Genomic DNA, 49391 nt, shown 5'->3' with positions numbered 1-49391 from the left:
CCTGCATCTCCGGCGAGGAGCGAGAGAGGGGTGAAAGGCCGGAGTGCCGGGAGGGGAATCACCCACCCGCAGGGCGCCGCGCAGCGGCGGGTTGGCAGGGCGCAGCCCGAAACCTGGGGATACCCGGCAGGACGCGAGGGGACCGAGTTTAGCCTTTGTGGGGAGAGAGCAGCGCTCTCTTCACGCCGAGAGCGAAAGCGGGAGAATGGTTCTTGCGATAGGGATCGTTACCCGAATGGGCGGAGACACGCGCAGCGAGGCTCCGTGGAGCTGCCGAAGGCGGCGGAGTAGAGCCCGGCCCCAACGGGGATCGCCCTACCCCTCTCCCGCATTTGCTGATCTGCTAGAGAAAGGCGGAAGCCTGACATTCAATGTAATCGGCGGGCCTCGCGGATCCCGAGGCATTCGGAAGACACCGCACCGCCCCAGGGCGGGGAAAAAGATAACGGATTATCTGGTGTACGCTGGCGTGATCGAGAACATGAAAGCTTCAGCTACTTGATTCATCGATGGCTTTGGTCAACGACCGCTCGATGATCGCACGCACGCGCTTCGCGTTGAGAGTGTCAACGGCTTTATCGTATATCGCCTTGTTGACCTTAACCGTTGCCGTTCCAGCTCGCGCCCGTCTGGCGCGTATGCGGATTAATGCACGGGAGCGTTCGATTGAGGATAGAGTGTGAGGGTCGACCCCATCTTTTTCGAGTTCTTTTCGAAGTTGCTCGTGATCACTGAGCGGACGGCCGACCGGACGGGAATAGACCCGCGCAGTGCAGGTTCGGGCAGGCTCACGTCCTGGCTGTGGTTCACTGGTATAGAAATCAATGCGTATATCAATGATGTGATCGCCAGCGTCGGCCGGAGGAGGCAAGTCCTCGAGGACGATGATTCCGTCGTATCCGAGTGAGCGGACGAGATCAACGGCCCTCGGATCGGACATTTCATCTACCCGCCTCCGCACGACCTCCCGGCGCTTGTGAAGAACAGCGTAGTAGAACGTTGTGTCTGCTTCACTCGGCGACGAGACATTCACGGCAGAGACGAAATGATGATCTGGTTTATTGGGCATGGCAGATTCATGAATATGGAAATCAATCATATTAACGTGACGTCACGTTAATATGCATAATCATATCGTGACGTCACGGTATATGAGCTTTGCGAACGGCTGGCTGATCCGCGCTCAATCAAGGTATGTAAGTGCCGTTAACGCGATAGCGTGTAGTTCCGGAAAGCCTTTACGATTGAAGGTATTAGCAGTTTCCCTGATCACTTCTCCAGCAGGAGCGTTCCCATAATTCGTGCCAAGCGCTTCATCTAAGAAATGAAACTCTTGATCACTCCTCGGCTGAATCCAGTCCTTCACATCGGCACGAGCACAACGTCCGTGAATATGCTGGACATGAAGGATTGCCATCTTCAGAAGTTTCAAGGCCCACAATTCCCAATACGATAATTTGGTTTTAGTGCCCCTTGGATTGACCCAGTCTGAGGCCATGAGATTGGCGTCTGCCACTGTTAGTTCTTTGTTTTTTGACATTTAAGCCCCCATGAATTCGTTAAATGAGCGGCCAGCCCGAGGCTGACCGCTCATTGTTTGGATCAGCTTTTGATTTTCCAGGTTCCGTCCGGCTGTCGGCATGCCTTGCCGACGCCTTCTTCACTTTTCCCGCCGATGAAAATAGTCTGGGTGAATTCACGGCAGTATTCTCCGCGCACAGTCTTGTAGGTGCTGGTCGGGGTCACGGTGCCGTGGTTGCCACTGTCCGGGTTTTTCCAGACGGTCGGTTTACCAAGCTGGTTTGTCTCAAGAGAATTCTGAGTAGCGAGGGCGAGCGCTGCTTTGTCCGCGTTGTCGAGAGATTGTCCGATTTCGCTGCCCAAGAACGCGCCGAGGAGCGTTCCAATCGCGACGGCGGCAACGGTCCCCTTCCCTCCGCCGATCTGCGATCCGGCCACGGCACCGCCGATGGCACCAAAGAGGCCCCCGGCAGTCTGTTTGGGGCCGAGGTCCGTCGTCTGGCAGGCGGCGAGGCTAAGGGCCAGGACGCCAACGCAAAGTGCTTTTGAATTCATCATGATTGGTCTCCAACGTTTGAGTTATCGGACGCTGCCAGTTTGGTTTTGCGATTTTGAAAGTTGCGCCGCACATTCCAGGCCAAGATCTGACAACGGAACCGGCGCCAAGGTTACGTATGGATATGCGGATCTAATTGCCCGACCTTCCGGATCCGGCCTTTCAATGCGAACGAAATCTGCCCACTTAGGAGCGAGGCGCGCAGCTATTTGGTGAGGAATTGCGCCGCACTCGTCGGTTTGGTCGCCATTCTCGTCAATAATATCCAGAACCCACCAATACGGATCATCCATATTACAGGGCTGCTTGACTGCATCGAACGCCCGAACGTATTCGGCCACAGCAGAGCGACTTTCGAACGGACCTATTTCAGCCACGTTGACGAAGCCACCAGCGCCATTGCTCGCCTCATGGTCTACAAATGTCAGTCGTGCATGTGGGGCCTTCATATTATCCCCAGCCCCTATGATGTGCGGTTTCGGAAGCACTGCATGCAGCAATAATTGGCTTCAGCATCTTTTCGAGCGAGAGGCTGTAATCTGTGATCGCGTCCCATTCATTGGTCGGGTTGAACTGCACAACCTCTTCGCCATCGATCACAATCTCCATGGAACATGGGATGAATTCGCTCAGTTCCCCGAGCGCCTCATCCATCGACGGCACGTCGATGTCTGCACCCGACTGCAGGACGATTTTTACTGAACGACGATCATTCAGCGCGGTAGACAGGATCGCTTCCAGTATCTGCCGCTCGATGCTCTTAAACTGCATGGTCACTGCTCCGTTTCAGATAGTCGCGGCGTGCTCCGTTGGTCTGTTTGATCGCGCGGCGCATAGCGTTAGCCCCGCGCGAGTGCCCGTCTTCCGTCAGCTCGTCGCGAGCATGGTGCAAATCGGAAAGCATCCGGTCGTAGTCGATGTGGGTCTTGTATTTTGGTCTCTTGGACATCTGGCCCCCCTTCCGTGTCGGCAGCGGTTGCATCTCGTCATGCAACCCTGCCTCTCCGGCGAGGAGCGGGAGTGGGGTGAAAGGCCGGCGTGCCGGGAGGGGAATCACCCACCCGTAGGGCGCCGCGCAGCGGCGGGTTGCAGGGCGCTGCCCGAAACCTGGGGATACCCGGCACGACGCGAGGAGACCGAGTTCAGCCTTTGTGGGGAGGGGGCGGCGTCCCCTTCCCGCCTCCCGATCGCCGGCAGGGGAGCGGCGACCGGGCGAATAATTATCCTGCAGGATGCTGTTTAATGCCGCTGTGCGGCATTTGCGATAGGGATCGTGACCCGGATGGGCGGAGACGCGCTTGCGTGGCTCCGTGGAGCTGCCGAAGGCGGCGGAGTAGAGCCTGGCCCTGCAGGGGATCGCCCGGTGACCAAATCCTCTGTTCATTGGCATCAGAACAACACCAAAACCCACGCACCACCTATGACGGCTAGAACGCCACCTATAGTGAAGAGTAGTTTAGCTTTTGAAGAGAGTTTGAAATGAGAAGCTGTTGTTTGGGCGAAATAGTATGTGGTGAACAGAAGGCTGAGGAAGATCATCCAGCCGAGTATTTCCGCGCCAACTTCCAAGCGTAGTAATTGGGTATGGTCTTTTGACTCTGTATTAGCTCTAAGAGAAGTCTTTAAATCTCTCCAACAAACGTAAGCTACTATTGGTGCCGAAACTATACAAATCGCTTTGAAGTTGAATAGCAGTTCAGCGATATTTTTTGCGAATTGGCTCATGTTTACCTCGTTTAAATTTTTGGCTAATGCGACACACCAGGGTCGTGTTCGAAATCCGCAACGATAGCCTGGCGCTCCCAATCAGTTTCTCTCGCATATGCGACAGCTCCGGCCGGATGCTCTTTCCCGACGGGCGTCAAAACAGGGTTGAGGGAGATTGCAAAGAATTCTCGGCACTTGGGGCACTGGGTGTTTTCAGCGTGATCTGCCGCGATCTGCGAGACAGTTCCGCATGTGCATTTGATGGTCCCCACGATTTTGGTCCGAAGCGGGTCAAGATTGAGGTGGGAGCTTTCCATCGATTGTTTCCGTGCAAGCGCTCGGAAAAGTGCGTTGATGAGAACACAACAAATGCCCCATAGAGCAATAGTGCAGAGCAACATTGGATCCTGCTCGAATAGGGCTCCGGCGCGCATTTCCGGGAAGCCATAGTAGGCGTAACAAAGTATCCCGGAGAGGATCCAAAGCGTGCTTTTGAGGGCATTTCGCATATAGCTTTCCATAAGCCTTTGAGTTGTGCAGAAGCAGCCCGGCCGTGAGGCCGGGCTGCTCCGAGATTTCAGGTTTTGGGTTCCTGGCGCTTCTGATCCCAGATCAGGACGTAGGCGTCCGGGTCGTCCTGCTGTTCGTCCTGGATCATGTTGACGAAGAAATGCGCCGGCAGGTCTGGGGAGTCGAAGTAGAGCGTGATGTAGTCGCGTTGGGTCTTACTGGCGGTTTTGGCTCGACCGGTGCCGATGGGAAAGTTCCCGCTGAGAACGATGAAGTCGGGAGCTGCGCCGGATGCTTGAGCCAGGTTGTCGATAATCGTGATTTCGGTATCGATGGTGATGGTCTTGATCTTGCCCTTGTAGATGTCCTGGCTTTTCGTGACGTAACCGATAGTGGTCATTTCAAATCTCCGTATGTTGGTGGGCTTTGCCCGTTGAGAACAACGCCGCGGTGACACAGAGCGGAGAGACGGTAAACCCGAAGGGGCGCAACGAAGAGGAGCACCGGGGACGGTGAAAAATGTGTCGCGAGGAATGACGCTTGCGGCAGGGGATTTTTCTCACTGAGGAGCCGGTTGGGGCGTCGATCGCGAGGTGTAGCGGTAAAAAGGTGTTCACGGGCAAGGCCTCCAATTGGAGATACTTAATAGTTAAGTATTAAGTCAAAGTAAAGCCTTATCATGATAAAGAATGATTCGGGACAACCGTGAATATTCGGAACACCGCACTCACAAATTGAGGATGGCGGCGCATTAGTGATCAGATTCCGGGCAGAGTCTTTTTAGCGCCGGACGGCGCAAAAGGCGCTTGATGGATCAGGCTGAAACCGAAGATAAGAGATCGTCAATCAGGGGCTCGTTCTCTCTGCTTGAGCGTCTTGTTTGAAGGAAGACATCCGCGAGGGACACTTCGTTGTTCTCGATGGTTTGGTAAACGAGAAAACTGTCCCATTCGCGTAACAGAGTGTCTTCGCTATGCGCCGCGTCATTCGCACCGGTTTTAACAGCAGAGATTGAGTTTATTCCCAAATCTTTTTGAATGGATTTCAAAGAAATGACCAATACATTGCAACTCACCTGATCAATATTAGCGTAAGCAGTGTATCTATCGCCGTCAGGCCATCTCCATGAAATCATAAAAACACAATTGGGTTTACCATTACTCACGGAACATAGGCTTAGCATTACTGTTTCCCATTCTGGAATATCAAGGTATAGATACCTATAGAGGCGCTTTTATCCTCTAAAATGAGCTTATATCCACAACGGTACATATATTGCTATGACGTTCAAAGAAAAAAAATGAATTCCATCGAATCGTACCTAAAGAACCTTCTTGAAACTGCTTGGAAATGCGGTTTCACGCCTACAAGCTTTTCGAAGAAGGCGGGCGTAGATAGATCAGTGTTTGCTACTGTTAAGCCCGGCGGAGAACTTGTTATAGGGCCTGGTGCGTTCAATCCAACGGCGCGAGTAGTAAGAGCGCTTGAAATTGCTTTGGGCGATGCGCGAAAGCCGTCAGGAGACGTAGGGTCCAGTGAATTCGCCGGCGCAGTTGTAAGATGCGAAGAGAGTCGCGGCCGTCAACACTCGATGCGCGTAATGCTGGCGGACCGGGTCATTCCGTTACTTGCAAGCGAACTCAGTCAAGTTGACAGATATTGCGAGGGGTTGCGTCGGGATCATGGCGGGTTATTCGCCGAGGATCTGAATTTCGATGTGCTTAGGTATCTGGCGCCGAACGCACGCCTACACATGGCGACAGCACCAGTAAAAGCAAAAGACGCGACCTGGTTGAAGTGGGACAATGCATCGGACATTTTTAACGGCGAGGACGTGAGCGGGTACCCGGTTTCTTACGCCGGGGATGAGGTCTTTGCGGATGAAATCCACAAAGACCTAGAGATGGCCCGCGAAGCGGGCATCCCGCTCTATCACGGGATTTACCGAAACGGACTGATTCGAGACGGAGAGAAACCGTTGCAGCGCGTCTACTTTCGCCTACTTCAGCGCTTGCAGCGTCGCGACGGCGGTTTCGAAATTCTGTGGGTAACAATCCGCAAGGATACTCAGTCTGGAATCAATTTGTTCCTTGATCTGTTTGGCCGTCGACCAAACGAGGTTTAAAGCCTCTTCGTGACCATGCTTTCGGATAAAGACAGTGCCGAGAGGATTGGCATTACCGTATCCGGACATTGTTCTGAAACGACCGTTTGAGATCATTTCGTCTCGGGCTTCTCCAGCCTGAAAATCGACCCCTGCATGGTCAAGCCAGACCATGGCTATTGATGTCATGAACCAAGAAATGAAATTTCCTTGGTCCATGCTGTTTAGGCCGCCCCTGTAGCCAACTGTTCCACTGAGTTGGAGCAGACCGGCAAGGTCAGTCGTCCACCTGGGCATGGTGTCGTCATGATCTGCATATCGCGGCAGAAACGATTCGATCTCACGAATGAGGTCTGGTGTCTCAAAACATCGCCATGCCATGCAACAAGCGAGTTCGTCTCGATGATTAAAGATGGCCCCATAGATACCCGGATTTTCCGGCTCATAAACGCGCCGAAAGCCTGGATAGACATGCCGCTCGCGCCCCATTAGGCGGGCGGAAAAGCGGTTCATATCCGTGCCAGTTTCGAGATAGTAGCCGCCAGTTTCGAGTATGTTCAGAAATGGCAGCAGTTTTTTAAGAAGCTGCGGATCTGCATGATGCATGGCGACTGACTTTGAACTGTAAGGACTCCGGACTTTCTAGACGACTAATCGAATAAAACTCAATAGCCGGCCAGCCGTGGTGTGAGAGATTAAGCCGGTTCGCAAACAAGATATGTGTCGGTTTCGATGAGCTTGCCTAAAGTTTGATCCCCTCCTCTAGCATCGCCAGCCACCTCGAACGTTTCCCACATTCGACACAGCTCTTTAAAATCCACAACGCTCTGAGAGAGACACACCGGGAAAACAGCGGAAGAGGTTATTCCTACAGTTCCGCAATTGTATGCGAGCCAATCCCTGATCTGCCCAGCCTCAGACCGCGACAAAGTGACCGGAGAAATCGAGTATTCGTCTCCACTCCGCCAAATCCAAGTAATAGTATACGTGTTTACTTGGTTATCGTCTGCGCTCAACGCAGTGTGAAGCGCATCGGTCAATTCGTTGGCGAAAGAGTCGGGCACCCCGTCCTCTTCACTCAAAAGCGGCAGAATACGGCGCGTTTCATCAATCAGGTCTTGGTACTTTCCATGCACGGTCATTTTAACCTCTGCGAATTGTTTCTGGAGACGCCTAAAGTAAAAACCAGCGTCAATCAAATATCACAAATAATATAAGTCAATAAACGCACTTCGTCAAACAATATTTGATGGTTTTACTATTCTTAATACATAAGGTTTAAGTTTTTTACTTGCGAACTTCAAATAAAAAAAGGGCGCCCCTTGGGGCGCCCAGAGTTACAGGGAGTAATCATTCAGCGGCGTCGGCATAAGAAGCGATTTCTTCTTCATCGTTGCTTGCCTCTACGTCAGGCTTCGCGTCCGGATCGATGGCGGGGAAAGCCATGATCGGGTCCATCCATTTCTTTGCCATGTCGGCCCGTTCGGCTGGTGTGTCTGTCGGCACCGCCTTGAACCACCCCGTAAGAAGCGCAACCAGATCGCCCTTCTTGGACTTTGCGACTGACTCGATGCTGAGCGCAGCACCACACTCGGCGGCGATTTCCTTCAATTGGTCGGACTTATAGCGTTTCAGGAATGTCTCATCGGGCAGGTAGCCGTCTCGCACATCAGCTTCTAATTCCATAGCGACAAGGTTGTGCTCGTCTACATCGGTCTTGATCCCGTCACCCGACTGATGGAACATCACAGTCACTAGCAGCGAGTGCAGCCCTTCCAGTTCCACATCCGTCAATGACCTGATAACCGCGAGAATTAGCAACCTGTCGCCTGAGAGTTTGAACAGCGCCGGAATAGGCTCTGCAATCTCGCCCTCTTCCGAATACCAAGAACAGCGCAAGGCAGACAAACCGGCATCGCGGAACTTCATCAGGAACGCAGCGGCGATCTCCTCGATGCTGCTCAGCATATCGCTGCCGTAGTGATCTTGGAGACGGGGCGACGGCGCAAGCGAGACTTGGTTCTGAAACCCGGTCATGTATTGGAGCACAGAGACTTCCAGCACCTTCCGCCGATTGGAGATGAGTTTCTGCTGAACGGCGATGGTCCGTAACTCGGCGGCGTGTTGAAGCTGTGCCGCTGTATATCGCGGCTTCGGTTCACCAGTACCGCCCGAACCGCTGACCTTTTTCGCCTTAACCATGCCGTCGAGGATCGTTACCCGGCCATTCTGGTTTTTCATGATGACGGTCGTGCCCTTCTCGCCCTCTTCCGCCGCCCGGTACTTATCCGTCACCATGTACCAATCGTGCCCCGGCTCCAGGACGATCAGCCCGTCAGCCTCGAAAGCCGCTTTCTTCTCGTCATAAGCTGCATTTTGAAGCGCGGTGAATTGGTCAACGTCATCGAAATGCCGGTCTGCGTTGTCGCTGAAGAGATCCTGAAGGTAGCCGCCCGTGTAATCTGCGAGATCAAAGATCGCCATATCGGCGGTCGGCTTGTTGAAAAAGTATTGCCGGGCCGCGTACTCGCCATTGCCCCGGTTGTTGTCTTCCAGAAACTTGAAGTAAGCCGCCTGTTCCTCGACCGTGACTGACGCCAAATGCTTGGCTTCGCTCAGACACATCTCCCCTGCCCTCACCATGTCCCGTGCCTTTTCGGAGAGGCTTCCGAGTGCGAGCCGGCGCCGGACGGTCATTTCACTCGTGCCGAACTTCTCCGCGATCTGGGCCAAGTCCATGCCGCCATCATGCAGCCGGGCGAACGCTTCGCATTCGTCAATGGCGGACAGGTTTTCTCGTAGGGCGTTCTCAGCGAGCGCTATTTCTTCAAGCGCCGTGCCTTTCTCCGTGCGGATTGTGACAGGAATCGGGAAACTGTCCTTTGCCTTACCCTGCTCGATCAGGATGCCAATAGCGAGATATCGGCGGTGTCCGGCGATGATGCGGAACTTACCGCGCTCTTTCGTCACGGTGAGGCTCTGTGTGACGCCGACCGATGCGATGGAAGCCGCAAGCTGTTCCAGTGCAGTTTTATCGAAGCTCTTACGCTGGTTGTCTTTCGGCGGCAGCAGTTTGGCGTAGGTGGTCATTTCAGTGGTGGTCATGCTCTGTACTCCCGGTTTCGTCTATGACGAGCGGCGGGGATGTTGCCTCCCCTCTTCCGCCCCTGTGGGCGTGTCTCAACCGATCTGATCAGTAGAAAACACAGTTTTCGGCTGAACAGAGTGGGTTGGGGCGCAGCCCGACCCATGGCCCGGGCCGCGCCGGTCAATGGTCTGGAGGCGACCTGGCGCGGCCCGCAGGCGTAGCCGAGGACACGGGGGAGCTGGAGGATGGAGCGCGTGCGCGACGCTTGCCGATTGACGGGAACGGACCGGGATGTTGGGCGGATAATCAGATCGAAAGGAGTCTGGCCGGCTAGAGCGTAGCGGCGGCCGGTCTGTCCGTTATGGGATTATGCGCGCGGTGCGCGCTCACTCATTGGGGCGTTGCGGGGTGTCCCCGCAGAAGGGGGTGTGGAGGAGACTTCGGCTCCGACCAGGGGGAAGGCTTTCCCCTTTTAGTGGATTTTGGATATCTTTCTCGTCTGTGATGATCGGGGGAGTAGTGATGGCGGACGATTCGTCAAAAACCATGCCACGTTCTAAGGAAAAACCGACTGACGCCGACGATTATACGTCTGTCATACGAGACTTTTTTTACCGTACCTCTTTTGAAGGCAATCCGTTCGAAGATCGGCGGTGTTCCGCGCTCTTGGGCATATGCGTGGAATTAAGCATCTTTTGTCGATTTCGTCCGGACGATTTACAACTAACGTTAACTCGGTTCAGAAAACTCTCTCCAAATACCCGAAAGGAACTGCAGGCCGATCTCCGGCGGGATTGGAGTCGAAAAATAACACTAGTAGAAAATAGAAACAAATTACGCGCTGAAAAATATTCTCTAGTTCTTGAAAATAAAAGCAAAACAGCGCTTGAGGATTTTCCTCCTTTTCTAGATTTGCGTATGGCAATTGATTTTTCAAATATCAAAAAAAATCCCCGCAATAAGAATATTCCAAGAAATGAGTTGATCGGCGATCGGCTTAAAGATTTGTATTTTGTGATGCACCGGTTTTTTAGACTCGTTGACGAACTTTTTGCTGAGGACCATAGACGAGGATCTCTTAATCATGATGCTGGTACAGGTGTTCATTCACACACAGAAACAGTTGTTCGCAGCGTCGTAGTCTCCCAAATCATGGATCAGGCCGATAGTATAACGCGCTTGTCCGATGACTCTCTGGAATCTATGCGGATTGTATTGAGAGGGCTTATGGAGCGTCGATCAAACGGTCCGGCCGAAGGTCTGCTGAAAGATCATCTTGTGATCTTGATACAGCGGTTTGAGGACGCCAGGGAGGCGACCGCGAAAGTCGCAGAAACAGGAGAGATAGCGGACGCTGAGGTGGCGGCGGACAAGATCGAGAAAAGCTGGAAATTCTTCGATCAGAGTTACATGGAGCGCGCCAAGGATCTTGGTTTTACAACGGTTGCCGGATCTCTGTGTTTCGGGCTGGCCCTCGGAGCAACGGCGGTCTTCACCGCTGCTGGCTTCCCCATTCCTACCCTCGCCGCCCTTGCGGTGTCGGGCGGGATATTCGGCGTTAAGAACATCACAAAACCAAAAACAGACGTGTGATATATCCAACGTGATTATAAACCGATCGCTTTGAGGATCGGGCGAAGAGTCGTGACAACATTGTGTCGTCTGACTGGCCCGAAATACCGTGAATCAAATGATTGATCCGCGTCACCCAGGAGGAAAAATTCATCGTCTTCGAGGGGTCGGCAGAAACGTATTTGCGGTAGCGCCCGCCCTGAACTGTCCAATGCGTGGATCCGCGCGACAACAGTGTGGTTGACGGTAACAATTTTCCGCTCAATACAAACAAAATCTCCTTCGGTCGCCGCAACACGTTTGATCCAGTCGGTATCCGCTGGGGAGTACTCGCGTCGTGTTGCTAATTCAGCTGCGTCGTCCGGCACTCTTGCGAGCACGTAAGACCCGACGCTCGGTATCTGGCTTGATTCATAGTAGATGTCGAACGAAACGGAACCGGTCGATGGAACATGCAGGAGCGGTTTCGTTGGCTTAGTCACAAACGACAGCGGGAGCAAGATGACGCCGGCTAAGACGGCTACCAATGGTGTTTTCTTCAAGCGCATTGTTCGATGAAATCTCGTGTGATGGGAGGTGCCGGCTGTCCGGCATTGAGGCGAATGTCACAGAGGCGCCACCAGCGCGGGGTGAGTAGCGGCCAAACACCCGTTTCCTTGATGCCGTCATAGACCGGCATGAAACGCGAACAGACGTCCCAGGTCCTCAAGTACATTAGGATTGCAACTTGCTTATCTATCTCAGGGATGAAGGCCGTCCCTCCGCCGGTAAATGCGATAATTTCCGATAATACAGTGCCGTACTCGTTGGCGGCCCATCGTTGGATCAAAGCGGTTTTTTTAGGGTCCGCCAGCATCAATCGTCTGCGAAAGCCGGGGATGTTCTCTATTTCCGCCCCCTCTTCCACATAGCCGCCCATGACCCAAATGTTCCGGCGCCCCTCGGCAAACGTTTCGCGGATCCTCAGTGGATTTTCGATCATTCGGACCTCGATGCCGTTCGAGCCCCGGCCGCGGTCTCAAACGCTTTCGATACTGTGCGCATGACATAATCGGCTTGCCGGCCCGGTGCGCCCTTATGATCCAGCGGTCTGGCGCTATGAATAGCGTCGGCGATGCGGTCCTGTGGCACTCCCCATAAGGCAGCATTAATCGCATAAGCGAAGTCTGCTCGATGCAAGTCGCCGGAAAAGCGTGGGTGTTGATGATAAAAGCTGATCGACCGGCACCGATCGGCACCCTGGGAGACGTGATCTATGGTTTTTGTGCGCCTTCTGGCGTTGGCTGCTTTCTGCGACAGTAGAGCGGCTTCGCAGTCTTTGATTAGTGAGCCGGTCCACGGGGTACGCTGCTGTTGCCGGAGAAGTTTGGTAAAGGGATAATTGCCGTCTGGGCGCCGGTGTTTTTGCTTTCGGTTTGTGAAACCGGGCAATCGGCCGAAATGTCGAAAATCTGCGCTCGATGGGTCAGCACGGAAAGAGTCTGCGAGAAACTGAGCGACCGCAGTTGAAAGAGCTGGCTCCAGGAGCCTGGGATGCTTTATCCACGCCTGATAGTTGCCTGGGCTCGTTTCGACAGCCGCGAGAATACCGAGATCGGCCGCGCGGCGTAAATCGCGGATCGCCAAATCGTCCAGTAGGCAGTATTGGTGCGGAAACTGGGGACGGATGTATATGTGTGCCCCTTTGACGTTCTGGAACTTTAGCCATTGTGTTGCATTTAATATCTTGTCGCGGTCGACAGCCCGGATAAGCATTCGGTCATCCTTAAGGATTCCGAGTTCAAACGGTGTTTCGAACAATCCGGTAAAATCTGCGACCGCTGCCTCTGTGATATTCACTTCTTGAATTTCCTCCACTCCCTTGGATGGATGAAAATCGTCTCCCAGATCCCCCGTCCCGCCTCTTTGGCACCGTATTCAAGAAGGCGGTACTGTGATGGATAACCGTCCGGAGTCACTGCCCAGCCTTTGGAAATCATTGCAGCGTTGAGGTTGAGTTCGCCGGCGAAGCAGGTTCCTAGTTTGCGTCCGTATTTGTCATCTCGGGCGTCGTACTTGCAGCGGATCGATCTTGATTGCATGAGCTGCAGGAGTGTTTTTTTTGATTTCTCACCGCAATCAAACGTGAATCCAGTAGTTTTGTTTTTGCATTCCTGTCCGAGTTCAGGCGCGTCAATTTCTTTTAATCTGATCCGTGTTGTTCCGTATTTGATTGTATCGCCATCGATGACAGTAACTCTGTCGTTTGCAAGAGAGGCGTTAGAGGTCAGGATCAAGAGGACTGTTAACCTCAATATCATCCTGGGCTCCTTTAGATAATTAATTAGTTAAGTATTAAGTAATTCATAAAACGGTGAATTGTCAAATTGTCAGACGACGAACGAATTGCTCTGGCTCGCTTATAGAATCGGTTCCTGCAGCCCGCTGACATGAGGGGCAAAGAAAGTGGGTATTAACAGTATTTATCCGGCTCGTATGATGCGCGGCTCGACCGGTGAATAGCTTGGCTGCAATTTCGCTCCCTCAAGCCCAAGTTCAACTCGCGCCCCTGGGTAAACGGCCATTGCCATCGCAAGGTTTTTAGCGAATTCAGGTTTAAAATGTTTTAATTTGCTGGTCCCTCCTCCGAACTGGCCGTAGAGAGCGGGCCACGTTAGATTAAGGGGTTTCTCCAACACGTGTAGACGCCAGGCAAGCCAAAGATAAATATCGAGAGCCATTGGCTTTGATGCAAGCTCGCGTACAGCAGCTTCTTGTAACGGAACCGGGTGTTCCATCAGACTCTTGAAAAATGCCTCGTCAAGATAGACCTCTTCTGTCCATAGAGGCATTTGGCGCTCGTCTGTAGCACTCATCAGGATCTCATCCTGAACAAACCGGCCATTGTGGCGATGGAGAGTTTTTTGGCCGTCCTTCTGCCCGTGTAGGAAGAACGTCAGTTTACATGCGGAGATTCGCCGCGCTTGTCGGCGAACCTCGTTATATGCTGCGCCGCCAGTCGGAACACCCATGCGTCCAAGCCACTGAGCCATAGAGCCGCCCAGCTCAACCCGCCGACTATTTGTTTGTTTGGCCTTGGTTTGGAGATAGATGAGAATTATTCGAGCTTTCGGTCCTGCCGGCAGGCCGACTGGCGTTACTCCATCTTCTTCAAGGCCACTCTCGATGAGAAGGGTAACGGCCCCTCCTTCTCGACGCCAGACAGTGTCTTTTGGAGTTCGGAGCGGTAGGGAAGTTTGCGAAAAACCACTGTAGATTAGATTCAGCCGTTGTTTTTCGTCTTCCATCACGCGTGCAGCACTATCGACAAGATACCGTTCTTTTGGATCGACCATTTGTCGGGCGGTGTCGCGACCGTGTAATAGAATTAGTTCGTGAATGTCAGACACGGCAGCCTCCATATATTTGCTGCAATAACGTCAATCTTGGTTGCAAAACAGATCATTCACAGGTGCTTAAGTCCAGTCGCGAGTTTCCGACCAAACTATTAGTTTTTTAATACTTAGATTCTTATGGAATAGGTCGGGAAATGGCGATGAATAAGTCTGTTTTCTGTGGATAAACAGATCTTTGGTCGGTAACTGGCGCCGTGGTGGTCGGGAAGTAGCGAGACCCATGCTGTGGAAAATCAAGCCGGTCGGGAAGTAGCGATGCCGAATCGCTTGTTACAACGAATCGCGGCTTGTTTTCGTTCAATCTAGTACTGTTTCTGAGTAATGCGGTCGGTAATGGTGGCATCTTACCGGGGAATCGCTAGTTTCCGACCAGATGCTGCTTCCCTGATATTGGTTCCGAACCGATCACGGGTAGATGATCAGGTTCTCTGCCGTTTGAGAATCGCGAGTTTCCGACCAATGAGTTTTCGGGACTACGTGGTGCTGAAATAGAGGTCGAGATCATCTGCATTGGCTTCCGCGTAAAGCTTAAGTGCGGCCTCCAGGATATGTCCTTGAGTGACGCCCTGGCGGGCTGCGCAGTCGGCCAGATAGATGCCATATCCAGGCAAGACGCGGGCATGTATCTGTTCTGTTCGAGGGCTTTTAGGTCGCCCGGCCCTCCTCCCACCTACCGGTTCTCTTGTGACAAATCCTCGTTCTTCCGCAACTTGGTCGACAGATTCAGATACCTTTTGCTCGCTCGGCTTCGCGCGCTTTTTTAAAACAGGAATTTTGAAACTGGAATCAGACATACCTTGCTCCATGTAGATTATTTATTTAATCCGCTTTAAAAAATAAGCGGATTAAAAGCGGATTAACCATCAGACAGCCGAGCTAAGACAGCCTCGGAAAAACCCTCTGCATTTTCAATCGCTGTAGGCATGTTGCCTTGCGGAGCCATCGAATAAAGATTTCCACCAAAAGCGAAAATTGCAGAGAACGCAGCGCGTTCCATCAAGGAGGGCTCAATCACGTCAACCCCCTGCTCCTTGAGAGATTCATTAATTCCGGAATGCTGTCGTGATCGAAGGGCCTTCGTCATAGTAAAAACGACAGAATGACGAATGTCGCGGCCAAGCGCCTCCTCTTCCTCAGCTATGAGGTTAAGCGCTGTTGCTCCGATCTCTGCATCTAGTGACGTTGCTCGCATAGGAGTAATTACCAAATCGGCCTGCGAAATTGCGCGACTCATGAGGCGCGAGGCAACACCCTCAAGATCGACAATAACGATTGCGCCATCAGCGTCATTTACTTTGATGGACTTAATAATTTCGGTTTCAGAAATGCCCGAAAGTACTGTGATATTGTCTGGAATAGTGGACTTGCCGGACCAGATTGTGAGGGATTTATTTGGGTCACAATCGAGCATAGTTACCGGAATACCTTGATTGGCGAGCGTAGAGCCAAGAATCACGGAAACGGTTGATTTACCGGATCCGCCCTTGGGCGATGCGATGACAATTACAGGCATAAGCTAAAACCAATCGGATATTAATCAGTATGGATACAATAAGCAGTAATCAAGCGGTGAGCAAGCGGATTTATTAAGAAATCGGATATATACCGGATTTATATAATTATCGGATATATCGCGGATTTCTGATTGCAGCCGATATTAAGCGGATTCGATACCGATAGCGCAATTAATCGGATTATTTTAATAAGCGGATATCTATAAGTTGGGCTAACCGCCAATAATTATGAAGTTATGGGAATCGGTGTTCCCAATACCGCGTTCCATCAATGCCGGTTATGAAAAACGGGCCGAGCAAACGGATTTTGCTCGTGACAAAGAGCTCCTGACGATAAACATCGAAATTCAGATCTCAGTGAATGAAATACATTGTTGTCAATTAGCCTCGTGTTAAAGCCTGCAATTTACAGGAATCGCACCATTCAATCGTAACGGTCTTGCCCGCTGTTGACTCAGCCATAAACCAAAGACCGTTTTTGCTAGGGAGGGCAGGGGCCTTTCCGCTTTCTCGGTAATTGCCGAGCCACCTATTGGTGAAACTAGGTCATTTTTTTCGGAGTAGGGGGGGCCGCAGCGCCCTTAGCGCTAATAACGGCCCCAAATCCGCTGTGGAGTGGATCCTTTTTTACCCCTGTATAGGGGTTCTTCTTAAGAGATAAATTGATGTGATTCACCGGTTCATGCTTTTGGACCCTATCTACCAATAAAGAAATTGCCGGATTATGGGCCTCTCTCTGAGAAGACGAACGACCTATATCCCCAGCGGCGAAGAGAAGTCGAGCATCAAGAATAGTCCATGTATTAGGTCCATTACGTGCGCCGGAGACGGGGTTTGTGCGTCGGCCGATGTATCCTGCTCTTGTCAGACGTGCGACTGATAGATGGGCCGTAGAACGCGCCACACGAGCCATGTTCGCTATTGGGGCAATATACATTGTCCACGCTTCTCTGCCCCGTGACAGGATCAACAAGGCTAGCAGTACACGCCTGTCTGCTGGTGACAAATGAGATTCCTCGAGCACCGCCGACGGCAGAACCGAAACAGCAAACGCATCCGTTTCCCTCAGCTCGCGTTCTATCCAACGACTAATGCGGCCGGGGCGCCGGCGCTGACAGCTATAGACCGACGTCCTGATACGCGGGGACCGTTTCTTTCGGAAACCGCGCCGCAGTGAGCTGTCGGTAAGACCGGGTAACTGTTCCTGGCGATGGTGCGGAGGCATTGCTGCTTCAGATTCCCATCGAGCCCATTGATCTAATGTTGGCTCCTGTTTTGCTGTCTTCTGCATGAAAGACAGACGGTGCTTTCGAATATGGTCAAGTTCAGACATTCACGAACCTCCAGTATTATGAAGGCGTGTCAAACAAGGACGCACAAAAGGGTGGCGAACCAGCGCATTTGTGCTTGACAGATTGTATGGGATCGTGAAAAATCGTGACTGCAACATCTTATCGAGTTTTCACGGGCCGTCCCTCTGGGGCGGCCTTGTGTTTTTATGTCTCCTTGATTGAACGCTCCTTGTTGTTGATGAAGAGGGCTGACGATAAGCGAGCCCTAACACAAGATGTTACCATCGGTCGCAACCTATGCACAAAACAGCGATCATAAGCACTTGAACGCGCTGGTACTTTGATAAGAGCGTTCACTATTGTTTTCTCAGCGGCTCGGGAATCGAGGCATGCCACGCCCACCACTTGCCGAAGTCGTCACGGCATGCTGTGCCGGTTTCTGATGCAGAGCTCAGAACGTCTTCCTTGAAGCGGCCGACAGAAACTCGAAACACGCGACAATACTGTTCGCCGACCCTATATGACGATAAAGGTGTGACTTTGCCGGTTGTCCGCGATTGAGGCGCATACCAGTTCGTCTCCTGCAGATCCGCATTAAGCTCAAGGGCTTGTTGGCATGCGGTGTCTGCGTAAAGTCGGTCACTCGCGATTGCAGTGTCGAGTAGAGATGCTGATATGGTAATTGCCCAACACGGTCGACCAACGGGCTCCGCTGCGGTCGCTCCAGAGCACCACACTGCTGAAGCACAGACAATATATGCGATGTATTTTTTCATGCTTCCGTCCTGCCAAGATTGCTAAACCATACTTAGGTATTAAGTATTTCGCCATACTAAAATAGGGCGTAGACTGAAGGGAGGGAAGGCATGGAAAAATCAGCTGTTCTTCACGCGCGCCAGGAACAAAATCGCTGTAGCGATAACTCGACCAAGTTTAGTGCCTTCAGTTGAAGCGAATTCGTCAAGTTTCGCGTGAATATCCGGAGTTAGGTAAATGGTCAGCGCCTTATACGAAATGTTATACGGTGTCGGGACGAAAGCAATCTCGGCACCTGACGTAACTGCATCAAGAAATGCAACCGCTGATGCGTCATAATATTCGTACATTTTCGGGTGGTTTTCGGTCGCAAATTTACGAATCAAATTGGCGTCCGATTCAGAAAACCTGACAAGATTACTGATCCGTCCCTGGGGATTAAGGACACGTGAATTCATGGTTTGCGCGGTCTTTCCAGCGAGTCACATATATTTTAGTTAACTATCGTGTATCACAGGAGTCCTATGAGCGAGAATCAAAATTGAGCACGGCAATCGCTATAACGTCCTGGGCCGCGTTCTTGTGGTTTACGTGGACTGCGGCAGTGATCGATTGGAAGACGGGGCTGATTCCGCCAGTAACATTGGTTGCGATGACCGTGACTGGCATTATAGGCGCAGTCACATGCGAAATATGGGCCTCACATTATATGGTTGAAGCCATTGCGCTCGTTGCTCTTGGCCATTGTTCGTGGTTGATAATGAACCGCGCAAACGTACATTTGTTTGGCCGAGGAGACGTAAATAAGCTTGGCGCTATATGTGCATGTTTGGGTGCGGGAGCGACTGCCGCAACGTTTATTCTTGGTGGTGTGATTGCCTTAGTGTTTGCATTAATTGTCCACGGGCCTAACACCCTACCAAGTAAGAGCGAGATACGATTTGGTCCGTTCTTGGGATTTGGCGCATCGTTGGTCCTAGTGGTTGAACTGTTAGTGATTTAGCAGGGAGTTGGAACCTCGCAGCTTTTTAGAGGACGATAGTAGAGTTGCGTCCAAGTTGTTGCGCCACTTCCTGCCCCAGCAATGTTTTCGCCAATTGTAGAACCCCAACATTCCCCAGCTGTATAGATCGGAGAGAGTCCCGGCGCGTGCTGGTCAGCGATACAATTGAAAGTTCGTTGGACGTAGAAAGTGCCGTTGGCGTTTTGCCCAACATCCACCCGCCATGTGCTTAGGTTCGACGGAGCTCGTGCTACGGCGAATCCTTCTGCTCTGGCATTCCCAGTCACTGTGTTCGTCCTATCGGCCAATGAAGTACATGTGATGCGATAGCATGATCCAACCGCCAATCCATCTCTTACGCACACACCATTCTCAAGCCTGTAGTTCGGATAGCATGAGGTTGCTACGCAAGCGCCATAAGAACCGCCTTGATAAGTTTGTTGACCCGTACCGTTTGCAACCGCGCAAGAAATCGTCGCTGGGACGCAGGTGTTATTTTGTTCGGTATATCCACTATTACACGCCGTCACGAGACAAGCGCTGTATGATTTTGAGGACCCAATCCACGTTTTTTCGCCGGTCCCATTTTGAATGGGGCACGGCGCAGGGTATCCATCGACCTGATCCGAAATCAGATCGTCAATATCGACGCAAGCCCAATTGCCGCTTTGAAATGCGACAACCATCGGATCTGTGCATGTCAAAGCCTCGACATGATTTACGAACGAAGTCCGGAGTGCCCCCCGGCCGGCCCATGTTCGCAAGGACGAATGGGTAAGTGACGCTACTATATCGTCGCCATTGCTAGAGCCGGCCAGAGCGGCTGTGCACTCAGTGCTTGTCTGGCGGTCTGGACCAGCGGCAACGAGCGCCAGGCCAACCTCCAACGCGGACTGCTGCGATCCTTTACAATACCGAAATGCGGAGCCCCAAGGGTCAATGCGCGGACCAGGAAAACCGATGGGGAGCCCATTGGTGGGTGTCGGATTCTCGAACCGAATGGTTTTTGTTGGTAAATCGAATGAGCCCCGTCCGGCAAGAATCTGCGCTGTTTCTATTAGCCGCGATCGTGTCTCCATTATGCGTGAAGTCCGAAGAGCATCGTGTCTTGAAGCGGTGCTGTTCGTAAGTGTGGGGCCTAGAAAGAACACAAGAGCTGCGAGCACAGGCCATACAAATTTAAAAAACATCAGAATAACCCAGCATTTTGAGTTCTAAATGTGGTCCAGAGGTCGGAAAAGACGTTGCAATGGGAACCGGTCGAAAGGTTCTGGATGACGCCAATATCGGCGCAGCGCGATCCGTACATCGAATTAATTGTGGATAGTCGTGGGTCTGTTTGTTCAGGCGCTACAGCGGCCTCGTATGGGCTAACAGACCGCACCAAATCGTCACCGTCCGGATCGCCTTTTAAGGCGTTGGAGCATGTTGTAGTTACTGTGAGGTCAGGACCACCCGATACAACAGCTAGCATAGGGTTGGTGGGCGAATCATAAACGGGCCCCAAAGTACAATACAGATAGGGCTGGTCGTGCTTATCGGTATGTGGCGTGCGGATCCCGGATGGGATCTCCGTACCGTTCGGCGTCGGCGGGACAATGTAACCCGCCGAATTCATTGTTGCCGCACGGCCGATCGTTAGCGCGGTTAAATCGATTTGTTCGACAGTCGCCGCGGTCCTCACAATGCGGTCCGCGCTATACAGGGCAGATTGCATTTTGCTGAAGATAGGGCCGCTTAAAGCGGCGACGGCAAAGACCGCCATCACCAAAAACGGTATGACCATCGTTCCCGAATTTTTTTCGGTCATGGAGTTCGTCTGCATGATGCCCAATCCGGCGCAGTGTCGTGGAATCCGTACCTCTCGCTGAAACGCTGGAAGAGGTCGCAAAGGGAAACGCATTCGAAATCGCTGGCGCTTCCTTTCTCCAGGAGCGCAAAACCGTCCGAACAAGGCGATTGATAGTCGGCAATCATTGAGCCTTCAGGAGCAGTGAGGACCTGGCGCGTGAACACCTGCTCGTAGTAGAGCGGACTTGATAGGTCGTCGCTGTTGATGGTCCCGGAAACCGCATCATCGCAGTCTGTAGTAAAAACACGGTCTGCACCTGCACTTACGGTTATGATCATTGGTGCCGCATCATCGTCTGTGTTGGTGCAGAGACGTAGTGGCGTTTTCCAGCCGTCCTGAACGCGCTCGACAGCAGCTGTATCAATTGTTGAAAGATCGGGTCTTGAAGCGCCGAACGGGTGGACAGATTGACTGGCCGCAATACGCGCAGCAGTCTTGAGGCGAAGGGATGTCACGGTATACCGTGAGGTCAAAAGCTGGTCCTGGCTATTGTCGTAGACTCTGCTTGCGGCCAATCCGATTCCTGCGCATGCAAGAATGAAGATAATCTGGAACAAAGTTGGCATTTTATGGCTTGTAAACCTCAAAATGTAATGTGCCAGCTTGGGGTTGTTGTGCGCGCACGCCCGCCGTTTCGACGATTTGATCAATGATGTTCTGGTCGGCTGCTGGCCCGTATATTACAATTAAGACTCTGGCGAAGGTGTTGAAGTACCTCCAGTCGCCATATCCTCGAGGAGGAGGGGGGTAAAAAACCCCGCCACTCCAGATAGAGTCACCGGTTCCTGGACATAGCAAGTCAGTAACCAAGCCGGAAGCCGGTCTATTGGGATATGCTGGATGAGGGCCTGAACCTTGACCATCAGGATGCGCTAGTGCGCATCCTGCTATGACTTGCGCAATCAGGTTCGCGTCGGCCCGGAGCTGTGTTTTACGACTAAACTGCCCGCTCTTTTCTCCGCTATCTAATGCGCCGGCAGTTAGAAACCCAGCAACACCAATAAACACTACTAGAAGCGGCAAGAGTGCGCTGAGCTGGATAAAACCAGCGTTTGGGTGGGTTCGCTCTCTCATCGGGCGGCCACAACGGAATAAAAGAAATAGTCATTATCAGTCGTTGCTAGGCACGCGCGCGTTTTACCATCAAGGACGTTGGCTGGTGTAACCGCTGTTAAGGTACCTGATAAACTAGAAACTTTGTCGGTTTCAGCTAAGGCGGAATAAAGGGACGATGACGAAATCGCAGTGTGCTGGGGCGGAGCGTCATCCTCATCAAACTGCAAAAGTTCTTTGTTGATCGCTTGGCAGTAGCTCCGTTGCAAGCCTGGGACGATGATGACCCACTCTGCGGCGGTTGTTCCGACGTCAGCTACTTGCATCGTCCCTTCGCCTGTCGTCGTATTCCCGAAGAGAAGCCAATTCCCCCAATCGTCCTCTGCCACGCTCGCAGGGCGCTCTACAAATAGCTTGGCCTGCATGTTTGGTTTTGAAATTGCACCATCGATGGGATCGTACAGCGCAACACGAGTGCTGGATGCTGGCGCTTGTGTCGTCAAGTCGATCAGAGAGATATCGTATCCCTCGGCCTGCTTCATTCCAATGCCTTGCGAGATCGATGCTGCCTTTGAATAAACATCAGTTCCGCTGAGAAGGTTAAGAAGGCGTGAGACTTTTGTCATGCTGCCGGAGAAACCATCTGTAGCGGCTGCAGCTATGCCAATGACGACAACTATAACGACTAGAACGGTTGTGAGATTGATAAAGCCGGCGTCGGGGTGCTTACGGATTTCTGAATTGGTCATCGTGTTACCTCTGTTTGAATTTGTGCGGCGTTGATGGTTGCGCTTAATGTCCGGCCCGGGCATTTCACCCCGGCGCACATGTTAGCCATGTCCCATCTCATGTTTGGCGCTTGTGCTATGCTGGACGTGAGGGCCAGCATCCACTCCTCGTATGCTGCGCCGTCGTCCGCTGTGATGCGAAGCCCTGCAGTGGTTGGAGTGACCTGGACCTTGCGGGTGATTGTCGATACCGTCTTAGCAATTCGGGTATAGAGTTCGGCCGGGGCCGGTTTGACGCGGATAGCAATAGGCCGTGGCATGAGATTTTCTGCGGTCTCGACCACAGCGCTGTCATCCAACGCTGCTGCGTTGTAGTCCTTCGCGAAAAGAGCTGCGATGACTGTGCCAAACCAAATAATTGTGGCGATAAGGATGCGTTGTTTTCTCATCGGATTAACTCCGATGCCGTGATTCTTATCTGTTTTGTCTCGGATAATCGGGTGCGTGAAACTTCATTTCCGAAAGATTCGATTGTCGCATTATCCACCCAATCGGGGATGTCCGCTGACCAGGTAATATTTCCGTCGGATACTTTGAAAAGAGTGATGGCGCTCCCTGTCGATTTAAAAACGCGGCCGAGGTCGTAAAGTCGACCTATTACCGTCAAGGCCGGTTGCGACGATACCTTTTCAATCTCACCACGCATTCTCGTTTCGTAGGTGCGAGAAATGGAGCGCAACCGGTCGGAGCGCGAGGCTGTCTGATCAGATTTACGTACTGCGTTTGAAAAATTTGTTACTGAGAACATGGTAAAAGCGAGCGCGCAAAGAATTACGGCGATGAAAGTTCGACCATCCCGCTGTTCCCTCTCGTAGTTTGGGAGAAGCCATCGGCCGCCACCACCTTCCGGCAGTTCGTGGATTGGAAGTCCTTGGTCTTCGGCCCAAGCACGAACGAGTGATTTTTCGCCGGAATACGAGACAACATCGTTTGCAACGGTTCTTACTGCAGCAAGCCCGTTGTCAGAAATGTAAACACCGTCTCCAATGTGTTTTGGGTGCCCAGGTAACGCCCAGGCGAGAGATGTGCCAATTTCGTTTTCGGCAGGGTCCTGCGGGAAGTCTATGCTGCGTGCGAAAAGGCTATGTACCTTGCCGTCAGCGACAGTGTGAATCATAGCGATCATGTCTGTCTGGAGTAGGGCGGCCGCACTGTTATGAGCTGCTTGGTCTGCCTTTCCCTTTGCCGGGATGGGAACCGATAGAGCTGCGAAAGTTTCAGGGATAAGATTCAACATCGTTACAGAACTCCGAACAAATCGGGCTGATTGGCGTTTTGGGCCATCATGATTTGGAAAAGGACCGCGCCGTTCGCCAGCAAGTAAGCCACGAACAAAAAAGTGGCTTTTAGAAGCAATGTATTCGCCGCCATTTCTGCTTGATTTAGCCGCGTATCCGATATGAGAAGCATCGTCTCGGAAAGGTCGGTATTACGCGTAGAGCTGTTGCCCTGTAGCGGCATCCGTTCCCATTCCGTAAGAAGGCCGCTGTCGGCCGAGACGGCATCGGTCACGCTCTGGCCGTTCTTGAGATGCAGATCTAGTGCGGATGTCCAGAAATCTCGCACGGGCGGGCAACGTGAAATGGTGGTTGCAAGCCGCGCGGCCGGAATAAATGGTGTTGCCCGCATCATAAGGCCGACAATTGTAAGAGTTTCTGCCGCCGCGAGATCGCGGAAAAGAGTGCCCACTGACGGGATCCTGTCGAGTACCATCGCCGCGAAGTCTTGCAGCTCCGAACTCTTTGCTCTCGAGCCAATAAAAATTGTGCACGAAAGGGCAAACGGAGCTACGCCGATAGCTATAAGGAATCGGTTGGCAATCTGTGCATGCTCCACAGCAGCTTGAAACTCCGGCGTGTTTCCTGCCCCCGTTAAATCTGTCAGCAAGTCAAAACCAGAGGTCTCCAGCCAGATCGCACTTAAAAGTGCGAGGAGAACTTCAAAGACGATCAAGAAGAGACGGGATTTAATGGTTCTTCCTATTGCCGTTTTGCGAGCCCGGAAAGCAAGCATCGGCGTGATGATGGCGCCGAGGCTCCCAGCCATGGAACCCGCCGCGAGAAATGCCTTCGTCGAGTTGTCGAGCAACGCGACATTCTGGATTGCGTCTTTGAATTCGCCGCCGGCATCGAGCACATGGAGTGCCCGCTGATGGTCGGCGCGTTTCGATGGGTTTTTGATCAGGCTGATTGTTTGGCGAAGCGCTTTGTGTGCGCCGAAACCGGACTTTATGAAACTAGCCATCGTTTGAAGGAATAGCGTTCTCTCACCAGGGAAATAAAATTCTTGCGTGAAAAGGTTCTGAGTGACCGTCTCAATGGCGATGACTGTCTTTCCTGCTGCAATGATTCGGTCGCGGACAATCGTTGGGCCGTTCTCGTGGTCTACAACCGTCTCTATAGCGCGCGTGACCGGGCAATATGTTTTGGCCTTGATGTAGGATGAGGTTGTTGCGAGCAGCGCGCTAATCATGGTCCGCCTCCCGACGAAGTTCGGAATAGGCGGTTTGCCAAGCAATTTCTTTTTGACTCATCAATGCGAGCAGGAAATCGCGGCGTGGTATGAGTTCGATACCGTCGATTTCTAGTATGGTGGAGTAGTCCGCGTCGATTTGGCCTAGTACGATCTGAGACAGTTTGCGCGCAAAAGCGTTTCTAGCAGAGCGCTTTACCCAGATTACCTCGGGAGCAAGTGTTCGACCGCGTTCGCTTTGTCCGCTGCATTCGCTGCAGCCATCATCGGAGAGCGAGATAACGTCTTTATGTTCCGACACGCCGAGAAGAGCGCATACGTTAGGGTCCAATTTGGTTGTACTAATGGTCGAGCTGCAGTGCGGGCAAGGGGTCGGTACGAGCCGCTGATGCAGTATCCAGTGGACATATCGGCCGAAAATATCCGCCGCCTGGCTGCGCTGTTTCGGGATGAGAGAGAAAAAACGCGGTATCGCGTCAAGCGCGTTATCAGTATGAAGCGTCGTATATCCGCCGTGACCTGATTCCACAAATCGTAAGAGTTCCGGTGCGGTTTTCTCGTCTCTGATCTCGCTGATGGACACGACATCAGCGTCATGGCGCAGTGCATGCTCAAGAAATACGGTGTGATCGAGTCCAATATTCGGGTGTCTATTTACATTAGTTTGCGTTGTCAGCGGTATTGGCTGCTCGACAGGATCACCAACTTCAAGAATTTTAATTCTCTCGCGTGGATGCTCCATCATAAGGGCGCGGTAAGTCGTGCTCTTACCTTGGTTCATGGGGCCAGCAATTATCTTTAGATAAGCTGTACGAGTGCCAACGGGAATGTCGGCCTTGAGACGTTCTGCCAATTCGGGAAAATTACCCAGAATATCATCCAGCGTTTGGAATGATCGAGTATCAGCCAGTCGAATAGTAATACTTTGGCCTGAGCGCGTCGGCATAATGGCTACACGCGCTTCGATTGGGCGTCCGTGATTTTTGAACGTGAACGCGCCCTCGTGGGGGGCGTCCGTGTTAGAGGTGTCAATTCCGCACCGCTCGCGTATCAATGTTGTAAGTCTTGTTGCGAGAAGAGGCGACAACGTGGCACGGAAGAGCAGATTGTTGCCGACGCGGTATTGGATCCGTGTCTCGACCATATCTGCGCCGATCTCGATATGGAGATCCGATGCACGGCGCTCAATTGCATCAACGCATAAGCTATCTAGGGTGTGGGTTAGATCTGTTGGCGCACTTGCGATGTCGTGCTTCGCCAGCAATGCATTTAAACCAACACCTGTTACGTGCGGCGCTTCTTGGAGCTTCGCTAGAACTTGGACGGTTGAATAGGTTTCAACCACTATCTCATCAATTCGATGATCGTTCGCTGACGCTTGATCAGTGATGAGACGCTTTTCGAAATCGGCCAGCGGTCTCGTCGCCATGACGTATAGGCGTCCGTTATGTAAACGGATCGGAACCACGCCTAGCTGCTTCAGGAGGGCGGCAGGCCAGATGGCGAACAAACCCGCCTCGTCAGACGGGAGCGGCATATGCAAACGTTGCTTCTGAATCGTCTCAATCACACGGGCCGGCGATACAAAACCGACGGCGATCACCAGTTCCGCAGCAGTTATATTGCTCGCGCGCAGTTTGTGTTCCTGCAGTGTTTGAGTTATCCACTCGGCTCGTGAATTACTTAAGTATTGGCTATTTCTTAGCGCACTTAAGAATGATTCCGTTGCGGAATCACGAGCTTCAATGTGTGCTGGCTCTTCTGCGATAGGTTCGGGGGTTAGAAGAGGCTCGTCTTCCAAGATCGGTGTGAAATCGTCCTGTCGACGTGCGAAGAGTGAGCGCAGTAAACCAATCACACGTGAAACACGGTTTGGCGAGTCAGGGAAAAACGTCTCTGTCATCGGTCTAGTCCTGGCTTGTATTCTGGTGAGTGCGGACGCCATAACCGAGGCTGGCAAAGAAAGCTGGCTCATCATTCAAATATAGGGTGAGAGTTTCACCCACAATTCTTGCTTTGTATGTGCGACCGGTAATTGTGACGCGCTGACCGTTTTGAGCGCGAATTACCTTACCGCCATCGGCAAGCAGGGCCGTTCTTCCAATAACTGCGAAAAATGATAATGGCGGCAATACGATAGTCTGCGGTACGGCAACCTGTGTCGGCGTAACTGGAATGCTGACGGGTTGGGACGAGGCACCAAAGGGACTTGTTGTTTCAGCGTTGGCTTGGGTTGCTCCAATCAGGACCGCTACCCAAACGAGACGTAAGGAGGTTTTCATTCTGATCACCTTTTCTGAACAAACCGCGTTATGCGGGGAACGATGGCGACCACTAATTGTTTACGCTCTTTCGTTGTCTGCTCGCTGGAGAAGAGGAAGGGGAGCCATTTACCGATGAGCGGCACGGCCTGTTCGTCGCTACTTGATGCAGATCTCGCTATGCCAGCAATAACGACTGTTTGGCCTGGTGGGGTTGATATAAGCGTTCTTATCGTACGCTCCGTTGTCCGTGGCTGCTGGGTTGTTGTTCCTGCTACCTCAAAGGTTTGGAATCCTAGGATGTCCGATAGACTCAATTCCATCTGGGTGGTGACAAGGCCGTCTTGATAGTCGCCAGCAACATCAAGGACGATACCGGTAGTCTCTTCGCGCGTTTCGATGCCCGTTGTAACGGCGGTTACGTCGTCATTGTCTGTAGAGCTGGGAGCTATGGGCCGGAAGCCAAGGTATGGAACTGTCACAGTGTCATCGAGGCGTACCGATGATCCCGACAGCATTGTGACCGTCGGATTGGTGACTATATCCACCTTGCCTTGTTCTTCGAGAAAAGCGGCAAGAGAAATGATATCCAAACCGCTAGCACTGAAGTTCGTAACAAGATTATAGCCGTCAGCAATTGCTTGACCGCCATTGAAATTTAAAGTGAGGTCGCCGATCTTGGCCTGCAGTTGATCCCAGCGAATGCCTCGTGTTTTTTCCTTTGTGGTCGACACCTCGGCTATCCAAAGATCATAAGTGATCCGGACACGTTTCTCCCGAAGCTGTTGAGCGAAGTCCTTTATGGATTGGAGCGTTTCCGGCCCCGCGCTGAATGCTACCAGACGACCACGGACATTAGCTTGAACATCTGATGCACCAAGGGCTGTGAGCGTCTGACCTATCTCTTCATAGAATGTCTGGTCAGTGGCTTCGGAAGTCCCATCCGAGATTGGCGGAAGTGAGAGCGTGTAGTTTCGCTTATGCGAAACGCTAAGTAGGTTCGCCTGGAAAGTGTGTGAGAGGCGGGCAGCTCTGAGAATTGTTTTAATAGCGGTAGCTGCAGGCATTGGATCAAGGTGCAACGATACTAAAGTAGGGTCGCTGATTTCTTCTGCGCTAACGGAGAATCCATTCTGACCAGCCAATTCCCGAATTAACGTGATCGGATCCGCCCCGATTGCTCCGAAGGGCTGGGGAATCGTCGCGCTCGGAAGAGGGTCGTCGTTGGTGTTATTGGAGCGGATTTCGAATGCTTCTTCCTCCATCACGATATCTTGCCGCGCCGGTGTGGCCTTGTTGATCGCTCCAACGCTGGGAGCGCTATGCTCATTGGTGAGGGGATGTTTGACATTCGGCACCAGAGGAGCGACGGGAAGTTGCTGCAGCGGTTTCTCTGCGGCCAGAGCGGGCTGTGAAACAGGCACATTCTTCACTGGTTCGTTTATGCTCGCGTTCGCCTCATTCGGAGAGGTTATCTCCGTCGCCGTTGTTGTCTTTAGAAACGCGGGCATCGGCGGGCCAGAGACCGATTGTTGGCTGGGCGTGCATCCCAGAAGGGTTAATACGGCGGCACTGGCTAACATGATGAGTTTCACGTCTTGCCTCCAGAGAGAGTCGTTTCCATCGACCTACCGGGGGCAGAACCTTGAACAGGAATCGAAGATGCTCCGACCTTACTGATGGGACCGGCTTTCTTCGCTTTCTGGAATTGCTTGTCCTGCCTGATTGCATCGCTGACAAGCTCTCGGGCCAGCAAAGGCAGAGAAATCTCTTCGCCGTAAATTTCCGAGTATTTTTGTGAGTAACGAAGAAATTCAGCAGCGGATTCCCCGGTAAGCTCTAGAGTGAGCCGCAATTTCTGTTCAGTGAAATGGTCGGGCGTAATGCGTAGCATTATTCAAAAATTCCTTCCGTCACAGAGAGGTTGTGGATCGCCGAATAAAGGATGGCTGATAGCGGAACATTCTTTTCATCAGCCAACCGGCAAATCTCGTCGTGATATGCCTGCTGATATCGAACATCGAGAATTGAAGTTCCTCGCGGGACCGCAAGTATTGGAATCGGACTGCTGTGGGGTTCCGAGTACGAATCGATTAAGCGTTTGAGTGCTTCATTGAAAAAATCTTCCATGCTTATTTGGAGACCAGAGCAGTGTTTTTTGATGCCCTGGCGGCTACTTGCCGCAATTTTTGTCTGACGTTGGACTCTACTCATCGTGTTTCCAGATCAATGGGGCGATTTACGATCACGGTGACAATCTGGCCTGGCTCCAGCGTCATCGTGGGTCTGATGGAGGCGGCCCGCCCTGTCAGCGTTTGGCCTGTGGCGCTGAGGTTTTGAGCCAACCCATCTGTTGCTCTTTGTTGAAGCGTCAGTGGGTCTTCGGGATCACCGCTAGAAATTGAAGCTCCTACTGACAAAATGCTGGTGACTGCTGCCGCAGCGAAAAGCTCGAAATAATGATTGTCAACATTCGCTGCGAGTCCTCCACGACCGGCCTCATCGCCCGCACTCAAGCCGGAAATATCAACCACACGCCCGTCAGGCATTGTGATGTTGTTCCATGCAATGAAAATGCGCTCATGCCCGTATTCGGGGGTGCTACTCGGAACGCCGGTCAGCAGGGCTCCCTGTGGCACAAGCACGCTCAAACCGTTTCTGCTATCGAATATCGCTTCAACGACCCGCGCCCGGGTTACGCCGGGGTGCGTCGTATTAATGGCTGTGTCCATGCGAGCCTTGATAATTGTGCCGGGCAGCAGGCTTTTTGGACCGGGACGGTAGGACGGCAAAGCGTCTTCAGACGCAGGGTCCGGAGCGCTCGAAATTGCTTGTATTGGCTCCGCGGGTTGCGGAAACAGGGCTAGACTGCCAATCGCATCAGCCCCTGAGAAGTTTGAGGGGCTGAGCGCAGATCGTCGGATCTGCTCTCGATCTATCAGAGGTTTCGTTGGGACCGGATCAGGTATATGCGTCGTTTTTGGCTCCGCCACAGGCGCCGGCAATGGCTCCGGTTCTACTTTTGGTGGCGGCGCATAGAATATAGGTGCATCCCGTATGCGTGCTTCTTCTGACGATGTCTTGATCTCAACGTTGTAAGGTGTGGTCGTCGCTGTGTCGTTTTTGTCTTGTTTGGTTTTGGCCAGGCCGTAGGCGATACCTACCGCACCAAGACCGATGAGTGCGCCAACGACCAGGACGACAGCGCGGCGACTAATACGAGATCCCGTAACGGCTGAAAGGTCAGGCATCATATCTGACATCGCTACCCCCTATCCCCTTTAGTCCAGAGGCCCGTGCGGGTAATGAAAACTCTGTTTTCCGGATGCTGCGATATGTAGAGAACGGCCCGGTCAAAAAGATATGGAATGATAATCGTCGTGCCCTGTTGGATGTAATTGACGATCTCGACGCGATTGTCGGGTGTTAGCAGAGAAAGTACCGGCATTTGTCGGCGCTGCATGGTTGCGTCGAACCTCAGCACAACCCGGTTTCCGTCATCATAGACTTCAGTGGGAAGCCAGTGCTGTCCGCTGTCTCCTTCGATCGCCCAATTAAAGTTCAATGAAGCGAGGGCGTCTTCTGGTGCTCCGCCAGGGGCCCCAGATACGGTGTAATTGCCGGTGCGGGGGCGCTCGGATGGTTGTCCAGTATGTACTCGGCCGGGGGTGTAGAGCTTGGCGATTTCGCTATTGAACGCTGCAACTTCATCACTCGGATACGTCCACGCCACTGCGTTGTGCGGAGTCGTCGCTTCGTCAGAAGAAAGCTCCAAATGATAAGCCCTCTTCGTCGTTGTTAAGACGAGATTGGTTGAAATCTTGTCGGCGGTTGGTTTGATGAAAAAGTGCGTTCTTTGCTCAGCGTCTAGGCCGCTCGCACTGAATTTGAACATCCACTGGAAGGTATCGCCTGCGACTATATCAGTGATTTGCTCGCCTGGCTGAAGTTGCACATCGACTATTCTCTCCGGCCTCGCAAAAACTTTATAAAAGCGTCCTTCAGCGAAACGGTAAACTTGTCTCCCATCCTCATATTTCCCATCGTCGGGGTCCATTGTGGCGTCCGAAATAGCCCTCTGAAGCGATTTATTCGGAGATGGCGCTACCGAACGAGGAGCAGGCATTCCAGCACGGCTCTTGCTCGGAATGAGCAGTGTAGGAGGCGCCTGGCGCTCTATGACTTTGGGCGGGGCTACTGGTTCGGTTGGGACTGTTACGTAGCGGATCTGTTTGAGCTCCGGTGAGGGAGCTGAAACAGATGGAGACACAAGTTTGTCCGGCGTAACGCAGGCAGCGAGCGAAAGCGTTATTGCCCATGTAAAGGCGATGTGAAGGTTCATCATGCAGAAATCATTATACTTAACTATTAAGTATTTCAATCCAAAAATATTGCGGTTCATCGTGCGGCCTCTGGAATATTCCAATCGAAGTGGATGACAAAAAGACTCGTCGGATTCTTTTTCGGATCGGTTGACACAGTATCATCGAGAGCGATTGTGATGAGTGCGGCGTAGTCGGCACTGCTTACCTTCATCCCAGAAGAGGTGAAAACCTGCTCGTTCCAATTTATCTCAAAACTGTCGCCCGAACGTTTGAACGCCTGGATCCCCGAGATCGTTCTGTAATTCTCTTCTGCTAACGGATCATGGTCTCTGAAGATCGCGTTAAGCTGTTCGCGAGCAGCGCCGGCTGTGTGAGCATAAGCCCAAAGGAGATCGTCTTTGGCGACAAATTTGTCGGCCGGTCGACGTCGAACGTAGGTGATCCATTGTTCTGCAACGTATCGTCTTTGGATGTCAGAGACCGTGTATTCAACAGGAGTGTATTTTCGAACAATTTCACCCGTTCGTGAATCAACCTCAACAATTGAAAGGTACTCGCGTCGCTCCGAGTACAAATAGGCTATTGTAAGAATTGAGACAATCAGAGCGATGAAAAGAAAGCACGCTATTACAACAAGTGTTAACCGCGCTTTCTTCTCTTCCTCTAAGAAATTTGCGAACGTCTTCCCGCCTTGGCTATAGACGTTCGGGATTGCAGATTTCGTGTTGCTAAGCATTAGCTCGCTCTTTCATCATCAATTATCATTATCAATCGTTTTTTGTGTTTGTTGCGCACTTCGGGCGAGCCGGAACTTCTCAATGACTGAGGACGTTGAAACACTACCGCCAGATTCGCTGTTTTTAGCCGTTCCTCCGCTTTTATTGGTTGTTGATGAAGACCCTGATGTGGCGCTTGGTCCTGCCGCAGGTCCTTTGCCGGCCTGGACGGCCGCGCCAGCTGCCCGCATCCCCGAGCTGGCAGCTGCAACTGTAGCGACAACGGCGCCACCAGCCATTGCAAGAGCGGTTCCCGCTCCTAGCGCTGGTGAGCCGGTGAGAACCCCCGCTGCGAGGGAGGGCACTCGGATAAACACGAGTAGATACAGAACAGCCGTGGCAAATATCAGCGCAGCGCCTTTCATTTGCCCGGATACATCACTGTCAACCGCGCAGACGTCGGATTGGCTCAGTGCAGATAAATCAGATATCACAAACCCGGATATAATAATGATGGTGGCTGCTTTGATCCCAATCGCGATAAAGCTGCTGAATATTTTATTGGATATAAAATTGGTTGGTGAGAAAGCCGCAAATGGCAGAATGATGAAGCCGATTGTTGTGACAATGTAATACTCAAGTATTGTGAGTACGGCTGTAATCCCCATTAGTATTAAGCCAACATATGCAACAAGCCCAGCCAATAGAAAAAATATGATTATGACAAAATTGGATAGAAAACTTAACGGTTTGATGCACTCCATTATCGACGCCCAAACCAATGTGCCATTGTCGAAATATTGGCTTACAAGCAAGGCCGAGGTGTCTACCGGCGCACCAGATACGATATTTGCGCTTAGAACGAAGCCATCAAATATTTGATCCTGGAAATAGGGAAATTTCGTAACAAACCAGAATATAAGGCCCAGTTTGAAAATTTTCATAAAAGAGTCGGCAAATACAGCTCCACGCCCAAGCATCAGCATTATGCCAAAAAACGCAATCTCAAGGACTGCAAGCTGCGTAGCTAAATTGATTGCTGTTGTTAAGTAAGACGAGGACCCACCTTGGAACAATAAGACCAGCGATGAGACGCGGTCGTCTAGTGATGTAAGTGGGTCCATTCAAATTTTACCTCTTAATAGGCTCTCTTTTTGATCGCGAGAGGCGAACTGCCACGAGGCGTGGGTGTGCGAAGCCCTTGTATCGCACTATCAATCCGGAATTTCGCTTCCTGTTCCTGTATGTAATTTCGTTGATCGCGAGCGAGTTGGTTTGCCAACTGGAGCCGTTCGATCTCGAAACGCTGAGCATTGAGCTGTGTATTGACGGCCGAGAGTTGCGTTTGAGCCTGGATGGCTTGTGTTTCACCGACTGCGGCTTGACTGGCCGTCATGGCAAAAGACAGTTTCTGTGTGGTTTGTGACAATGGCTCCAAAGATGCCAATAGTTCAGCGCTGTCATTGATGACATTTCCTGCGAGGGCTTGCGCAAACTGGCTGGCAGCTAATGCGTCTTCCGGAGAAGAAATTCTGGAAGCCAGATCCATTAACTGATTAGAGCGATTGATAAGGTCTGCTCCATTTCGGAGCATCCCAGAATATTGCTGATCAACACCAGCGAGGTTCAGCAGTGTCTGCGTGTACCCAAGGAAATTTCCATTCTCAAGGGACTGCACGCTGCGTGCGGTGCTAGCCGCCGTCTGTATAAGATTGATGAGTTGTTGATTACGTTGGTAAAAAGCTTTTACAGATTCCGCTACCTGCTGAAGATTCTGCGCAAAATTTGAGGGGTCGAACACAACGAGGGCCTTAGCACCGCTGGTGCCGGTGAGTGTGATCACGGCTGCACCAAGTAAGAATGCTCTTCGTTTCATCGGACGTCCTTTTCTCGTTGAACAGGCATGTTGATGCTCACGGAATAGACGTAGGCGCCTGTGGAATCCAATAATTCTTTAAAGGATATTCCACCCCCAACGATCTGACCGTTGATGACAGAGCCGTTGATTGAGGTCAGAGCGCCAGGCAGGAAAAACTGACGGTAAAGCATGAACCCGTCAGAAAAACGCAATGCCAAAGTGCCGAGATCAATATTCTCTTCCGATGCGCCAGGTGCTCCATAATCCATACGGCCTGTACACCCTTTGATGATCGCGGATCGATATGTTCTCTTGCCCCGCGTCCTGATCACGCGGGGTGTCCGGCACTGCGGATTGTACTGCCTGGGAATAGTAAGGGTTACGGAGTCGGTCGGCCGACCGGTAGGACCGTAAAGACAGCTCTGTTCGTAATCCTTTGAGAGTGCAATTCGGACGGCGGGGAAGTCGAAGTAATCGATTGACGAGTTTGCTTTGGGCGTTAACTGAATGCTGCGGCCAAGAAGTCCGTGATTAGAACTACGATTCTGTGTGACGTGTTGGACAATGCGGGAAAACGGCTTCATCCGCTCGGCTTTGCCCCAGCGGTGCAGTTCGAAATCTCTATCTGGTGATAAATATAAGAAGGCGTCACCAGCCGAACCCGCATAATCGACATTTAAATATACAGGAGCGGGTCTACATTCACGTTCAGCGGCTGCTTGCGAAACGTGGGAGAAAGGCGCCAGCGCCACAATGGTTGTGAATATGGCAATCCTACTGGAATGCTTCATCGGAAAGCTCCCTTAGCACCGCTCCAGCCTCTTGAAGACCTTTCAATTCTAGCCATTTCGCAGCGAATGCTAGTCCGCTGTCGGCGGAATCCATCGACGCCATCTCGTTTTGATCAGCTTTGCTCGTGGCCGCGCAAAAAGCTCCGGCGATCGGCCCCATGGAGAAGCGAACGAGCCGCGCGCCCTGCGGGGAAACGAAATAGTAGTCTGATTTCGGCTGAGCGTGCTCGATGATGTCTAACTGAACGGGATTTAGCCCTAATGACTCATAGCTTTTTCGAACCTTTGTGTTGGCTATTGCGGTGTTTGGCAGAAAGAACTGAGCGGGGCAGGCCTGTAGGAGCGTGAGCGCAAGATCGGACGAGAGAAAATCAGAGACCTCTTGGGTGGCTAGGCCAACAGCGACATTTCTCTTGCGGAGCATCTTCAACCAGGACCGCAGTCGATCAATGAACGAACTGTTCATCATGGAAAGCCAGGCTTCATCTATCAGTAGAAGAGTTGGCCGGCCATTGAATCGCCGCTCAAACCGATGAAACAGCGCGTCCAGAACAATGGGTGCATAACTGGCAGAAAGGAGGGTGCCGAGATCGATAGCCTCGATGTTGGACGGCTCTGTGGATATAGCGGCGTCGAGAAATCGTCCCGCAGCACCGTCCACAGTAAATTGTGTCAATGCCACGCGAAGCTCTTCATCCTGAAGCGCTTGGCGTAGAACCGTTATATTTCGGTGTTTTTTAGGCTGGTTCGCGACCGCTTCTATTGCCGTCCACACCTCCGACCGTTGGACGGGATTGAGAAGGATGCCCGCATTTTCGAACATCCGGCACACCCATTCTGACGCCCACTCTTTTTCAGCTTGCTCGTCAATGTCTCTGAGAGGTTGCATCTCTAGAGAGGCGGTGTCGTCTTCGAGATGGTGATAAGCGCCACCCAGCGCTTTGAAGAGACATTGCATAGAGCCGCCCGCTTCAATGGCATAGATTTGTGCGCTTCCAGCTTTGTTGGAGTATCTGAGCCACTGAGCCGCGAGAAGATTCAGAAGCGTTGATTTGCCTGCACCCGTTGGCCCAATGACTAGGAAATGCCCTACATCATCGATGTAAGTAGAAACGCGGAATGGCGTAGTCGAGTTGGTCTCTGCCATCATGTGCGGCGGGCCAGAGAGGGATTCATGCGAAACCCCATGCGGGCCGGCCCAAATCGAGGACACAGGCATCACATGAGCCGTATGAATAGTGCTGAGCAAAGGGCGCCTTACATTCGCGACGCTATTGCCAGGAACCATTGCAAGCCAAGCTTCAAAGGCATTTGATTTCTCGATGATCGGAACAGTACGAGCACGCCGTATCAATTCGGCAAGCTCGACAGCCCGTTTGTCGGCGACAACCGGATCCTCGTGCATGATTGCAATTGATGCTGTTAGGTATCCGAAGCTCGCACGACCCTCCTGCAGCTCTAGCTCTGTATCTTCTGCGTCCTGGACACGTCTTTCGGCCTCGGGATCGACGCGCGTAGGCTGATTTGTAATAGAAGTATAAAGGGTCGACGCCACACTATGGCGTTTAGTTCCCCAAAACCGCCTTAATTTTCCGATCTCTTTCTGTGCGGTCGAGTCATCCTGACATATGAATCGAGTGACCATCCGGTATTCATACGGAAGGCTATTCAGTTCTTCGAAAAGACCGGCTTTTGTAGGGCCGAGAAGCTGTCGAATTCCAACAAGCCTAAGGTGTTTTTCGCCGAGCTGAGGATTGAACCCGCCAGTGATCTCTTCATCGGGGAGCAAGCGGTCGAGAAATATTGGAAGCTCAGAGCCGATTTTAAATCGACTGGTACTAATTGTGGAATGCAAGTAAGTGAGAATGTCGTCGCCGACGAGGGGACTGCACTCGATAAACTGACGTTTGAACGCCTCATCCAAAGAGAGAATTTTCTGGCGAAAGTCAGAAAGAGTATCATTTTTGTCATCGGATTCCGTAGTGTTTCCCCCTGTTTCAATGAAGAAACGTCGGAGCTTGTTATGCGTTTCGGAAGGAGGGAGGTACGTTACAGTCAGATAGTATTGGTTCTCGTAATGTGGAACCTGGACGAATTGTTCTCGGCGCTCCTGGTCAATTAAGTCCGCTACCGGGTTTTCTATGCGCCCAACGGGATAATCGGAGCTCGGTACACGAGCGTCCTCAAAGAAGACTGTCCAACCGCCCTGAAGGCGTGATAACTCGGCGGACAGCCTCATGCAAACGTGGTTGAAATCGTAGTCCGGCGCTGAGTCCATATCTGGGCCGCGGACTCTCCAGGTGACCATGAATGACCCGTCTTTGAGAAGCACGGTTCGTTTGTCATCGAGGACGAGAAGCCACGGCAAAAGGTCGGATATCTGCGGTGACGATGACGTTTTGAACGCACCTATCTTGTATCGACCAAGCGAAAACATTACGGGAGGTACCGTGACATGTAGCGAAGGTGCCGCATGATCACTTCAAAGGCCCATTCATCTCGCTTATGGATGATGCTCCCAGCGACCGAACATACTACGCCTGCTATCAGCGGCTCAAAACGATGCAAGTAGACAACGGCGATGGCTGTGAGGGTCCCGATCAGGATGCCCAGTTGTCTGGGCATCCCGAAAACGAGTATCCGCTTTGTCAAAAAAAGTGGGACCGGTTCATCCAACATCCGAGAGACCGTCCTTTCTTAAATGAGGGCGGCGCCGGAATAGCCGAGCAAGGGCATTCCCCACGAGGCGGCATTGAAAGCAACTGAACCGCCTGTGACGAATTTTCCTGCCGTTTGAATGATATTGCTCTGTCCCAGCGCCCAGCTCAATCCACCCAAAGCAAGACCACCAGCGCCGACTGATGCAGCGACAGGGCCTTGAATACTCTGAGAAACGGTATCCATAGGACCCTCCCAGGGAACTGATGAGAGCCCAGTTGTGGTTGCTTCAGCGACGTCGGGAAACAGCGCCGTCGCGGCGGCCACGACAGCTAGAACAGCGAGCCTCTCTGTGCCTTCAAGGTTACGAACTTGCATCGCGCTTTCTCCAAATTGACAAGCCATACTTAACTATTAAGTAAATTTGATTAATCGATAGATCATATTTCCCTATGCCGTCAAGAGTCTGAATTTCAAAATCGAACTGCGTGCGCAAGAGATCGTTACCCGCATTCTGTGTCAGAGATGTAGCATGCTGCATCTTTCAGTTTGATGCATATTACTCGTCAACAACATGTTGATATTTAATAATATTTTTATTTAAATTGCTCATAATTACTATTACGCGACACTTGTTTGTAGCAGCAATTTAGTAATGCGACAGATGAGCAATTTAGAAGTGCGACACTTTGTGTCCCTTCTGGCTCTAGGCAATAGGCAATTTCGAAAGGAAGGATGAGCTATAAGAGAGTTTGCGCGACAAGCCCGCCAAGAGTTTCCTTAAAACCGCAGTTCGCGCGGCAACCATCTGATCGTGATTCGACGCAACCTCAATACTCTTTCTAGTATCTTCGCTAGTTTTTGCTGTCGTCTCTGCCAGGTTCTTCACTTCGCTCGCTAGAACTGGGAAACCTTGCCCGGCATTACCCACCCGTGCCGCCTCTATTGTCGAGTTCATTGCGAGCAATTGAGTCTGTTCCGAAAGGTCTGTCAATATCTTGATCTGGTCGGAAATTTCGTCAAACTTTGAGCGCACCGCGTCAAGGTTTTCGGCGTCTGAATTCATGGCAGACAATATCGAATTCACCTCGGACAGTGTCTCTCAAACAACGAACTCCGTAACCTCTATCATCGAGCCATCAGTGCCTTTTTTTATGAAGATCACTAGATCGATCGCACGCTTAACGAGGTGTGCCGGCGCAACCTGGTAGACCTCGCCCAGAAGAAACATGAAGCGATCGCGCACGTCTTCGGCGCTGTCAGCATGGATCGTTGAAATCCCGCCAGGGTGGCCGGTGTTCCAAGCGGACAGCACCTGGGCCGCAACCTCACCGCTTCGTATCTCTCCGGGGACGATCCGATCCGGATTGAGCCTAAGTGTGGCAAAAACCAAATCCTTCATCGTCACCCTCGATGTTGAACAAAGCCGGAGCGTGTTGGGCGCGGGGCATTTAAGTTCCTGAACGTCCTCGATGATGACAACACGCTCAGAGCTGGATGAAAGCTCCGCCAGAATCGCATTTGCTAAAGTGGTTTTTCCCGATCCAGTAGCTCCGGAGATCACAATATTCTTTCGGCAGGCTACTGCATCGCGAATGGTCTCGGCGTCTTTCTCTGCCATCGCACCTTTGGAGACATAGCTATTCAGAGTGATGCTTTGTTCACGGTGCAGCCGGAGAACAAAGCACGGGCGGCGAACAAGAGGAGGGAAAAGCCCCTGCAGGCGTGCACCTGTTGGAAGCTCCGCCATAAGCTGTGGCGTCTTTGCTGTTATCTCGTTGTGTGTGGCACTTGCAGCAAATCGGAGCAGTGTTTCAGCAGCATCGGCTGGAAAATCACGTTGATGCAGCGAGGCGCCCTGTCCCCACCTTTGGATCCAAAGGCTACCGTCGTCATTTAACATAACATCGGTTATTTTTTCGTCTTGGAGGATCGGCAGGTATTGATTGAGGTGATCGTGAAAAGCCTCTACTGCGCGCTTTGATGATTCAGTCAGCATCACTCATGATCTCCCGGATGTACGGACCATCTTTTGAAAGCTGCGATTTAACGGCCTTGGTATAATTATCGAACCGGCCCGGAGCTACGGCAGCTATCTGATTTCGCAGATCGTCTGGCGGCGGGAGGTTACTTCCGAGATACAATCGGACGAACTGCGCCAACATTTCAGTCACTACGGTCATGTCGGTGTGAATGGTCCGGATCGCCCGCGACTGCTTCTGCAGCGTCGAGCCAACCACATCTTCAAGGCGTAGGAAGTCAGGTTGTCGGGGATTGAAATATGCTTCAAGGGCATCCGCAACAATGCTTGTTTCCGAGACTCGGTCTTCACTCGCTTTTCGCTTCAGGTCGTCAACAATGCTGGGAGGCAGATGAAATCGTTTCGAAACTTTACCCGCGGAAGAGGCCATCTTCTCCATCCATCACTGTCTGTACTGTTTGAGGATTAAGGTCGCTAATATCGCGAAACCCTCGCCCATTTTCCGGCTTGTCCGCGTCCTGGTCGTCGCGCCCATCCTCGGCACGCGCCGATGCTCTGCCCCTCTCGCCGTCTTGGGCCTCCGGATTTCCTGTTGGTTCAATAATTGCCGCCGAGGTAACAACCGCGGCCCAAGGATTGGCCGCCCGAACGTGACCAACCGGAACTGCTGGAGCAGGATCGACCGAATGCGCCGCGAGAAACGGAACGTTCCACCATTGCAATTTCTTTATGCGTGCAGGCGGGATATTCGGAGCAAAAAGGAGCTGGTCGTCGGCAGGCATCTCTTGCACCTCGCCGGCCGTCAACAAGGGCCTTGCGTTCTCTTGTTCCGTGACAAAAACATTTTGCAGGAATGGCGCCAGGATATGACCTGATCGATTCAATTCCCGCTCTCTATGTGTCGCCGTTCCGGTTCGCCGCGACACATAATCCCCTGTGCCCGGATCATTTGTGGCATGGAAAATCTGCACGGCGCAGTTCTCCAGAAACCGGTTGTGCGGCCCGTAGATGCTGACGAAATCATTCACTGATTGGACAACCAACAGGCATGTGATGCCATATCCGGCAAAGTAGCCGATTGCATCGTGAAAGAGCGCCAGGTTGCCAAGACGCGGGAACTCATCAAGGAGAAACAGCGCCCGTCGCTTGTGTGGAATGACGGCCGGGGCAACGTTGACGTCCGTTAACTTCCGAGCCAGCAGGCTTAGAAATAGCCGAAGAAATCCACGGAGCCGGTGCATGTCTGACGGAGTGAACACGATATGAAGAGTGACTGGCGTCTCCCCGTTCATAATCTCGTTAATCGTGAAGTCAGAGGCAGCCGTGTTCTCGGACAGATATTTATCGTCAAAAGGATCAAGGTATGAGAGTGCGGTTGAAAACGTACTGGATAGCTCAGGAAAATATTTACCCTTAAACATCTGTGCGCCTTCATTGATGACGCGCCCGGCGTGCTTGTCGCTATGCTCAGTCTCCAGCATTTCTTCCATATGGTCATAGACACTGAAGTCTCGACGCGTTAGCCAAGATTTAAGGCCGGTCAAAGTTGCATCTTCATCAGTCAAACGAAGATGCAGTATCGTGATTTTAAGGAGTTGCCGGGCGGTTCGATCCCAATGAGTGAGCGACGTTTTCACCCCATCCGGATCCACCAGAATGGACGCAATTAAGTCTGCGTCTGCTACGATTTCATCCCCGCTGATTTCCTCCATTGGATTGAATCGCGCTGAGTCTACATTCGCGGGATCGAACCGGATGCACTTGGAAAACTTTTGCCTCCATCCGCTTGTCGTTGACCAGTTTTCACCTTTGATATCTAGGACGACAACGCTGTCCATCCAACGAAACAAAGTCGGGATGACCGTTGATGCGCCTTTGCCGGACCGGGACGGCGCGATCAACGCGACATGCTCTGGCCCGGTGTGAGTGATGAATCGGGGCGGATTTGCATGAATGTCGTGACGCTCACCTGAGTATCCAATGACCATGCCGCTATGCCCCTTAAGTGGATCAAGTTGATCCTTTGTTGCCCATTTGGCTGTACCGAATTTTCCTGTTGGGTCTTTCTTTCGAAGCGTCAACGCGGCGACTGTCAGGAACAAACCGCCGAGCATGATGACCGCCATGATCATCATGCCTTGATCAAACGGATCCCGGTTGCTTTCTGAATACCGCCAGACCCAGACAAACCACATTACCGGCGAGTATACTTTGTATCCGGCAAGGACGAACAACGGCTCGCCCAGTGCTGTGTTGTAGCTAAAATAATGAGCCACATATTGGGTCGCCGCCATAGCCGCACCGAAGCTAACGAGCATCAACACGAGGAGACTACGGATGATGACGGCTGAGCGATCCAGCATCGTCTTTCTCCTAAAGTGATCGTGACAGTGTTTGCATGATCACGCGGTTCTGCCCCTGCCCGCTCATCGCACTGAGCGTGACCATCTGCCCTTTCATTGAAAGCTGGTTCTCCCGCAGCGGGAGCGTCACATACCGATTTCGCGCATGGTCCGCGACAACTCCGAATTTGCCATTTGGTGTTGTGATCACCGCATCAAGAGATCCCTCGAAGCGGCGGGTCTTGCCCCCGAAAAACAGCTCTCTTGAGTGATCTTCATATTTCTCCCGGATAGCCTCCGGAACTATCGCGGAGCGCCCATCAAGGACCCATTTCTGGTACTCGCTGTCGTTACCCAATAGTCCCGGCCGACCAGCCCGTTCGTGGAACAATTTACGGTCGGCGACAGCTTTCGATAACCGTTTCTGCAACGGCGTTTCGGAGGCGCCTTGCTGGCCCCTGGCATACTCATCCAGCCAGTTGGGACCACTACTGCCGACCGACTGGGAGAGGCCCTGCCCGATCCTTTCGATGAATGCCCCTCGCGCGCCGGGAGAGATCCGGACAACAGCACCCTCATGCAAATCGGCGGCGCCTTTCAGGCTGCTCATGGTCTTGTGATAGATGCGTCCGTCGCCCCCGTCGATCACAACGAAAGGCGTATCGAATAGCTCGTTATCGAGCCCCCGCGCCTTGACCTCGCCGACAAGCGTTTTGGCTGGCCCCTTCCCTGCATTCAGATCAACAAGCTCGCGCTGCTCGCCGGGAAATTGTTGATAGGATCTTTCGTGCATAGCCACGAAACGGGACAGCGCAGTCATCTCCTTTTTCCACTCTTTCGGCAGATAAATAGCGCCGCTGTCATCACGTTCCGCGACGCCAAAACCAACAAGTGTTTCCGCACGCCGCGCGATGCGATCGAGCTCCGGTTCCTTGAACGAAAGTGCTTCCGGCGCGCTTCTCTCGAACGTCCGCTCGTCAGTCAGCGCCGCTTCCAGCTTATGGTCGAGGGACGTGATGCGGGTTGCCGGTATCTCCTTCTCCAGGCTCTCCACGATATCCAACTCTGTGCGATACCCGATGGACCGCGTGACGCGTTCTTGGGCTCGCTCGCGAATACCGCGCGTGAGATAATCCTTGGGGATTGTTAGCGTCTCGCCAGTATCGCTTACACCCCGCAAAACGACGTGTGCATGAGGGTGATCCGTGTTCTTGTGAATCACCGCTTTCCATTCGAGCTGTGTATCGAGATCGATTTCCATGTCGGCCATCACATTGCGCGTGAGTTCTTCCATATTCTCAGGCGCGAACTCCGGCGAAATGATCAGCCGGAAATGCCTTTCATCACCCTCGACGGTCTTCACGAAACCCGCCTTCGGTGTCTCGTCATTGCCGAATAAGACGGCCTGCTCGCCGCCCTCCCCGGCACCGTCTCGTGTGATGTAATTCATGTGAGCGCGGGCCTTGCCTTTGGTACCGGCGCCTGTTTGGACGATCCGGGTTTTGACCACCACCCGTTGCATCAATTCAGGCGCTGTACCTGATCGCCAGGATGCTGAACTTCCGCGCATCGCTCTTGCTGCAGATCTGACAAAAGAGAGCGGGCTTCGTGGTGCTCCGGAATACATCGTCCGTAGCGTTGTCCGCGCCATGGATGAGCTGAAGGTACTGTTGATTGCTCGCCCGACAAGATAGCCAGCGACCATTCCACCAATGCCGCTTGATCCACCTGGAGGATCGCGAAAAACCAGTTTGGCCCCAAAATCTACCATGTAAAACAACCGCTTGCGAATAATTAGGCAATAACTAAGTATTATGTATAACAGATGGGCACAAGAAAGACTACTTAAAAACAATTACTTAAGCGCGGTGCGCCCCCACCAATGGCCCAAGCCCTTATCTTGTCCTACGAAATACCTCCCTTTTCGCCTTCAAACCCATCATCCCTACTCCATGATCAAGAGCGCTCGGCAAGCGAGCGTCTTTTTGCAAACGGCAAAGACCGGTCAGCTGAAAACCTCGGAGCAGCCGCGCCGCGCAATGCGCGGGAAAAAGAGGAGCGATCGAACATGCTTCACGAAATGAAGCATCGTCTAGAAGCGTATCAAAAACAGAAAAGTGCGGCGGGATATACGTCCCGACACACTTTTGTTGATAGCCAAAAGCGGACGCAAAGCGACCGCTTTTTCCATATGAATCCGCGCCGCGCTCGCGTCAGCGGGCGCACAAAAATAAGCCGGCTGGGCCAACGGCCCAGCCGACAAAAGCGCGGAACTTTTCAGGTGTGGTTTAGGCCATCGAAGCGACGGGGCGCGGTGTTACCCGGCCCCGCCTCACTCGCTTTAGGTGTAGCCCTTGCGAAGCGTCAGCAAGCGGGTGTTTACGTTCGTGCCTACCTCGCGAAACGAGCCGGGTGGAAGGTCGTAAAAGCGTCCGGAGTGCTGCTTAACAATCGCCCGGAAGGAAACTGATTTCTTCGTCTCGCGAAACTCGGTTGCGGCACTCATTACAGCAACAAGTGTACCGCCATTTCTGAGGTGCGAAAGAGCATGGAGAACATGATCAATATCGCGCTCCCGATCAAACGGCGGGTTCATTATCACCACATTATAAAGAGCGTCGGCAGCCGGTTGGTAAGTGAGGAAATCGACCGGGAGAACGCGCCGGTAAAGGCCGCTATCGCTGAGTGTTTTTGCGCGGTCCGTATTCAGTTCGACGCAATCAACAATCGCTCCGGCAGCGACCGCAAGCCGGGCAAGATTACCTGTTCCGGCGGACGGCTCCAGGACCACCAAAGGTTCACCGTTCGGCTTCATGTATGGGGCTTCGTGCATGACCTTTCGCGCGACCGCTTCCGGGGTCGGAAACCATCCCATGTTGCGGGCCAGGCCGGTCTTGGGCGTAAGCCCATCGTCCTTGTCGGCTTCGCGTTTTTCCGGGATCGGATTTCCGTAGAAATCGCCAAGCGCCTTGTTGACCTTGGCGAGCAAATCTTTTCGCGTGAAATAGAGATGCAGGTTGCCGTTCTTCCACGTCCGGACGCGGAAATAATCGGTCTCGATGAGAGTCTGCGGAAGCCCTGTTGAATAGGAGCCGCGTGTTTCCGCCTCTACGGCTGCGACAATGGAGAGGTGACGCGGGAACGGCGGCAAGCCTTCCATGAAACGGAAGATCCGTTCCACGTCCATAAGGGTATCGTCATATCGCCAGCCATGGTTCCACCCTCCCCACTCGCTCAGTGCGTTTTCGAGGACGATCCGGTGTTTGAATTTGAAAGTATCGTTCGAGCGGAACCGACGATCCAGCGCGGTAAAGGCGTCGGCGATGCCTTCTTGAATGGTGTGGTTTAGACCAGCAAAACGCGCCTGAAGAGTGGCGAAGATGTTTTCAACGGTCGGCTCGGGCGGATCTGTAATTAGCGCCTGCCGCAACTCGTCCTTTTGGCGGCGGTTCATGATCGATTCAAGGTCCGTGTGCTCGATGAGTTTAGCCCAAAGATTGACGGACGTTATGAACTCGACCTTCGCCATATAGTCGGCTTCGTCCAGGACCTTGATTGGCCTGATATAGAATTCCTCATTATCGCGCGTGTGGCGGTTGTAACTATCGCCATTTTGCGGACTGATTCCATGCAGGAGCCCGTTAGCCTTGGCGAGCGCTTCTTGCGCATCGATAAGGCGAGCATGGGATTCCCGGAAGGCGGCAAGAGCCGCCTCTCTCTTCTCGACGTTCTGGGCGACCGTCTCACGGGGAACAAGCATGTTCATTGCTGTTCTCCCGCGCTGCATTCACGAACGAGGGATGCCAGTGTCCCGCTATATCGCTTCTTGATGCTGGTTTCGTCCAGACCTTCGGAAACGTGGTTATAATGGAGCAGCGCGGCGACCATATCCGAGAGCGAATAGCGAGCATTCGGATAGGCCGTTTTTGCATAGGCTTCCATCATCACGCGGCCAAGTGTGAGCTGGTGTTGTGTGGTTTCGCTGTAATGATTCATGGCCCCCGCCTCACGCATAGCTCGTCTGGTGGCGTGGTAGGCCATCCCAGAAATAAGCATATGTACGGAATGAAACCTTCACTCCCGCTTCTGCTGACGCACGGGCGCGGAAAGCATCGCCTGCGAATTGATCTTTCTGTGACGAAATGAGAAGCGACAGTTGCTCAGACATTAAACCCCGCCCTCCTCTATTTCGGTTTTATGCCACTCTAAGAAAACCTGTTCTGAGTGTTGCTCTAATGCGCGCTTGGACAGCTCGTTTCCGTCGATGCCATGTGCATCCGTAAGATGCAGTAGGTCGCACATCAGATTGGTAATCGCGTCTCCCAGATCCGACTCTTCACCTTGTTTATGTGTTGCGATGAAATCCGCAACCGAGTGTCCCAAGAATGTTTCTCTGGTGAATGTGTTGAGAGCGTTTGCCGCCCATGTGGCACGAATTGCGTTTGAAGGTGCGGGCATCTTTTTTCCTTTCCGCCGAATGGGGTTGAGCCCATCCACTGTGTTTGGTCTGAATTACAAATTCAGACTGAACAGAGGGGGTGGGGCGAAGCCCCGCCCACGGTCGGCCGAGGGTCTGTCAATGGGTGCGGAGGCGGCCTGGTGCGGCCCGCAGCGTAGCGAGGACACGGGGCCGTTGGAGCACGACGCGCGTCGCGCGGCGCTGGCCCATTTACAGAGCGTCGGACTACTGTTGGGGCGGACAAAGATAAAAAGGTTCAGACCGGCTAGAGCGAAGCGGAGGCCGGGCTGTCAAATATTCAAACCGGATACGCGCAGCGCGCGGATCTCAACATTGATAAATCGTTGCAGCGTCGGGAAGTGACAACCTGGTGGGTGCCGGCGTTCAAGCTGCGCGATAGGGATCGTTACCCGCATGGGCGAAGACCCCGCTTGGGGGCTTCGTGGAGCGACCGTAGGAAGCGGAGTAGAGCCCGGCCCCAACGGGGATCGCCCTACACCTCCCCGGCGTCATTAGGCTGCCCTATAAACGCGAAGAGCGTCTCCTTTCAAAACTCCCCTGCAGGGAAGAACAAGAGCGCTGCGCCGGCGATTTCAAGTCCGACGGAGGCCCGTCCGCCGCTCATACTCTTTTGCGATAGTTTTGAGGTCAGCGTCCGGCATTTCTCTGAGTAGTTTGTTGCGCTGTTCAAGCTCTTGCCGGATCTCGGGGGCGTGGCTCCAGACGATCTCGATAGAGTGCGGTTGGTTGGGAAAATTAGGCCATTCGTGAACGCTGGTGTGCGCTGAATGCTGGTATCCGTACCATGACAAAGGAACATGCGGCCCAGGCAAGGTGATCCCTGCGGCAACATCAACACGCTCCTGCAGGGCGACTTCAAGTGCGATGCCGCAAATCCAAAAGCTGAGAGCCTGGCCGGTCATGAAGCTATGTAATCCGCCTCGGCTCATCACTCGGCCGGATAGGTCGATGTGCCCCATGCCGTGGCGGTGCGGGCGAAAGCCCCATTCGTCCGGATCATCGACGTAGATGCTTCCATCTTCGACCATCGCAAGGTAGTCGGCAGCCGGGTAAATTCGGTAGGCGAGGCAGGCGGCGAGTTTGCCGGTGAGCTGATCGGAGATGCGGATCCACACCGCGCCCTTGGGCGTGGAGTAATCCGGATCGAAATGCGGTGATACAAATCGATTATCAGCGACGAGCGCCTGTTTCCAGGCGCGCATGTCGTTCGAAAAAGAGACAGCGAAGCCCGCCCGGGCAAGCCGGTCGGATGTACTGGAATCGACACTGACTAAAGATCCGGTCCCCATGAATTGACCATATCAAATAGGGGATGAATGGTCTGCAATCGCGAGCGATTGCAGATGATCTGGCAGGTCCTGTAGATAATCGAAGCTACACCGCTTTGGATTTCACGCGATGTGGCGTGGCCGCAATCAGAAAGGCCGGGATTGACCGAGCCGAGCCCAGATACTCCGGATCAGATATCACAATCTGGCATTATTTCGCTTGTGTCAGATGAGGCGGCGTGGGTAAATCGCTCTTGCTGATAGGCTTTTTCAAGCCCTCTAGGATGACTTAGGCCCCCGCTCACGAGAGGTACAAGCTCTCAGGCGGGGGCTTTTCCGGTTCAAGGCGCTTCCGGTTCAACGCTATCGTCTACAACATTAGATGAAGTATTCTATAGCCATTCGGATCAATTCAAGAACCAGCGCTAGTATCTCGGCTACTTTAAGCAGCCACAGTGCTGATATTATTTTTCAAACCCTCCCTTTCCTGGTTGGTATGGATTGACCGGAATCTCTTCCAGACGTGGTGCCGTTTGAGACGAAGCGCCGGCACCCCAAGCGCATGATTTAAGGATATGAGCCGCGAGTATTTTTGCAATAAAAAATTGCACTATAGGACTGGAATTTAAAACAACTCTCTCATTTTAAATATATATTTTCGACTCATACAAACCGCAGAACATTAAAAATAAGTAAAATAGAAGTAAATTGACAATAAAGAATTATAACGACTCCGCCTATCATTGAGACCTTTTGACGTGTTGTGCGTTTGTTCCGTCAGATATCACGCAAATGATGTGATCAATACAGGGTTCCGATCATTGGTGTCCTCGATCAAGGGCGGTTGATCCATGATCGCATATAATCATGGATTTCGAGGCCGGACCAGGGGGACGGCCGCGACGAGCGGAGCGAGAACCGCACGGCCGTCAAGGTCACGGATTAAGGAAGAGGAAGAACGCGGACACCATGCCCGTAGATCAAATATCGGGCAATCGGGTCATGTTGCTTTCTTCCCCGGCTCGGTGTCGTTTTCAAAGTTGAGAAACATCAGCTTGTGCCAATGGTGCACTTCGGTCCGGGGCATTCCTTGATGGCGGTGCATATAATGCAGAAGGTCGTAGAGCATCCGAACAGATGTGCAGTCCTCCGGAGCGTTGGCGGCACTTTTGTAGGCTTCGAACGCTACATCCATCCGCTCGATCTGAGTTTGATCAGGTCTGAACATATCTTTCACTCCGCCGCGATCAGCAAAGCCCGATCGGCTTGCAAGCCGTCGAGATAATCGACGGCGCGTTGTGCATGGGAGGCAGCACGGAAGATTGCCTGCTTGTCGTTCTTCAGCACCTTCAGCCAGCTTTGAATATAGGCGGCGTGGTCGTCCAGGTGATCCGGACGAAGCCCCAGCGTGACACCGAGGAATGCAGAGCCGATCTCTGCAACAAGCTCCTCAATGGCGTAAGCCTCATCGCCCCATTTTTTGCGGCCGAAGTCACGGTCAATCCGTCCCGGTCCTTTCGTCCAGTGG

Annotated in this window: 50 protein-coding genes; 1 reads left to right on the top strand and 49 read right to left on the bottom strand. The window is 52.5% G+C overall.

All coding sequences use genetic code 11. The features are described from left to right. Positions 1 to 490: 490 nt before the first annotated feature. The 10 genes from ABJ076_RS22290 to ABJ076_RS22245 all read right to left on the bottom strand — a co-directional run bounded on the left by ABJ076_RS22290 (position 491) and on the right by ABJ076_RS22245 (position 9503). On the bottom strand, positions 491 to 1099 hold the full coding sequence (locus tag ABJ076_RS22290) for a hypothetical protein (RefSeq protein WP_348292192.1): 609 nt from the start codon (positions 1097 to 1099) through the stop codon (positions 491 to 493). Positions 1100 to 1183: 84 nt separating this feature from the next. Beyond that, positions 1184 to 1540 carry a hypothetical protein gene (locus tag ABJ076_RS22285; RefSeq protein ID WP_348188525.1) on the bottom strand — a complete coding sequence of 119 codons (357 nt, stop codon included), beginning with the start codon at positions 1538 to 1540 and terminating at the stop codon, positions 1184 to 1186. A gap of 62 nt (positions 1541 to 1602) precedes the next feature. After that, positions 1603 to 2079 (bottom strand): RT0821/Lpp0805 family surface protein, encoded by a 477-nt coding sequence (locus ABJ076_RS22280; RefSeq protein WP_348188523.1) that lies wholly within the window; start codon positions 2077 to 2079, stop codon positions 1603 to 1605. Between the two features lie 448 nt (positions 2080 to 2527). Further along, entirely contained in the window at positions 2528 to 2848 is a 321-nt protein-coding gene (locus tag ABJ076_RS22275) for a hypothetical protein (protein WP_348188521.1), read from the bottom strand. Continuing rightward, a complete protein-coding gene (locus tag ABJ076_RS22270; RefSeq protein ID WP_348188519.1) occupies positions 2838 to 3026 on the bottom strand; it encodes a hypothetical protein in 189 nt (62 codons plus the stop codon). Before ABJ076_RS22270 ends, ABJ076_RS22275 begins: the two co-directional genes overlap by 11 nt. Positions 3027 to 3466: 440 nt before the next feature. Continuing rightward, positions 3467 to 3802, bottom strand: a complete 336-nt coding sequence (locus ABJ076_RS22265; RefSeq protein WP_348188517.1) for a hypothetical protein — start codon at positions 3800 to 3802, stop codon at positions 3467 to 3469. Positions 3803 to 4361: 559 nt separating this feature from the next. Beyond that, entirely contained in the window at positions 4362 to 4694 is a 333-nt protein-coding gene (locus ABJ076_RS22260; RefSeq protein WP_348188515.1) for a DUF736 family protein, read from the bottom strand. A 1599-nt stretch (positions 4695 to 6293) separates the two neighbouring features. Then, entirely contained in the window at positions 6294 to 7004 is a 711-nt protein-coding gene (locus tag ABJ076_RS22255; protein WP_348188513.1) for a hypothetical protein, read from the bottom strand. 89 nt (positions 7005 to 7093) lie between these two features. After that, positions 7094 to 7540, bottom strand: coding sequence for a hypothetical protein (locus tag ABJ076_RS22250; RefSeq protein WP_348188511.1), 447 nt, complete (start codon positions 7538 to 7540; stop codon positions 7094 to 7096). A 208-nt stretch (positions 7541 to 7748) separates the two neighbouring features. Next, the gene (locus tag ABJ076_RS22245) at positions 7749 to 9503 is read right to left on the bottom strand and encodes a ParB/RepB/Spo0J family partition protein (RefSeq protein WP_348188509.1); all 1755 of its coding nucleotides are present in this window, start codon (positions 9501 to 9503) and stop codon (positions 7749 to 7751) included. A 505-nt stretch (positions 9504 to 10008) separates the two neighbouring features. On the opposite strand from ABJ076_RS22245, the gene ABJ076_RS22240 reads away from it, so the two are divergent. Then, positions 10009 to 11079 carry a hypothetical protein gene (locus ABJ076_RS22240; protein WP_348188507.1) on the top strand — a complete coding sequence of 357 codons (1071 nt, stop codon included), beginning with the start codon at positions 10009 to 10011 and terminating at the stop codon, positions 11077 to 11079. Between the two features lie 14 nt (positions 11080 to 11093). On the opposite strand, the gene ABJ076_RS22235 is transcribed toward ABJ076_RS22240, so the two are convergent. The 39 genes from ABJ076_RS22235 to ABJ076_RS22045 form a co-directional block, all read right to left on the bottom strand. After that, positions 11094 to 11606 carry a S26 family signal peptidase gene (locus ABJ076_RS22235; protein WP_348188505.1) on the bottom strand — a complete coding sequence of 171 codons (513 nt, stop codon included), beginning with the start codon at positions 11604 to 11606 and terminating at the stop codon, positions 11094 to 11096. Further along, the gene (locus tag ABJ076_RS22230; RefSeq protein WP_348188503.1) at positions 11597 to 12040 is read right to left on the bottom strand and encodes a DUF2840 domain-containing protein; all 444 of its coding nucleotides are present in this window, start codon (positions 12038 to 12040) and stop codon (positions 11597 to 11599) included. Before ABJ076_RS22230 ends, ABJ076_RS22235 begins: the two co-directional genes overlap by 10 nt. After that, positions 12037 to 12897 (bottom strand): DNA-primase RepB domain-containing protein, encoded by an 861-nt coding sequence (locus ABJ076_RS22225; RefSeq protein WP_348188502.1) that lies wholly within the window; start codon positions 12895 to 12897, stop codon positions 12037 to 12039. The genes ABJ076_RS22230 and ABJ076_RS22225 overlap by 4 nt, the downstream gene beginning before the upstream one ends. Next, positions 12894 to 13358, bottom strand: coding sequence for a thermonuclease family protein (locus tag ABJ076_RS22220; RefSeq protein WP_348188501.1), 465 nt, complete (start codon positions 13356 to 13358; stop codon positions 12894 to 12896). The genes ABJ076_RS22225 and ABJ076_RS22220 overlap by 4 nt, the downstream gene beginning before the upstream one ends. Before the next feature lie 162 nt (positions 13359 to 13520). Beyond that, positions 13521 to 14447, bottom strand: a complete 927-nt coding sequence (locus ABJ076_RS22215; RefSeq protein ID WP_348188500.1) for a replication protein RepA — start codon at positions 14445 to 14447, stop codon at positions 13521 to 13523. A gap of 479 nt (positions 14448 to 14926) precedes the next feature. Continuing rightward, positions 14927 to 15247 carry a hypothetical protein gene (locus ABJ076_RS22210; protein ID WP_348188498.1) on the bottom strand — a complete coding sequence of 107 codons (321 nt, stop codon included), beginning with the start codon at positions 15245 to 15247 and terminating at the stop codon, positions 14927 to 14929. Between the two features lie 62 nt (positions 15248 to 15309). After that, a complete protein-coding gene (locus ABJ076_RS22205; RefSeq protein WP_348188496.1) occupies positions 15310 to 15966 on the bottom strand; it encodes a ParA family protein in 657 nt (218 codons plus the stop codon). A gap of 2168 nt (positions 15967 to 18134) precedes the next feature. Then, positions 18135 to 18473, bottom strand: coding sequence for a hypothetical protein (locus ABJ076_RS22200; RefSeq protein WP_348188494.1), 339 nt, complete (start codon positions 18471 to 18473; stop codon positions 18135 to 18137). A gap of 1734 nt (positions 18474 to 20207) precedes the next feature. Beyond that, positions 20208 to 20843, bottom strand: a complete 636-nt coding sequence (locus ABJ076_RS22195) for a hypothetical protein (protein WP_348188492.1) — start codon at positions 20841 to 20843, stop codon at positions 20208 to 20210. After that, the gene (locus ABJ076_RS22190) at positions 20825 to 21520 is read right to left on the bottom strand and encodes a hypothetical protein (protein ID WP_348188490.1); all 696 of its coding nucleotides are present in this window, start codon (positions 21518 to 21520) and stop codon (positions 20825 to 20827) included. The genes ABJ076_RS22195 and ABJ076_RS22190 overlap by 19 nt, the downstream gene beginning before the upstream one ends. A 420-nt stretch (positions 21521 to 21940) precedes the next feature. Beyond that, positions 21941 to 22672 (bottom strand): hypothetical protein, encoded by a 732-nt coding sequence (locus ABJ076_RS22185; RefSeq protein ID WP_348188488.1) that lies wholly within the window; start codon positions 22670 to 22672, stop codon positions 21941 to 21943. Continuing rightward, complete coding sequence (locus ABJ076_RS22180) at positions 22669 to 23100, bottom strand: hypothetical protein (protein WP_348188486.1); 432 nt, start codon at positions 23098 to 23100, stop codon at positions 22669 to 22671. The genes ABJ076_RS22185 and ABJ076_RS22180 overlap by 4 nt, the downstream gene beginning before the upstream one ends. Then, on the bottom strand, positions 23097 to 23948 hold the full coding sequence (locus ABJ076_RS22175) for a hypothetical protein (RefSeq protein WP_348188484.1): 852 nt from the start codon (positions 23946 to 23948) through the stop codon (positions 23097 to 23099). The genes ABJ076_RS22180 and ABJ076_RS22175 overlap by 4 nt, the downstream gene beginning before the upstream one ends. Before the next feature lie 2 nt (positions 23949 to 23950). Continuing rightward, positions 23951 to 25183, bottom strand: coding sequence for a type II secretion system F family protein (locus ABJ076_RS22170; protein ID WP_348188482.1), 1233 nt, complete (start codon positions 25181 to 25183; stop codon positions 23951 to 23953). Beyond that, positions 25176 to 27086, bottom strand: coding sequence for an ATPase, T2SS/T4P/T4SS family (locus ABJ076_RS22165; RefSeq protein ID WP_348188480.1), 1911 nt, complete (start codon positions 27084 to 27086; stop codon positions 25176 to 25178). The genes ABJ076_RS22170 and ABJ076_RS22165 overlap by 8 nt, the downstream gene beginning before the upstream one ends. A 4-nt stretch (positions 27087 to 27090) precedes the next feature. Then, positions 27091 to 27465, bottom strand: a complete 375-nt coding sequence (locus tag ABJ076_RS22160; RefSeq protein WP_348188478.1) for a hypothetical protein — start codon at positions 27463 to 27465, stop codon at positions 27091 to 27093. 5 nt (positions 27466 to 27470) lie between these two features. Further along, positions 27471 to 29039, bottom strand: coding sequence for a hypothetical protein (locus ABJ076_RS22155; RefSeq protein WP_348188476.1), 1569 nt, complete (start codon positions 29037 to 29039; stop codon positions 27471 to 27473). Continuing rightward, on the bottom strand, positions 29036 to 29338 hold the full coding sequence (locus tag ABJ076_RS22150; RefSeq protein ID WP_348188474.1) for a hypothetical protein: 303 nt from the start codon (positions 29336 to 29338) through the stop codon (positions 29036 to 29038). Before ABJ076_RS22150 ends, ABJ076_RS22155 begins: the two co-directional genes overlap by 4 nt. Beyond that, positions 29338 to 29658, bottom strand: a complete 321-nt coding sequence (locus tag ABJ076_RS22145) for a hypothetical protein (RefSeq protein WP_348188472.1) — start codon at positions 29656 to 29658, stop codon at positions 29338 to 29340. The genes ABJ076_RS22150 and ABJ076_RS22145 overlap by 1 nt, the downstream gene beginning before the upstream one ends. Then, a complete protein-coding gene (locus ABJ076_RS22140) occupies positions 29655 to 30707 on the bottom strand; it encodes a TrbI/VirB10 family protein (protein WP_348188470.1) in 1053 nt (350 codons plus the stop codon). Before ABJ076_RS22140 ends, ABJ076_RS22145 begins: the two co-directional genes overlap by 4 nt. Before the next feature lie 2 nt (positions 30708 to 30709). Further along, on the bottom strand, positions 30710 to 31846 hold the full coding sequence (locus ABJ076_RS22135; protein WP_348188468.1) for a TrbG/VirB9 family P-type conjugative transfer protein: 1137 nt from the start codon (positions 31844 to 31846) through the stop codon (positions 30710 to 30712). Then, a complete protein-coding gene (locus ABJ076_RS22130; RefSeq protein WP_348188466.1) occupies positions 31843 to 32505 on the bottom strand; it encodes a type IV secretion system protein in 663 nt (220 codons plus the stop codon). The genes ABJ076_RS22135 and ABJ076_RS22130 overlap by 4 nt, the downstream gene beginning before the upstream one ends. Before the next feature lie 18 nt (positions 32506 to 32523). Beyond that, a complete protein-coding gene (locus ABJ076_RS22125) occupies positions 32524 to 33609 on the bottom strand; it encodes a type IV secretion system protein (protein WP_348188464.1) in 1086 nt (361 codons plus the stop codon). A 14-nt stretch (positions 33610 to 33623) separates the two neighbouring features. Continuing rightward, on the bottom strand, positions 33624 to 34361 hold the full coding sequence (locus ABJ076_RS22120) for a hypothetical protein (protein WP_348188462.1): 738 nt from the start codon (positions 34359 to 34361) through the stop codon (positions 33624 to 33626). Then, positions 34358 to 35134, bottom strand: a complete 777-nt coding sequence (locus ABJ076_RS22115) for a hypothetical protein (RefSeq protein ID WP_348188460.1) — start codon at positions 35132 to 35134, stop codon at positions 34358 to 34360. The genes ABJ076_RS22120 and ABJ076_RS22115 overlap by 4 nt, the downstream gene beginning before the upstream one ends. Then, entirely contained in the window at positions 35118 to 37571 is a 2454-nt protein-coding gene (locus tag ABJ076_RS22110; protein ID WP_348188458.1) for a hypothetical protein, read from the bottom strand. The genes ABJ076_RS22115 and ABJ076_RS22110 overlap by 17 nt, the downstream gene beginning before the upstream one ends. Positions 37572 to 37831: 260 nt before the next feature. After that, on the bottom strand, positions 37832 to 38170 hold the full coding sequence (locus ABJ076_RS22105) for a TrbC/VirB2 family protein (protein WP_348188456.1): 339 nt from the start codon (positions 38168 to 38170) through the stop codon (positions 37832 to 37834). Positions 38171 to 38498: 328 nt separating this feature from the next. Continuing rightward, complete coding sequence (locus ABJ076_RS22100) at positions 38499 to 38858, bottom strand: methyl-accepting chemotaxis protein (RefSeq protein WP_348188531.1); 360 nt, start codon at positions 38856 to 38858, stop codon at positions 38499 to 38501. A gap of 36 nt (positions 38859 to 38894) precedes the next feature. Beyond that, positions 38895 to 39791 carry an ATPase, T2SS/T4P/T4SS family gene (locus ABJ076_RS22095; RefSeq protein WP_348188529.1) on the bottom strand — a complete coding sequence of 299 codons (897 nt, stop codon included), beginning with the start codon at positions 39789 to 39791 and terminating at the stop codon, positions 38895 to 38897. Then, positions 39781 to 40203 (bottom strand): hypothetical protein, encoded by a 423-nt coding sequence (locus ABJ076_RS22090; RefSeq protein WP_348513297.1) that lies wholly within the window; start codon positions 40201 to 40203, stop codon positions 39781 to 39783. The genes ABJ076_RS22095 and ABJ076_RS22090 overlap by 11 nt, the downstream gene beginning before the upstream one ends. After that, positions 40184 to 42136 (bottom strand): type IV secretory system conjugative DNA transfer family protein, encoded by a 1953-nt coding sequence (locus ABJ076_RS22085; RefSeq protein WP_348188452.1) that lies wholly within the window; start codon positions 42134 to 42136, stop codon positions 40184 to 40186. The genes ABJ076_RS22090 and ABJ076_RS22085 overlap by 20 nt, the downstream gene beginning before the upstream one ends. Positions 42137 to 42146: 10 nt before the next feature. Continuing rightward, positions 42147 to 43685, bottom strand: coding sequence for a DUF3363 domain-containing protein (locus ABJ076_RS22080; RefSeq protein WP_348202654.1), 1539 nt, complete (start codon positions 43683 to 43685; stop codon positions 42147 to 42149). 771 nt (positions 43686 to 44456) lie between these two features. Beyond that, positions 44457 to 45881: a DUF4942 domain-containing protein gene (locus ABJ076_RS22075; RefSeq protein ID WP_348188446.1), complete on the bottom strand. Its 1425-nt coding sequence runs from the start codon at positions 45879 to 45881 to the stop codon at positions 44457 to 44459. Next, positions 45878 to 46111, bottom strand: coding sequence for a hypothetical protein (locus tag ABJ076_RS22070; protein WP_348188444.1), 234 nt, complete (start codon positions 46109 to 46111; stop codon positions 45878 to 45880). The genes ABJ076_RS22075 and ABJ076_RS22070 overlap by 4 nt, the downstream gene beginning before the upstream one ends. Positions 46112 to 46121: 10 nt before the next feature. Continuing rightward, entirely contained in the window at positions 46122 to 46283 is a 162-nt protein-coding gene (locus ABJ076_RS22065) for a hypothetical protein (RefSeq protein ID WP_348188442.1), read from the bottom strand. Further along, a complete protein-coding gene (locus ABJ076_RS22060; RefSeq protein ID WP_348188440.1) occupies positions 46283 to 46573 on the bottom strand; it encodes a hypothetical protein in 291 nt (96 codons plus the stop codon). Before ABJ076_RS22060 ends, ABJ076_RS22065 begins: the two co-directional genes overlap by 1 nt. 594 nt (positions 46574 to 47167) lie before the next feature. Then, positions 47168 to 47797: a hypothetical protein gene (locus ABJ076_RS22055; protein ID WP_348202653.1), complete on the bottom strand. Its 630-nt coding sequence runs from the start codon at positions 47795 to 47797 to the stop codon at positions 47168 to 47170. Between the two features lie 1066 nt (positions 47798 to 48863). Continuing rightward, positions 48864 to 49091 (bottom strand): hypothetical protein, encoded by a 228-nt coding sequence (locus ABJ076_RS22050; protein ID WP_348188436.1) that lies wholly within the window; start codon positions 49089 to 49091, stop codon positions 48864 to 48866. Positions 49092 to 49096: 5 nt separating this feature from the next. After that, a partial coding sequence (locus tag ABJ076_RS22045; RefSeq protein ID WP_348188434.1) for a zincin-like metallopeptidase domain-containing protein occupies positions 49097 to 49391 on the bottom strand: 295 nt, incomplete at its 5' end.

It is taken from the genome of Nisaea sp. (assembly GCF_039990255.1).
Taxonomy (GTDB): domain Bacteria; phylum Pseudomonadota; class Alphaproteobacteria; order Thalassobaculales; family Thalassobaculaceae; genus Nisaea.
This window is presented reverse-complemented; position numbering and strand designations above follow the sequence as displayed.

What these genes read in the sequence shown, in the direction of transcription:
- ABJ076_RS22290 (WP_348292192.1), bottom strand. Translation starts at nt 1,099, where the DNA reads ATGATTGATTTCCATATTCATGAATCTGCCATGCCCAATAAACCAGAT.
- ABJ076_RS22285 (WP_348188525.1), bottom strand. Translation starts at nt 1,540, where the DNA reads ATGTCAAAAAACAAAGAACTAACAGTGGCAGACGCCAATCTCATGGCC.
- ABJ076_RS22280 (WP_348188523.1), bottom strand. Translation starts at nt 2,079, where the DNA reads ATGATGAATTCAAAAGCACTTTGCGTTGGCGTCCTGGCCCTTAGCCTC.
- ABJ076_RS22275 (WP_348188521.1), bottom strand. Translation starts at nt 2,848, where the DNA reads ATGCAGTTTAAGAGCATCGAGCGGCAGATACTGGAAGCGATCCTGTCT.
- ABJ076_RS22270 (WP_348188519.1), bottom strand. Translation starts at nt 3,026, where the DNA reads ATGTCCAAGAGACCAAAATACAAGACCCACATCGACTACGACCGGATG.
- ABJ076_RS22265 (WP_348188517.1), bottom strand. Translation starts at nt 3,802, where the DNA reads ATGAGCCAATTCGCAAAAAATATCGCTGAACTGCTATTCAACTTCAAA.
- ABJ076_RS22260 (WP_348188515.1), bottom strand. Translation starts at nt 4,694, where the DNA reads ATGACCACTATCGGTTACGTCACGAAAAGCCAGGACATCTACAAGGGC.
- ABJ076_RS22255 (WP_348188513.1), bottom strand. Translation starts at nt 7,004, where the DNA reads ATGCATCATGCAGATCCGCAGCTTCTTAAAAAACTGCTGCCATTTCTG.
- ABJ076_RS22250 (WP_348188511.1), bottom strand. Translation starts at nt 7,540, where the DNA reads ATGACCGTGCATGGAAAGTACCAAGACCTGATTGATGAAACGCGCCGT.
- ABJ076_RS22245 (WP_348188509.1), bottom strand. Translation starts at nt 9,503, where the DNA reads ATGACCACCACTGAAATGACCACCTACGCCAAACTGCTGCCGCCGAAA.
- ABJ076_RS22240 (WP_348188507.1), top strand. Translation starts at nt 10,009, where the DNA reads ATGGCGGACGATTCGTCAAAAACCATGCCACGTTCTAAGGAAAAACCG.
- ABJ076_RS22235 (WP_348188505.1), bottom strand. Translation starts at nt 11,606, where the DNA reads ATGCGCTTGAAGAAAACACCATTGGTAGCCGTCTTAGCCGGCGTCATC.
- ABJ076_RS22230 (WP_348188503.1), bottom strand. Translation starts at nt 12,040, where the DNA reads ATGATCGAAAATCCACTGAGGATCCGCGAAACGTTTGCCGAGGGGCGC.
- ABJ076_RS22220 (WP_348188501.1), bottom strand. Translation starts at nt 13,358, where the DNA reads ATGATATTGAGGTTAACAGTCCTCTTGATCCTGACCTCTAACGCCTCT.
- ABJ076_RS22210 (WP_348188498.1), bottom strand. Translation starts at nt 15,247, where the DNA reads ATGTCTGATTCCAGTTTCAAAATTCCTGTTTTAAAAAAGCGCGCGAAG.
- ABJ076_RS22205 (WP_348188496.1), bottom strand. Translation starts at nt 15,966, where the DNA reads ATGCCTGTAATTGTCATCGCATCGCCCAAGGGCGGATCCGGTAAATCA.
- ABJ076_RS22200 (WP_348188494.1), bottom strand. Translation starts at nt 18,473, where the DNA reads ATGAATTCACGTGTCCTTAATCCCCAGGGACGGATCAGTAATCTTGTC.
- ABJ076_RS22195 (WP_348188492.1), bottom strand. Translation starts at nt 20,843, where the DNA reads ATGCAGACGAACTCCATGACCGAAAAAAATTCGGGAACGATGGTCATA.
- ABJ076_RS22185 (WP_348188488.1), bottom strand. Translation starts at nt 22,672, where the DNA reads ATGACCAATTCAGAAATCCGTAAGCACCCCGACGCCGGCTTTATCAAT.
- ABJ076_RS22180 (WP_348188486.1), bottom strand. Translation starts at nt 23,100, where the DNA reads ATGAGAAAACAACGCATCCTTATCGCCACAATTATTTGGTTTGGCACA.
- ABJ076_RS22175 (WP_348188484.1), bottom strand. Translation starts at nt 23,948, where the DNA reads ATGTTGAATCTTATCCCTGAAACTTTCGCAGCTCTATCGGTTCCCATC.
- ABJ076_RS22170 (WP_348188482.1), bottom strand. Translation starts at nt 25,183, where the DNA reads ATGATTAGCGCGCTGCTCGCAACAACCTCATCCTACATCAAGGCCAAA.
- ABJ076_RS22165 (WP_348188480.1), bottom strand. Translation starts at nt 27,086, where the DNA reads ATGACAGAGACGTTTTTCCCTGACTCGCCAAACCGTGTTTCACGTGTG.
- ABJ076_RS22160 (WP_348188478.1), bottom strand. Translation starts at nt 27,465, where the DNA reads ATGAAAACCTCCTTACGTCTCGTTTGGGTAGCGGTCCTGATTGGAGCA.
- ABJ076_RS22150 (WP_348188474.1), bottom strand. Translation starts at nt 29,338, where the DNA reads ATGCTACGCATTACGCCCGACCATTTCACTGAACAGAAATTGCGGCTC.
- ABJ076_RS22145 (WP_348188472.1), bottom strand. Translation starts at nt 29,658, where the DNA reads ATGAGTAGAGTCCAACGTCAGACAAAAATTGCGGCAAGTAGCCGCCAG.
- ABJ076_RS22140 (WP_348188470.1), bottom strand. Translation starts at nt 30,707, where the DNA reads ATGTCAGATATGATGCCTGACCTTTCAGCCGTTACGGGATCTCGTATT.
- ABJ076_RS22135 (WP_348188468.1), bottom strand. Translation starts at nt 31,846, where the DNA reads ATGAACCGCAATATTTTTGGATTGAAATACTTAATAGTTAAGTATAAT.
- ABJ076_RS22130 (WP_348188466.1), bottom strand. Translation starts at nt 32,505, where the DNA reads ATGCTTAGCAACACGAAATCTGCAATCCCGAACGTCTATAGCCAAGGC.
- ABJ076_RS22125 (WP_348188464.1), bottom strand. Translation starts at nt 33,609, where the DNA reads ATGGACCCACTTACATCACTAGACGACCGCGTCTCATCGCTGGTCTTA.
- ABJ076_RS22120 (WP_348188462.1), bottom strand. Translation starts at nt 34,361, where the DNA reads ATGAAACGAAGAGCATTCTTACTTGGTGCAGCCGTGATCACACTCACC.
- ABJ076_RS22115 (WP_348188460.1), bottom strand. Translation starts at nt 35,134, where the DNA reads ATGAAGCATTCCAGTAGGATTGCCATATTCACAACCATTGTGGCGCTG.
- ABJ076_RS22110 (WP_348188458.1), bottom strand. Translation starts at nt 37,571, where the DNA reads ATGTTTTCGCTTGGTCGATACAAGATAGGTGCGTTCAAAACGTCATCG.
- ABJ076_RS22105 (WP_348188456.1), bottom strand. Translation starts at nt 38,170, where the DNA reads ATGCAAGTTCGTAACCTTGAAGGCACAGAGAGGCTCGCTGTTCTAGCT.
- ABJ076_RS22100 (WP_348188531.1), bottom strand. Translation starts at nt 38,858, where the DNA reads ATGAATTCAGACGCCGAAAACCTTGACGCGGTGCGCTCAAAGTTTGAC.
- ABJ076_RS22095 (WP_348188529.1), bottom strand. Translation starts at nt 39,791, where the DNA reads ATGCTGACTGAATCATCAAAGCGCGCAGTAGAGGCTTTTCACGATCAC.
- ABJ076_RS22090 (WP_348513297.1), bottom strand. Translation starts at nt 40,203, where the DNA reads ATGGCCTCTTCCGCGGGTAAAGTTTCGAAACGATTTCATCTGCCTCCC.
- ABJ076_RS22085 (WP_348188452.1), bottom strand. Translation starts at nt 42,136, where the DNA reads ATGCTGGATCGCTCAGCCGTCATCATCCGTAGTCTCCTCGTGTTGATG.
- ABJ076_RS22080 (WP_348202654.1), bottom strand. Translation starts at nt 43,685, where the DNA reads ATGCGCGGAAGTTCAGCATCCTGGCGATCAGGTACAGCGCCTGAATTG.
- ABJ076_RS22075 (WP_348188446.1), bottom strand. Translation starts at nt 45,881, where the DNA reads ATGAACATGCTTGTTCCCCGTGAGACGGTCGCCCAGAACGTCGAGAAG.
- ABJ076_RS22070 (WP_348188444.1), bottom strand. Translation starts at nt 46,111, where the DNA reads ATGAATCATTACAGCGAAACCACACAACACCAGCTCACACTTGGCCGC.
- ABJ076_RS22065 (WP_348188442.1), bottom strand. Translation starts at nt 46,283, where the DNA reads ATGTCTGAGCAACTGTCGCTTCTCATTTCGTCACAGAAAGATCAATTC.
- ABJ076_RS22060 (WP_348188440.1), bottom strand. Translation starts at nt 46,573, where the DNA reads ATGCCCGCACCTTCAAACGCAATTCGTGCCACATGGGCGGCAAACGCT.
- ABJ076_RS22055 (WP_348202653.1), bottom strand. Translation starts at nt 47,797, where the DNA reads ATGCGCGCCTGGAAACAGGCGCTCGTCGCTGATAATCGATTTGTATCA.
- ABJ076_RS22050 (WP_348188436.1), bottom strand. Translation starts at nt 49,091, where the DNA reads ATGTTCAGACCTGATCAAACTCAGATCGAGCGGATGGATGTAGCGTTC.